General features: G+C 71.2%; 52 protein-coding genes, 2 tRNA genes and 1 pseudogene (1 of these 55 running past the window's edge). 21 read left to right on the top strand and 34 right to left on the bottom strand.

Going from position 1 to position 55,210, the window contains the following annotated elements:
* Both BLQ43_RS00770 and BLQ43_RS00765 read right to left on the bottom strand, forming a co-directional pair.
* On the bottom strand, positions 1–371 hold the start of the coding sequence (locus BLQ43_RS00770; protein ID WP_090018216.1) for a threonine aldolase family protein. It extends 682 nt beyond the left edge of the window; 371 of the gene's 1,053 nt are visible here — the first part of the coding sequence; the start codon lies at positions 369–371; its stop codon lies off the left edge, out of view.
* Complete coding sequence (locus tag BLQ43_RS00765) at positions 368–676, bottom strand: hypothetical protein (protein ID WP_090018215.1); 309 nt, start codon at positions 674–676, stop codon at positions 368–370. The genes BLQ43_RS00770 and BLQ43_RS00765 overlap by 4 nt, the downstream gene beginning before the upstream one ends.
* Positions 677–705: 29 nt before the next feature.
* On the opposite strand from BLQ43_RS00765, the gene BLQ43_RS00760 reads away from it, so the two are divergent.
* Both BLQ43_RS00760 and rpoH read left to right on the top strand, forming a co-directional pair.
* A complete protein-coding gene (locus BLQ43_RS00760; RefSeq protein ID WP_218119073.1) occupies positions 706–1,689 on the top strand; it encodes an RluA family pseudouridine synthase in 984 nt (327 codons plus the stop codon).
* 263 nt (positions 1,690–1,952) lie between these two features.
* Complete coding sequence (gene rpoH / locus BLQ43_RS00755) at positions 1,953–2,831, top strand: RNA polymerase sigma factor RpoH (RefSeq protein WP_090018213.1); 879 nt, start codon at positions 1,953–1,955, stop codon at positions 2,829–2,831.
* A gap of 91 nt (positions 2,832–2,922) precedes the next feature.
* Here the strand turns inward: rpoH and BLQ43_RS00750 are convergent, their stop codons facing one another.
* The 6 genes from BLQ43_RS00750 to BLQ43_RS00725 all read right to left on the bottom strand — a co-directional run bounded on the left by BLQ43_RS00750 (position 2,923) and on the right by BLQ43_RS00725 (position 11,043).
* Positions 2,923–3,450 carry a hypothetical protein gene (locus BLQ43_RS00750; RefSeq protein WP_090018212.1) on the bottom strand — a complete coding sequence of 176 codons (528 nt, stop codon included), beginning with the start codon at positions 3,448–3,450 and terminating at the stop codon, positions 2,923–2,925.
* A gap of 22 nt (positions 3,451–3,472) precedes the next feature.
* Positions 3,473–5,503, bottom strand: a complete 2,031-nt coding sequence (locus tag BLQ43_RS00745) for a serine/threonine-protein kinase (RefSeq protein ID WP_090018211.1) — start codon at positions 5,501–5,503, stop codon at positions 3,473–3,475.
* A 103-nt stretch (positions 5,504–5,606) separates the two neighbouring features.
* Positions 5,607–6,902, bottom strand: a complete 1,296-nt coding sequence (locus BLQ43_RS00740; RefSeq protein ID WP_090018210.1) for an adenylosuccinate synthase — start codon at positions 6,900–6,902, stop codon at positions 5,607–5,609.
* Positions 6,903–8,072 carry an ATP phosphoribosyltransferase regulatory subunit gene (locus BLQ43_RS00735; RefSeq protein ID WP_090018209.1) on the bottom strand — a complete coding sequence of 390 codons (1,170 nt, stop codon included), beginning with the start codon at positions 8,070–8,072 and terminating at the stop codon, positions 6,903–6,905.
* A 193-nt stretch (positions 8,073–8,265) separates the two neighbouring features.
* Complete coding sequence (locus BLQ43_RS00730) at positions 8,266–9,762, bottom strand: tRNA sulfurtransferase (protein ID WP_218119072.1); 1,497 nt, start codon at positions 9,760–9,762, stop codon at positions 8,266–8,268.
* Positions 9,763–9,870: 108 nt separating this feature from the next.
* A complete protein-coding gene (locus BLQ43_RS00725) occupies positions 9,871–11,043 on the bottom strand; it encodes a phosphoserine transaminase (protein ID WP_090018207.1) in 1,173 nt (390 codons plus the stop codon).
* 317 nt (positions 11,044–11,360) lie between these two features.
* Here BLQ43_RS00725 and BLQ43_RS00720 point away from each other — a divergent pair, with 317 nt between their 5' ends.
* Positions 11,361–12,389, top strand: a complete 1,029-nt coding sequence (locus BLQ43_RS00720) for an inorganic phosphate transporter (protein WP_090018206.1) — start codon at positions 11,361–11,363, stop codon at positions 12,387–12,389.
* Here the strand turns inward: BLQ43_RS00720 and BLQ43_RS00715 are convergent.
* The 5 genes from BLQ43_RS00715 to folP form a co-directional block, all read right to left on the bottom strand.
* On the bottom strand, positions 12,386–12,838 hold the full coding sequence (locus BLQ43_RS00715; protein ID WP_090018205.1) for a MaoC family dehydratase: 453 nt from the start codon (positions 12,836–12,838) through the stop codon (positions 12,386–12,388). The genes BLQ43_RS00720 and BLQ43_RS00715 overlap by 4 nt on opposite strands.
* A 30-nt stretch (positions 12,839–12,868) precedes the next feature.
* The gene (locus BLQ43_RS00710; RefSeq protein ID WP_090018204.1) at positions 12,869–13,669 is read right to left on the bottom strand and encodes a PhzF family phenazine biosynthesis protein; all 801 of its coding nucleotides are present in this window, start codon (positions 13,667–13,669) and stop codon (positions 12,869–12,871) included.
* Positions 13,670–13,675: 6 nt separating this feature from the next.
* Complete coding sequence (gene thiD, locus BLQ43_RS00705) at positions 13,676–14,497, bottom strand: bifunctional hydroxymethylpyrimidine kinase/phosphomethylpyrimidine kinase (protein ID WP_090018203.1); 822 nt, start codon at positions 14,495–14,497, stop codon at positions 13,676–13,678.
* Positions 14,494–15,861, bottom strand: coding sequence for a phosphoglucosamine mutase (gene glmM / locus BLQ43_RS00700; RefSeq protein WP_090018623.1), 1,368 nt, complete (start codon positions 15,859–15,861; stop codon positions 14,494–14,496). The genes thiD and glmM overlap by 4 nt, the downstream gene beginning before the upstream one ends.
* A gap of 63 nt (positions 15,862–15,924) precedes the next feature.
* Entirely contained in the window at positions 15,925–16,992 is a 1,068-nt protein-coding gene (gene folP / locus BLQ43_RS00695) for a dihydropteroate synthase (protein WP_090018202.1), read from the bottom strand.
* Between the two features lie 117 nt (positions 16,993–17,109).
* Between folP and argE the strand changes: the two genes are divergently transcribed.
* The 5 genes from argE to BLQ43_RS00670 all read left to right on the top strand — a co-directional run bounded on the left by argE (position 17,110) and on the right by BLQ43_RS00670 (position 22,423).
* Positions 17,110–18,279, top strand: a complete 1,170-nt coding sequence (argE, locus tag BLQ43_RS00690; RefSeq protein ID WP_090018201.1) for an acetylornithine deacetylase — start codon at positions 17,110–17,112, stop codon at positions 18,277–18,279.
* 179 nt (positions 18,280–18,458) lie between these two features.
* A complete protein-coding gene (locus BLQ43_RS00685; protein WP_218119071.1) occupies positions 18,459–19,514 on the top strand; it encodes an AbrB family transcriptional regulator in 1,056 nt (351 codons plus the stop codon).
* A 451-nt stretch (positions 19,515–19,965) separates the two neighbouring features.
* Positions 19,966–20,511, top strand: a complete 546-nt coding sequence (locus BLQ43_RS00680; RefSeq protein ID WP_090018199.1) for a TetR/AcrR family transcriptional regulator — start codon at positions 19,966–19,968, stop codon at positions 20,509–20,511.
* A gap of 161 nt (positions 20,512–20,672) precedes the next feature.
* Positions 20,673–21,236, top strand: coding sequence for a TetR/AcrR family transcriptional regulator (locus BLQ43_RS00675; protein WP_090018198.1), 564 nt, complete (start codon positions 20,673–20,675; stop codon positions 21,234–21,236).
* Positions 21,233–22,423: an MFS transporter gene (locus BLQ43_RS00670; protein WP_090018197.1), complete on the top strand. Its 1,191-nt coding sequence runs from the start codon at positions 21,233–21,235 to the stop codon at positions 22,421–22,423. Before BLQ43_RS00675 ends, BLQ43_RS00670 begins: the two co-directional genes overlap by 4 nt.
* Before the next feature lie 10 nt (positions 22,424–22,433).
* Here the strand turns inward: BLQ43_RS00670 and BLQ43_RS00665 are convergent, their stop codons facing one another.
* Positions 22,434–22,958, bottom strand: a complete 525-nt coding sequence (locus tag BLQ43_RS00665) for a hypothetical protein (protein ID WP_090018196.1) — start codon at positions 22,956–22,958, stop codon at positions 22,434–22,436.
* Between the two features lie 200 nt (positions 22,959–23,158).
* Between BLQ43_RS00665 and BLQ43_RS14870 the strand changes: the two genes are divergently transcribed.
* Together BLQ43_RS14870 and ftsH are read left to right on the top strand one after the other, a co-directional pair.
* Complete coding sequence (locus BLQ43_RS14870; RefSeq protein WP_281217552.1) at positions 23,159–23,284, top strand: hypothetical protein; 126 nt, start codon at positions 23,159–23,161, stop codon at positions 23,282–23,284.
* A gap of 188 nt (positions 23,285–23,472) precedes the next feature.
* Positions 23,473–25,395, top strand: a complete 1,923-nt coding sequence (gene ftsH / locus BLQ43_RS00660; RefSeq protein ID WP_090018195.1) for an ATP-dependent zinc metalloprotease FtsH — start codon at positions 23,473–23,475, stop codon at positions 25,393–25,395.
* Positions 25,396–25,475: 80 nt separating this feature from the next.
* On the opposite strand, the gene BLQ43_RS14930 is transcribed toward ftsH, so the two are convergent.
* From BLQ43_RS14930 to BLQ43_RS00650, 3 genes and pseudogenes are all read right to left on the bottom strand, one after another.
* Positions 25,476–26,420: a methyl-accepting chemotaxis protein gene (locus BLQ43_RS14930; protein WP_437123465.1), complete on the bottom strand. Its 945-nt coding sequence runs from the start codon at positions 26,418–26,420 to the stop codon at positions 25,476–25,478.
* Positions 26,400–26,597: pseudogene (locus tag BLQ43_RS14925) on the bottom strand (HAMP domain-containing protein); the annotation flags it as partial. The pseudogene BLQ43_RS14925 and the gene BLQ43_RS14930, both read right to left, overlap by 21 nt.
* A 498-nt stretch (positions 26,598–27,095) precedes the next feature.
* Positions 27,096–27,842 carry a substrate-binding periplasmic protein gene (locus BLQ43_RS00650; RefSeq protein WP_176758449.1) on the bottom strand — a complete coding sequence of 249 codons (747 nt, stop codon included), beginning with the start codon at positions 27,840–27,842 and terminating at the stop codon, positions 27,096–27,098.
* Positions 27,843–28,269: 427 nt separating this feature from the next.
* Here BLQ43_RS00650 and BLQ43_RS00645 point away from each other — a divergent pair.
* Positions 28,270–28,354 (top strand) — tRNA-Leu (locus BLQ43_RS00645).
* A gap of 327 nt (positions 28,355–28,681) precedes the next feature.
* Here BLQ43_RS00645 and rarD read toward each other — a convergent pair.
* Both rarD and BLQ43_RS00635 read right to left on the bottom strand, forming a co-directional pair.
* Positions 28,682–29,587, bottom strand: coding sequence for an EamA family transporter RarD (gene rarD, locus BLQ43_RS00640; protein WP_090018192.1), 906 nt, complete (start codon positions 29,585–29,587; stop codon positions 28,682–28,684).
* The gene (locus tag BLQ43_RS00635; RefSeq protein WP_090018191.1) at positions 29,584–30,789 is read right to left on the bottom strand and encodes an MFS transporter; all 1,206 of its coding nucleotides are present in this window, start codon (positions 30,787–30,789) and stop codon (positions 29,584–29,586) included. Before BLQ43_RS00635 ends, rarD begins: the two co-directional genes overlap by 4 nt.
* A gap of 129 nt (positions 30,790–30,918) precedes the next feature.
* Between BLQ43_RS00635 and BLQ43_RS00630 the strand changes: the two genes are divergently transcribed.
* A complete protein-coding gene (locus BLQ43_RS00630; protein WP_090018190.1) occupies positions 30,919–31,917 on the top strand; it encodes an esterase-like activity of phytase family protein in 999 nt (332 codons plus the stop codon).
* A gap of 72 nt (positions 31,918–31,989) precedes the next feature.
* On the opposite strand, the gene rpmB is transcribed toward BLQ43_RS00630, so the two are convergent.
* The 3 genes from rpmB to BLQ43_RS14180 all read right to left on the bottom strand — a co-directional run bounded on the left by rpmB (position 31,990) and on the right by BLQ43_RS14180 (position 34,552).
* The gene (gene rpmB / locus BLQ43_RS00625) at positions 31,990–32,310 is read right to left on the bottom strand and encodes a 50S ribosomal protein L28 (protein ID WP_090018189.1); all 321 of its coding nucleotides are present in this window, start codon (positions 32,308–32,310) and stop codon (positions 31,990–31,992) included.
* A gap of 92 nt (positions 32,311–32,402) precedes the next feature.
* A complete protein-coding gene (locus tag BLQ43_RS00620; RefSeq protein WP_176758448.1) occupies positions 32,403–33,182 on the bottom strand; it encodes a class I SAM-dependent methyltransferase in 780 nt (259 codons plus the stop codon).
* Positions 33,183–33,214: 32 nt separating this feature from the next.
* Positions 33,215–34,552, bottom strand: a complete 1,338-nt coding sequence (locus BLQ43_RS14180) for a lipopolysaccharide biosynthesis protein (RefSeq protein WP_143006099.1) — start codon at positions 34,550–34,552, stop codon at positions 33,215–33,217.
* 143 nt (positions 34,553–34,695) lie between these two features.
* On the opposite strand from BLQ43_RS14180, the gene BLQ43_RS00615 reads away from it, so the two are divergent.
* Genes BLQ43_RS00615 through BLQ43_RS00605 form a run of 3 tightly spaced genes read left to right on the top strand, consistent with a single transcriptional unit; the run spans position 34,696 to position 37,491 of the window.
* Positions 34,696–35,643 carry a glycosyltransferase family 2 protein gene (locus BLQ43_RS00615; RefSeq protein ID WP_090018187.1) on the top strand — a complete coding sequence of 316 codons (948 nt, stop codon included), beginning with the start codon at positions 34,696–34,698 and terminating at the stop codon, positions 35,641–35,643.
* A 52-nt stretch (positions 35,644–35,695) separates the two neighbouring features.
* Complete coding sequence (locus tag BLQ43_RS00610; RefSeq protein ID WP_176758447.1) at positions 35,696–36,664, top strand: sulfotransferase family protein; 969 nt, start codon at positions 35,696–35,698, stop codon at positions 36,662–36,664.
* Positions 36,665–36,669: 5 nt separating this feature from the next.
* Positions 36,670–37,491: a hypothetical protein gene (locus BLQ43_RS00605; RefSeq protein ID WP_090018185.1), complete on the top strand. Its 822-nt coding sequence runs from the start codon at positions 36,670–36,672 to the stop codon at positions 37,489–37,491.
* On the opposite strand, the gene BLQ43_RS00600 is transcribed toward BLQ43_RS00605, so the two are convergent.
* The 4 genes from BLQ43_RS00600 to BLQ43_RS00585 form a co-directional block, all read right to left on the bottom strand.
* Positions 37,467–38,390: a glycosyltransferase family 2 protein gene (locus BLQ43_RS00600; protein ID WP_090018184.1), complete on the bottom strand. Its 924-nt coding sequence runs from the start codon at positions 38,388–38,390 to the stop codon at positions 37,467–37,469. The genes BLQ43_RS00605 and BLQ43_RS00600 overlap by 25 nt on opposite strands.
* A gap of 63 nt (positions 38,391–38,453) precedes the next feature.
* Complete coding sequence (locus tag BLQ43_RS00595) at positions 38,454–39,338, bottom strand: glycosyltransferase family 2 protein (RefSeq protein WP_090018183.1); 885 nt, start codon at positions 39,336–39,338, stop codon at positions 38,454–38,456.
* Between the two features lie 91 nt (positions 39,339–39,429).
* Complete coding sequence (gene meaB, locus BLQ43_RS00590) at positions 39,430–40,410, bottom strand: methylmalonyl Co-A mutase-associated GTPase MeaB (RefSeq protein WP_090018182.1); 981 nt, start codon at positions 40,408–40,410, stop codon at positions 39,430–39,432.
* Positions 40,407–40,847 (bottom strand): VOC family protein, encoded by a 441-nt coding sequence (locus BLQ43_RS00585; RefSeq protein ID WP_090018181.1) that lies wholly within the window; start codon positions 40,845–40,847, stop codon positions 40,407–40,409. The genes meaB and BLQ43_RS00585 overlap by 4 nt, the downstream gene beginning before the upstream one ends.
* Before the next feature lie 203 nt (positions 40,848–41,050).
* Between BLQ43_RS00585 and BLQ43_RS00580 the strand changes: the two genes are divergently transcribed.
* Together BLQ43_RS00580 and BLQ43_RS00575 are read left to right on the top strand one after the other, a co-directional pair.
* Complete coding sequence (locus tag BLQ43_RS00580) at positions 41,051–41,188, top strand: entericidin A/B family lipoprotein (protein WP_090018180.1); 138 nt, start codon at positions 41,051–41,053, stop codon at positions 41,186–41,188.
* A gap of 144 nt (positions 41,189–41,332) precedes the next feature.
* Entirely contained in the window at positions 41,333–41,674 is a 342-nt protein-coding gene (locus BLQ43_RS00575) for an endonuclease domain-containing protein (RefSeq protein ID WP_090018179.1), read from the top strand.
* A 449-nt stretch (positions 41,675–42,123) separates the two neighbouring features.
* Here the strand turns inward: BLQ43_RS00575 and BLQ43_RS00570 are convergent, their stop codons facing one another.
* A complete protein-coding gene (locus BLQ43_RS00570; protein WP_090018178.1) occupies positions 42,124–43,947 on the bottom strand; it encodes an ABCB family ABC transporter ATP-binding protein/permease in 1,824 nt (607 codons plus the stop codon).
* A 185-nt stretch (positions 43,948–44,132) separates the two neighbouring features.
* On the opposite strand from BLQ43_RS00570, the gene BLQ43_RS00565 reads away from it, so the two are divergent.
* Positions 44,133–44,597, top strand: coding sequence for a YbhB/YbcL family Raf kinase inhibitor-like protein (locus BLQ43_RS00565; protein WP_090018177.1), 465 nt, complete (start codon positions 44,133–44,135; stop codon positions 44,595–44,597).
* Between the two features lie 78 nt (positions 44,598–44,675).
* Positions 44,676–46,004 (top strand): NTP/NDP exchange transporter, encoded by a 1,329-nt coding sequence (locus BLQ43_RS00560; RefSeq protein WP_218119070.1) that lies wholly within the window; start codon positions 44,676–44,678, stop codon positions 46,002–46,004.
* On the opposite strand, the gene BLQ43_RS00555 is transcribed toward BLQ43_RS00560, so the two are convergent.
* Both BLQ43_RS00555 and BLQ43_RS00550 read right to left on the bottom strand, forming a co-directional pair.
* On the bottom strand, positions 45,976–47,670 hold the full coding sequence (locus tag BLQ43_RS00555; RefSeq protein WP_090018176.1) for a sulfatase-like hydrolase/transferase: 1,695 nt from the start codon (positions 47,668–47,670) through the stop codon (positions 45,976–45,978). The two genes, BLQ43_RS00560 and BLQ43_RS00555, sit on opposite strands and share 29 nt — an antisense overlap.
* A 109-nt stretch (positions 47,671–47,779) precedes the next feature.
* Positions 47,780–47,870: transfer RNA gene (locus BLQ43_RS00550), tRNA-Ser, on the bottom strand.
* Positions 47,871–48,052: 182 nt separating this feature from the next.
* Here BLQ43_RS00550 and BLQ43_RS00545 point away from each other — a divergent pair.
* Positions 48,053–48,379, top strand: coding sequence for a hypothetical protein (locus tag BLQ43_RS00545; protein WP_143006098.1), 327 nt, complete (start codon positions 48,053–48,055; stop codon positions 48,377–48,379).
* Between the two features lie 12 nt (positions 48,380–48,391).
* On the opposite strand, the gene lepA is transcribed toward BLQ43_RS00545, so the two are convergent.
* Positions 48,392–50,194, bottom strand: a complete 1,803-nt coding sequence (gene lepA, locus BLQ43_RS00540; RefSeq protein ID WP_090018174.1) for a translation elongation factor 4 — start codon at positions 50,192–50,194, stop codon at positions 48,392–48,394.
* 131 nt (positions 50,195–50,325) lie between these two features.
* On the opposite strand from lepA, the gene BLQ43_RS00535 reads away from it, so the two are divergent.
* Entirely contained in the window at positions 50,326–50,907 is a 582-nt protein-coding gene (locus BLQ43_RS00535; RefSeq protein WP_090018173.1) for a TetR/AcrR family transcriptional regulator, read from the top strand.
* 21 nt (positions 50,908–50,928) lie between these two features.
* Here BLQ43_RS00535 and pheT read toward each other — a convergent pair whose 3' ends face one another.
* From pheT to rpmI, 4 genes are all read right to left on the bottom strand, one after another.
* The gene (gene pheT, locus BLQ43_RS00530; protein WP_090018172.1) at positions 50,929–53,334 is read right to left on the bottom strand and encodes a phenylalanine--tRNA ligase subunit beta; all 2,406 of its coding nucleotides are present in this window, start codon (positions 53,332–53,334) and stop codon (positions 50,929–50,931) included.
* A 4-nt stretch (positions 53,335–53,338) separates the two neighbouring features.
* Entirely contained in the window at positions 53,339–54,412 is a 1,074-nt protein-coding gene (gene pheS / locus BLQ43_RS00525) for a phenylalanine--tRNA ligase subunit alpha (RefSeq protein ID WP_090018171.1), read from the bottom strand.
* A gap of 17 nt (positions 54,413–54,429) precedes the next feature.
* A complete protein-coding gene (rplT, locus tag BLQ43_RS00520) occupies positions 54,430–54,804 on the bottom strand; it encodes a 50S ribosomal protein L20 (protein ID WP_090018170.1) in 375 nt (124 codons plus the stop codon).
* 83 nt (positions 54,805–54,887) lie between these two features.
* Entirely contained in the window at positions 54,888–55,088 is a 201-nt protein-coding gene (gene rpmI / locus BLQ43_RS00515; RefSeq protein ID WP_090018169.1) for a 50S ribosomal protein L35, read from the bottom strand.
* Positions 55,089–55,210: the final 122 nt, after the last annotated feature.

Genomic DNA, 55,210 nt, shown 5'->3' with positions numbered 1-55,210 from the left:
TCAGCCAGCACCGCGCGCACGGCCTCCGGCGTCAGCTTGCCCTCGTCGCCGGGAATGCGGTGGATGCGGGCGCCGTGGGTGTAGAAGGGGACGGCGCCGCATTCGTCGGTGTCGATGTGGGCGTCGGCGTGGGCGAGGATGACGCCCCATGGCGGCGCCATCGCCGCCAGCCCGAGCGCGTTCGCCGCCGTGCCCGTCGCCACCGGCACCACCGCGGCTTCGGGCGTCTCGAACAGGTCGCGCACGCGCGCGCACGCGCTTTTTGTGTACGGGTCGTCGCCGTAGGGCGCGGCCGCCTCCTGGTTCGCCGCCGCCATGGCGGCCATGATGGCCGGCGCGACCGGCCCGGCGTTGTCGCTGCGCAGGCTCACGAGCTTCCCTTCGGCGCTTGCCCCGGCGCGATGCGCCCCACGACCTTCCCGGCCCCGGGGTCGACCAGCAGAACCTCGCCGCACCCGGCGTCCGCCGGACCGTCGAGCCGCACGACGAGGCGATCGTCCGTGCCGGTCACCCCGGCGATGCGGCAGGCATCGTCCAGCCCCAGATGGAGGGTGCCGAGGTCCGCGCGCGGGCCGGTGGCGTCGGAGCTGTCGGCGATGATCTTGGCGACCACCACGCCGAGGCCGAGCACGATCAGCACCGCCATGCCGATCACGAGGGCTTTGAGGGCTTTCATCTTGGACCCTTCACACGCACATGGGGATCATGGCCGAGGCGGCGGAAACAGCCACGCGCACGGTCCGGCTGACCGTTGACGCCAGCGACGCGAACGCGCGCGCGGACCGCGTGCTCGCCCGCGGCGCCGACGGGCTGTCGCGCAGCCGCATCAAGGGGCTGGTCGAGGCGGGCCACCTTGCCGTGGACGGGCGGACGGTGGCCGACCCGGCGCACCGGGTCAAGGCGGGCGCCGAGCTGACGCTGACGGTGCCGCCGGCCGCGCCGGCCAAACCGGAAGCCCAGGCGATCGCCCTGGATGTCGTTCACGAAGACCCCCATCTCATCGTCGTGATCAAGCCGGCCGGGATGGTGGTCCACCCCGCCCCGGGCGCGCCGGACGGCACGCTGGTCAACGCGCTGATCGCCCATTGCGGCGACGAGCTGACCGGCATCGGGGGCGAGCAGCGCCCGGGCATCGTCCACCGGCTCGACAAGGACACCAGCGGGCTCATGGTGGCGGCCAAGACGGAAACCGCCCACGCCGCGCTCGTGGAGCAGTTCGCCGCGCGCTCGATCGAGCGCAGCTACACGGCCGTGGTCTGGGGCGTGCCCGCCCCCACCGAAGGCGCCTGCACGAGCGCCATCGGCCGCCATCCCGTCGACCGCAAGCGCATGGCCGTGCGCCAGCGCGGCGGCCGCGCGGCGGAGACGCACTACCGCGTCACGCGCGTGCTGGGCGCGCGCACGGCCTCGCTGGTCGAGTGCCGGCTGAAGACCGGCCGCACGCACCAGATCCGCGTGCACTTGGCGCACGCGGGCCATCCGCTCGTGGCCGATCCGACCTACGGCCGGCGGCGCATCCCGGACGAACTGGCCGAGCCGGCGCGGCACGTCGTCGCGGGCCTGGGGCGGCAGGCGCTGCACGCCGCCACGCTGGGGTTCACGCACCCGGTCACGGGCGAGCGGCTGCGCTTCACGAGCCCGATTCCCCAGGACATTCAGGGTGTTATCGACGCATTCTCGGGGGGTTGAAAATCATGACAAGAACGGTCATATATGGCTTGCGGTCGGCAGGGGATTCGGCCTAAGATTCCGAACATGGCGGAACGCGTGGACGCGACGCGGGCGCAAGCTCGCGGCGCCATGCTGCGTCCGCCGCCTCGCACGACGCCATCGCCTCGAAGCGCGGCACACGGGCCGGTGCCGGATCTGGACGCCGGCCGCCGGGCACGCCGCGCCCGCGAGACGCGGTGACCGCACGCGGATGCGAGCGATCGTCCTGAAGGGGTTGAGACATGGCACAGCCGCAGCTTCCCACGGTTCCCAGCGAGGGCAACCTGACCCAGTACCTCCAGGAGATCCGCAAGTTCCCGATGCTGGAAGCGGACCAGGAGTACATGCTGGCGAAGCGCTGGCGCGAGCACAATGACGTGGACGCCGCGCATCAGCTCGTGACCAGTCACCTGCGGCTGGTCGCGAAGATCGCCATGGGCTACCGCGGTTACGGCCTGCCGCTGTCCGAGCTGATCTCGGAAGGCAACGTCGGCATGATGCAGGCCGTGAAGCGGTTCGACCCGGATCGCGGCTTCCGCCTGGCGACCTACGCCATGTGGTGGATCCGTGCGGCGATCCAGGAGTATATCCTGCACTCCTGGTCCATGGTTAAGATGGGCACGACGGCGGCGCAGAAGAAGCTCTTCTTCAACCTGCGCAAGCTCAAGGGCCAGATGCAGGCCATCGACGAGGGCGATCTGGACCCCGAGCAGGTCAGCGAGATCTCGGAGACGCTCAACGTCCCCGAGAACGACGTCATCAACATGAACCGCCGTCTGGGCAGCCACGATCACTCGCTGAACGCCCCGTTGCGCGTGGACGGCGACGGCGAGTGGCAGGACTGGCTCGTCGACGAGGGCGAGAACCAGGAAAGCCGCCTGGGCGAGACCGAGGAGCTGACCAAGCGGCGCGAGCTGCTGCGCGACGCGATGGAGTCCCTGAATGCCCGCGAGCGCCACATCCTGGAGGAGCGGCGCCTCAAGGAGGAGCCGACGACCCTGGAGGATCTGAGCCAGGAGTACGGCATCTCCCGCGAGCGCGTCCGCCAGATCGAGGTGCGGGCGTTCGAAAAGCTCCAGAAGGCGATGCGGAATGCCGCGCGCGAGAGCGTGGCGGCGTAACACCCGGCCATCAGCGCAGCTCCGCGAATGAAGCGCCGCAGGCGCACCCGAACCCAGCCGGTCCGTTCAGCGGGCCGGCTTTTTTGTTGGCCTATCGGGTGGAGAAGGCGTTGGGCGCGGAATCGTCCGTCGTGTCCGCCTCGTGTTCCTCGCCCGCGACCTCGTCGCCCCAGAGGTCGCGCAATTCCTCCTGGCGCTTTTGCAGCTGCTTGATGCGCGTGTCCGTGGCTACCTGGTAGTAGCGCCGCAGCAGCGGCGGCAGCCCCAGGAAGATGCCCCAGCCCACCGCCGCACCCGTGTAAGCGATCAGCCAGTAAATCGGCTGGGCAACGGTCATCAGGGCCTGGCTGAAGTGGTGCCCCAGGGACCACAGGTGGATGACGGCGGGCAGCGTGCCCACGCCGTTGAGCAGCCCCACGGTAACCGTCACCGAGTGCCCCGGCGTCTTGTCCGTCATCAGCGCCACGATCGTGGGCAGCAACAGAAAGCCGGCCACCACGGTCGTGGGCAGCAGGAAGACGGCCATGGGCACGATGAAGGCCGCCAGGGCCATCCACTGCCAGATCGAACGGCTCTTCTGATCCGCGCCCGCCGGGCTCTGATCCGTATCCTGGCTCATCCGCGTCCGCTTCCGCGATCGGTCATGTTACGAACAGCACCGTCATCATCACCAGCCCCAGGCCGGAGATCAGCGCCGAGATTGCGGTGGCCACGTTGCGCGTCGCCCGGGCCACGTTGCCGTCCGAGGTCAGGCCGCCGTCCTCCAGCCAGGCGATCTCCTGCTTGATCTGCTGGTACTCCTGCTCGGCCGCCTGGAACCCAGCGGCGTCGCGTTTGCGCAGCTCGCCGTCGTCGGCGGCGTTCACCAGTTCGATCAGCGAGGCGTTGTCGACCGCGCGCTGAACGCGTTGATCCGCCTTTTCCCGGGTTTTGCGGTTGTGGTACCCGGCGACGATGTCGCTGGCGAAGCGACCCGCCCAGGTGGTCAGCGCGGGCAGCTTCTTGGGTCCGTACTTCTTCTGCAGGCGCGCCAGCAGATGCAGCAACGCGCGCTTGCGGATCAGCTCCGACTGGCGCGCGGCGATGCTGGTGGCGATGCGCTCGATCGTCTGGGAATCCGTCCAGGAAATACAGAACGCGGCGATGTGGCGGTCGACCGGCTCGGTGTCGGGCGCGCCCGCCTCCGCGCGCTTTTCCAGCGCGGGCAGGAGGCGCTCGATGTGGTTGACGTACTGCCCGACCACCAGGGGTGAGAGACACGGGTAACCAACGTTGAACTCGTAGATGCAGCGCTCGATCCCGTAGCCGGGCTCGGACGAGCCCAGGAAGCTGTTGAGCCGCTCCGAGGCCGACATCAGCCGCGCGGTGTTCAGCGAGCGGTCGGTCTGCTGCTCCATCCAGCGCTGGGGCAGCTTGGCCAGGATGATCTCGGTCAGCAGCTCGCGGTCGCCCTCGCGGTTGTACGCCAGCGCCAGGGCTTCCGGGATGGCCTCCACGCGCACCGCCATGCTGCGGAAGCGGATGGGCGCGCGCGGGTCCAGCGCGATAAGCAGCTGGGCCAGCGCGCGGTCGTCGCTCTGCCCGCCGCTCTTGGCCATGACCTGCTGGATGCGGCTGGCGTGCTTCTCGTCGCCCAGGCTGCGCTCCGCCCATTCCTGGATCTCCCCCGAGCCCATGACGGCGATGGCGTTGCGCCAGTCCTGCGCCAGGGCGTGGGCGAGCGCGGGCGCGCTCCAGTACTGCTGCCCGTTGAAGCGGAAGCCGCGCCGCGCCTTGTTGGGAAGCGCCGCCTGCTTGGGGCTGAGCTGCCGCCCGGAGAGCCACATCTCCAGGTCGTCGATGTCCCAGCGGTCCTCCTCGTCGTCGGTCAGCAGGCCGCGCAGCGGCTCCATCAGCTTCAGCGACGCGCGCGTGCGCCCCATCAGCGCGGAATACGTGCCGACGGTCATCTTCTGCATGACGATGGCGTCGGCCGACCAATCCGCCATGGGATTGCCGCCGCGCAGCAGCATCGCCATGAGAACGCCGAGGGCGTAGAGGTCGTCGCGCGGATCGCCCGGGCCGCGGCCGATCACGTTGGCCTGCGCGCCCTGGATGGTCTCGTAGACCGGCGGCTGCACCGTCCCGGCCGGGTGGGCGATGCAATCGCCCAGCATCATCTCCTGGGTGGCGGGATCGCCGGTGTAGACGTTCTGCGCGCAGATGGCCCGGTGGGTCACGCCCCGGTCGAAGACCTCACGCAGCACGCGGGTCATGGGTTTGACCAGCCGCTCGACGAGCTGGTCCTCCCGCAGGGCCGGCATCCGGGCGTCGCTGCCGGCCGCCAGCAGGTCGCCGGTGGGCTGGTCCTGAACGACGGCGAAGCGCTGGTTGCCCTGCCCGTCCCAGGGCACGACACCCCAGTCCACGGGGGTGACGACGGGCTGTCCCTCGATGCGCGAGAGCGGCGGGATGATCTCTTCGCGCGGCGGGTGGGATTCGTCGAAGACGAGGGCGTAGAAGGTGCTGCCCGGCTCGCGGCTGTCGGTGGCCGCGTAGGCGTCCGCCGTTTGCGTGCTGAGCCCCGGGAGCTTCTGGCTGGTGTCGATGCGCACGTGGCGGCCGAGCTGCACCTGTCGGCGCCCGCCGCCGCGCTTCGGCGCGTCACCCTGCCCCTGGCTGGCGTCGCTCATGCCGGGCCCACTTGCCGTAAACCTCGTCCGGACAGGACGCCAGCCAAGCGCACACGAGCAAACATCGCGTTAACGCCCGGGGTCGAGCGCGACGGCGGCCGTGTCACGCCGCGCCGAAGGGGTCCGCAACCAGGATGGTGTCGGCCCGCTCGGGGCTGGTGGAGATCATCGTCACCGGCGCGCCGGTCAGGGCCTCGATGCGGCGCACGTAGGCGACAGCGTTTTCCGGCAACTCGTCCCAGGTGCGCGCGCCGTGGGTGGACTGCGACCACCCCGGCATCTCCTCGTACACCGGCTCCGCGCGCGCCTGGAGGCGCGGCGAGGCGGGCAGATGGTCCAGGTGTTCGCCGTCGACGCGGTAGCCGACGCCGATCTTCACCGTCTCCAGCCCGTCCAGCACGTCCAGCTTGGTCAGCGCGATGCCGTTGATCCCGCCGACGCTCACGGCCTGGCGCACGAGGGCGGCGTCGAACCAGCCGCAGCGCCGCGCGCGCCCGGTGACCGTCCCGAACTCGTTGCCGCGCTCGCCCAGGTGATGGCCGGTCTCGTCGTCCAGCTCCGTGGGGAAGGGGCCGCTGCCCACGCGTGTGGTGTAGGCCTTGGCGAGGCCCAGCGTGCAGTGCATGCGCCCGCCGAAGCCGGCGCCGGCCAGCGCCTGCCCCGCGAGGGTGTTGGAGCTGGTGACGAAGGGATAGGTGCCGTGGTCGACGTCCAGCATGGCGCCCTGGGCGCCCTCGAAAAGGATGTCGGCCCCCTCGCCGCGCGCCCCGTCGAGCACCTTCCAGGCGCGGTCCGCAAAGGGCAGGATGCGCGGTGCCACCGCGAGGAGTTGCTGGACGATCTCTTCGGCGTCCACCGGCTCGTCGCCCAGGCCGCGCAACAGGGCGTTGTGGTGCTGGAGCAGCGCGTCCACGCGCTCGCGCAGCAGGTCCTCGTCGGCCAGATCGCAGACGCGAACGGCGCGGCGGCCCACCTTGTCCTCGTAGGCGGGGCCGATGCCGCGCCCGGTGGTGCCGATGCGCCCGCCGCGGCCGGCGGCGGCCTCGCGCGCGCGGTCGACGCGGCTGTGCAGCGGCAGGATGAGGCAGGCGTTGTCGGCGATGCGCAGGCGATCCGGCGTCAGTTCCAGCCCCTGCCCGCGCACGCGCTCGATCTCCTCGGCCAGCGCCCAGGGATCGACGACCACGCCGTTGCCGATCACCGCCAGCTTGCCGGAGCGCACCACACCCGCCGGCAGCAGCGACAGCTTGTAGGTCGTGCCGTCGACCACGAGCGTGTGGCCGGCGTTGTGGCCGCCCTGAAAGCGCACCACGACGTCGGCGCGCTGGGACAGCCAGTCGACGACCTTGCCCTTGCCTTCGTCGCCCCACTGGGCGCCCACGACCGCGACGTTCGCCATCTAGCCGCTCCCCGACCCGGTTCGGACGGCCGCCACCCGGCCGTCCCGGTAGATGTGCCCGCACCCCAGCCGGGCCGCCTCGGCCTCGGCGTCGGGCTCCGGTTCCAGCCCCGCCACGGTCACCCAGCCGTCGGCCCGCAACCCGCGCGCGATCGAGGGATCGGTGCCCGCGGGCACGTACAGCCGCTCGGCGCGCGGCGCCGCCGGCAGGGCGCGCATGACGGTGTCCATGAATACGGTGAATCCCGTGGCCGCCTCGGTGGCGCCCACGTTGGCGTCGGCGGTGTAGCGCCCGCCGCGCCCGACCTCGGCGCGCACCCCGCGCGCGTAGAGCGTGAAGGACACGCCCGTCTGATACTCGAAGCCGCGGTGCTCGACCGGATCGACCGTCAGCGTCAGCTCCGGCAGCGCCGCGCGCACGCGCTCGACCACGCGCGCCAGCCGCTCCGCCTCGGGCCGGATCGCATCCGGCAGATCCAGGGCCTGCAGGCGCGGCAGCGCCGTTTCCGCCGGGCCGACCGCGCGCAGCAGGCCGCGAAACAGCTCGGCGTGCTCGCCCGCGAGCGTGTCCACCGACGCCGCGTCCTTGCGGTCCAGGGCCTGGCGCAGGCGGTCGGTCGTGTCAGCGTCCACCCCCAGGTGCGCGGCCAGCGCCCCCACCAGCGGCGGCAGGTTGAGGTCGACCGACAGGCGGGGCACGCCCACCTCCTGCAACGCCTCGACCGCCATCGTGACGGCCTCGGCGTCGGCGGCCTCGGCGTCGGTGCCGATCAGCTCCGCGCCCACCTGGGCGAACTGGCGCTCCGGGCGGAGCTGCGAGCCGGCGGTGCGCAGCACCTGCCCGGCGTAGCACAGCCGCAGCGGGCGCGGCGCGTGCCCCAGGCGCGAGGCGGCGACGCGGGCGACCTGCGGCGTGACGTCGGCGCGCAGCCCCAGCATCTTCTGGCTCACGGGGTCCATGAGGCGGAAGGTCTGCGCGCCCAGCGCGGCGCCCGCCCCGGCGAGCAGGGCATCCTCGAACTCCAGCATGGGCGGCTTGACGCGCTCGTAGCCGTGGCCGGCGAAGCAGCTCATCAGCCGCTCCACGGCCGCCGCCTCGTGGTCGGCGTCGGGCGGCAGCACGTCCTGCAGCCCATTGGGCAGCAGCGCGTTGGCGGGCGTTCGGGTCATGCGAAAGCCGGTCAGCTGGCGTGAACGATGGGTGTGCGGGAACCATCCCGGCGCGCACGCGCGCGGTCAAGCCGCGGGGCGGCGGTCACGCAGCCGGCGTCGGAGCCGTCTGCGCCGCGCACGCACCAAGCGGCGGGGTGTAGAGCACCAGCGCCGCCGCCTGCAACAGTGCGATACGGGAATCGGAGCCGGCTTACTCCGCGGCGGGGGCGTCGGCCATGTGCGCCTCGGCGTAGGCCTGCACCCGGCTCAACCCGCCCTGGAAGGCGTAGGCCTCGTAGCCGGCCTGCTGCATCAGCTCCGCCAGCACGGGCGTCTGCGTTCCGAAGGTGCAGTAGAGCACGTAGGTCCGGTCCTTGGGCAGCTCGCGGAAGGTGCGCGCGAGGCTGTCGGCGTCCCAGTGCTCGGCGCCCGGCGCGTGCCAGCGCCGGTACATGTGCCCCGGCTGGCAGTCGATCACGCGCGCGCCGGCGGGGATCTCGCCGGTGAACAGGAAGGGCTGGCGCAGGTCGTCCGCCGTGACGCTCATCACGTCGCGCACGGAGCGCTCGCTGACCGCCCGGTCGAGCAAGGCGCCGTCCAGCGCTTCCTCGTGCTTGTCCAGCGTCGCCGGACGGCAGCGCACCACCGGCCGCCCGGTGGAGAGGGCGCAGTACTCGCGGATGCGCTCGGACAGCGGCGCGGTGCCGATGCGCCGCGCCTCGGCCATGATCTCGTCCTTGTCGAAGCCGCACAGCGGGCGCAACACGGGGCGGTCGGCGACGGGGTCGATGGCGGAGAGGTTCGCCAGCGTCTGCGAGGACACCTGCCCGATCGCCTCCCCGGTGACGATGGCGTCGGCGCCCGTGTCCGCGGCCACGCGGCAGGCGGCGCGGTACATCAGCCGCTTGAGCACGACCTGCCAGCGGCTGGTCTTCACCTTCGCCTTCATGTCCGCGGTCACGTCGGAAAAATCGACGACGTGGAACTGCGGGCGCAGGCCGTGCGCCCAGGCGTGCGTCAGCACCGCCGCGATCTGGAGCACCAGCCGCTCGTACGCGCCGCCGCCCAGGTTGCAGAAGACGAAGTCGACGTGCGCGCCCCGGCGCATGATGCGCCACGCCGCCACGACGGAGTCGAACCCGCCCGACAGCAGCGCCACCGCGCGCCCCTGGATGCCGGCGGGCATGCCGCCGACGCCTTCGTGCCGTTCGCAGGTGATCACCGCGCGCCGGCCGAGCGCCTCGACGAAAACCGTGACGTCCGGGTTGTCCAGGTGGACCGTGCCCAGGTCGTTGAGCGCCGCCCCCAGCTTGCGCTCGACGTCCGGGGACTTGAAGGGCTGGCCGCCCTGGCGCTTGCAGCGAACGGCGTAGCGCTTGCCGCGCACCGTGTCGGCACAGGCTTCGCGGCCGATCTGCGTGATCGCGTCCAGCTCCGTGGGCGCCACCGCGGCTACCGGGGAAAAGCTGGAAATGCCGAAGACGCGCGGCAGCACCGCCATGGCGTCGTCGCGCCGGGGGGTGGTGATGAAGACACGCCCGAAGCTGACGCTCAGCTCGTGCTCGATGCCGTTGCGGGCGAGCGCATCGGCGATGTTGTCGCGCAGCGTGTGCTGCCAGAAACGGCGCGTGCGGCCGGATTTGATGGCCTCTTCCGGCCCCGGCCGCACCACGATCATGTCGTCGACCACGCGCGCGGTGTCCGCCACGGTGTCCGCCTCCATCCAATGGCTGTCGAAATCGCCGGCACCCCGACGCGGATGCGCGTTCGCTCGCGCTGCCACTTAAGACGTGCGCGGTTTCGCTTCAACAATGCCCTATTCGACGCCGTGTTCCGCCTTCAGATATTCGAAGGCCCAATCCAGCCACGGCAGCAGGGCCGCAACGTCGTCCGGATCGACGGTCGCACCGCCCCATATGCGCAGCGTCGGCGGGGCGTCGCGGTGGCCCATGAGGTCGTAGCCCGCTCCGTGCCCGGCGATCAGGTCGGCCATGCGCTGGATCAGTCGGCGCTGCTCGGGCTCGCCGTGGCGGCGAATCCAGGGGTCGACGGGGCGCAGGCACAGGCTCGTGGGCGCCTGCGTGGCCGGGTCGGCGGCGAGGAAATCCAGCCAGGCGCGCGCCGCCACCCACTCGGCGACCACGGCGCGGTTGGCTTCGGCCCGCGCCCGCAGCGCCGGCAGCCCGCCGAGGGACTCCGCCCAGGCGAGGGCATCGAGCGCATCCTCGACGCACAGCATCGAGGGGGTGTTGAGCGTCGCCCCCGCGAACAGGGCGTCCTTCACCCGCCCCTGCTCGGCCAGACGGAAGACCTTGGGCACGGGCCACGGCGGCGTGTGCGTCGCCAGCCGCGCGACGGCGCGGGGCGAGAGCGCGATCATGCCGTGCTGGGCCTCGCCGCCCAGGACCTTCTGCCAGGACCAGGTGGCGACATCCAGTCGGTCCCACGGCAGCTCCACGGCGAAGGCGGCCGAGGTGGCGTCGCAGATCGTCAGCCCGGCGCGGTCGGGGGCGATCCAGCGTGCGTCCGGCACCATGACGCCCGTGGTCGTGCCCACCCACGGGAAGACGACGTCGCGGCCGGCGTCGACCGCCGTCAGGTCGGGCAGCGCGCCGTCCGGGGCCTCCAGCACGCGCACCCCGTCGAGGTCGAGCTGGTCCACCACGTCGCGCAGCCAGGTGCGGCCGAAGCCGTCCCACGCCAGCACGTCCACGCCGCGCGCGCCGAGCAGGCTCCACAGCGCGGCCTCGAACGCGCCCGTGTCCGAGGCCGGCAGGATGGCGACGCGATGGCTGTCCGGAATGCCCAGCACGCCGCGCGAGCGCGCGATGACGGCGTTCAGCCGCTCCTGCGCGTCCGCGCTGCGGTGCGAGCGGCCGAGCAGCGCGCCCGTAAGCGCGTCGGCCGACCAGCCGGGGCGCTTGCGCGCGGGACCGGTGCAGAAGCGCGGATCGGCGGGCTTGCGGGCGGGCGGATCGGGGTACGGCACGAGCGCCTCCTGACACGGCGAAAAGGCTGATCGCGCCGGCCTGGGCCGGTCAATCGCACACGCCGGCCGGGTTTCATCAGCGACGCTCAGCCCGTCTCAATTCGTACGCCGAGCCGCCCTGGAAACGCGCCCATGCGCGTGGCATTTTTCGAGTTTGCGTCTTTCGTATCGCGCGTGCCGGTTCTCTCGACACGCCCCATGAGCATCCCTACAAGGCGCGTCGGTGTGCCGTGACCACGCGAACCGGGCCGGTGTGTGCCGGCACGCGCCGGAGCGCGGCACGTCCGATCCGACCGGGGGCCGGAGGCACCGATTCGATGGATGGCTCACTGATCATCGTGGGGATCGCCGTCGCGCTGTTCACGGGCGTGAACAACGGCGGCTCCTCCATCGGCGCGTCCTTCGGACCGGCCGTCGGCAGCGGCATCGTCGGCTACCGCATGGCCGGCATCCTGATGACGGGCGCGGTGCTCGCCGGCGGCCTGATCGTCGGCCCCAACGTGGTCGACACCCTGGGGCACAAGTTCGTCAGCGCCGAGCACATGTCGCTGCCCGCGGCCATCGGCGTGCTGCTGTTCACCAGCGCCGGCATCCTCTTCGGCAACCTGCGCGGCGTCTCCGTCAGCACCAGCGAGACGGCGGTGGGCGCCGTCGCGGGCCTGGGCGCCGCGCTCGGCGTGCTGAACTGGAAGACGCTGGCGATCGTCATCACGTGGTGGTTGGTTTCGCCGTTGATCGCGCTGGCGATCTCGGCGCTCATCGGGCGCTATTACTACCAGCGCCTGACCAGCGCGCTGCAACTCAACTCCGAATCGCGCAAGCCCATCGCCCGCATCGCGGTCGTGGTGATCGCCTGCTACATGGGCTTTTCCGCCGGCGCCTCGAACGTCGCCAACGCCGTGGCCCCGCTGGTGGGTGCGGGCGAGCTGGACATGACCTCCGGCATCCTCATGGGCGCGCTGGCGATGGGCGTGGGCGGCTTCATCTTCGGCCCCTACACGATGCGCACCGTGGGCACCGGCATCACCGACCTGTCCACGGAAGGCGCGCTGATCGCCATGGTCATCGCCGCCACGATCATCACGGTGCTCAGCTATGCCGGCATCCCCGTCAGCCTCGCCGTCACCGCCATCACCTGCGTCATCGGCATGGGCTGGGGCCGCCAACTCGCCGAGCAGGCCGAGCAGAAGGCCGACGGCGGCAACCCGGGGAACAACAACGGCCAGGTCCGCTTCTCCCGCGCCACGACCGCGCGCATCATCCTGACCTGGACCGGCTCGCCGGTGATCGCGTTCGCGCCGGCCTACGCCGTCTTCGCCCTCGCCCACGCCGCGGGGCTGATTTAATCCGGCTTCCGTTTGAGGATCTGCCAGGCGGTGAAGGTCATGACGCTGTCGCCGTGCTGGTTGCGCACGGTGTAGCCCATGCGGGCGCGGCCGCGGTCGGGCTTGGAGGTCGAGGGGGCGGCGTCCATGACCTCGATCTCGGTGGTCAGGGTGTCGCCCGGCTGGACGGGCTGGTGCCAGCGCATCTGATCGACGCCGGGCGAGCCCATCGACGCGGCGGTGAAGATGTTTTCCTGCACCGCCATGCGGATGGCGACGCAAAAGGTGTGCAGCCCGCTGGCGATCAGGGTGCCATAGGCCGAGTCCGCGGCCGCCACCTTGTCCATGTGGAAGGGCTGCGGGTCGTAGAGCTGGGCGAACTGGATGATGTCCGCTTCGGTGAGCGTCATGCCGTGCGTGGTGAAGCGGCGGCCGATGGTGAAGTCCTCGAAGTAAAGCGCGTCCGACATCCCACCTCCTCTTGCGCGCTGGTTTCCGGTTCACCCGGGCACGTCGATGCGCCCTTCCAGATAGAGGCTGCACCGCCCGCCGATGTGCACGCGCTCGCCGTCGAGCGTGCAGGCCAGTTCGCCCCCGCGCGCGGAGATCTGGCGCGCCGTGAAGCTGTCGCGGCCCAGCCGCCGCGCCCAGTAGGGCGTCAGCACAGCGTGGGCGGAGCCCGTGACCGGGTCTTCGGGAATGCCCGCGTGGGCGGCGAAATAGCGCGACACGAAGTCGTGCGCCTCCCCCGGGGCGGTGGCGATGACGCCGAAGCTGGGCAGCGCGGCGACCCGGCCGTGATCGGGGTCGAGGGCCGCGACCTCCGCCTGGGTGCCGAACACCGCCAGGGCCTTGCCGTCGCGGCCGTACCGCAGCACGCGCTCGGGCATCGCGCCCAGGGCATCGGCGAAGGGTTGGACGTCGTCCACTGGCTGCGGCGGCCGCGCCGGGAAGTCCAGCCAGTGGGTGTCCCCCGCGCGCGTCACACCGAGCACCCCGCTGCGCGAGGCGAAGCGCAGCGGCGACGTCGCGACGCCGCAGATTTCCGCCAGCACATAGGCGCTCGCCAGGGTGGCGTGGCCGCACAGATCGACCTCGACCGTGGGCGTGAACCAGCGCAGATCGTAGGCCGCCTCGCCGCGCGACGGCGCGAAGAAGGCGGTTTCGGAAAGGTTGTTCTCGGCCGCGATGGCCTGGAGCGTGGCGTCGTCCGGCCAGGTGGTCAGCGGGCAAACGCCGGCCGGGTTGCCGGTGAAGACGCCGTCGGCGAAGGCGTCGACCACGTAGTACGGCAGCTTCATGGCGCCCTAGCCCTCCGTGTCCAGCCCCTGCACCGGCCAGCCGTGGTTGACCGGCCCCTGGCACTGGCCGAACCCCGGCGCGCTTGCAAGCGCCCGACGCAGGTAGTCGCGCGCCCGCATCACGGCGCTGCGAAGCTCCAGGCCCTGCGCCAGCCCGGTGGCGATGCCGGACGCCAGGGTGCAGCCCGTGCCGTGGGTCTGGTCCGTTTCGATCCGGGTGTCCGCGAACTCGATGGTGCCGTCGGGATCGGCGAGCACGTCGACGAGCGTGTCCCCGCGCAGATGCCCGCCCTTCACCAGGGCGCTGCGCGTGCCGAGCGTGAGCAGCGTGCGCGCGGCGTGGCCCAGGTCGTCGGCCGTGTTGATCTCCATACCGCCCAGCTTTTCAGCTTCCGGCCGGTTGGGCGTGAGGATCTCGGCCTTGATGACGAGATCGCGCACGAGCGTGCGCACGGCGTCCTGCTCCAACAGCGAATGGCCGCTCTGCGCCACCATCACGGGGTCCACGACCACCGGGATGTCGGGCACCTCCGCCAGCACCTCGCAGACGGCCTCGATCACGGGCGCGCTGTGCAGCATGCCCGTCTTGATGCAGTCGGCGCCGATGTCGTTCAGGACGACGCGCATCTGCTGCTGGATGAAGGCCGGATCGACGCCCTGGACGCCGTGGACGCCGCAGGTGTCCTGGGCCGTCAGCGCAGTCACCGCCGTGGCCGCGTAGCCGCCCAGGCAGGTGACCGTCTTGATGTCGGCCTGGATGCCGGCGCCGCCGCCGGAGTCCGACCCGGCGACGATGAGCACGCGGCCCCGCTCGGTTCCCGCCGTCATGACGCCGCCTCCCGCTCGTCCGGGTCCGCCGTGCGCACGGTTTCGGCCAGCTCGTTCACCACGCGCTCCAGTGCCGCCGGCTGGTCGCCCTCGGCCATGATGCGCACCAGCGGTTCCGTGCCCGATGGGCGGATCACCAGCCGTCCGCTGTCGGCCAGGGCGCGTTCGGTCGCCGCGACGGCCTCGCGCACCGTCGGCGTGTCGAGCACGCCGCGGTCGCGTACGCGCACGTCCGCCCGAACCTGCGGCACGGGGTCGAAGACGCTGAGCACCTCGCTGGCGGGGCGCTTCGCCTCGACCAGCACACCGAGCACCTGGAGCGCAGCGATCAGGCCGTCGCCCGTGGTCGTGTGGTCGGTGAGGATGATGTGCCCGGACTGCTCGCCGCCCAGGTTGGCGCCCGTCGCGCGCATGCGCTCGACGACGTAGCGGTCGCCGACGGGCGTGCGCTCGAGCGTCAGGCCCAGCTTCGCCAGATGCCGTTCCAGGCCCAGATTGGACATCGTGGTGGCCACGAGCCGATCCCCGCGCAGCCGTCCCTGCTCCTTCAGGGCGCCCGCGATCAGGGCCATGAGCTGGTCGCCGTCCACCAGCTGGCCCTGCTCGTCCGCCACCACGAGGCGGTCGGCGTCGCCGTCCAGCGCCAGCCCAAGGTGGGCGCCGTGCTCGCGCACCGCCGCCTGCATCGCCGCCGGGGCCATGGCGCCCGCGCCGTCGTTGATGTTGAAGCCGTCCGGCGCGGTGCCGAGCTCGATCACCTCCGCGCCCAACTCGTAGAGCACGCGCGGCGCGGCGCGGTAGGCGGCGCCGTGGGCGCTGTCGACCACGACCGTCAGCCCGTCCAGGCGCAGGTGGCGCGGGAAGGTCCCCTTCACGAACTCGATGTAGCGGCCGGTGGCGTCGTCCAGCCGGCGCGCGCGGCCGAGCTTGTCCGGTGCCACGCGAAGCTGCTCCGTGCCCGCGTCCAGCGCCGCCTCGATGGCGTCCTCCGCCGCGTCGGAGAGCTTGTAGCCGTCCGGGCCGAAGAGCTTGATGCCGTTGTCGTCGTAGGGATTGTGCGAGGCCGAGATGACCACCCCCATGTCCGCGCGCAGGGAGTGCGTCAGCATCGCCACCGCCGGCGTCGGGATGGGGCCGAGCAGCACCACGTCCATCCCGGCGGCGATGAAGCCCGCCGTCATGGCCTGCTCCAGCATGTAGCCGGACAGCCGCGTGTCCTTGCCGATGACCACCAGCGGGCGGTGGTCGCCGCGCTGTACGGTGCTGCCCGCCGCCATGGCAAGGCGCAGGGCGGTGTCCGCGGTGACGGGGTCCTGGTTGGCGGTTCCCCGGATGCCGTCGGTGCCGAAAAGCCGCCGTGTCATGCGCGGGCCGTCCTCGTGCGCGTCCGTTGGGGTCTGATTCGGTTCGAACATGGTAGCACGCCGTCAGGCGGGTGCATCCGGCGGGGCCTGGGTGAGTGCGACGGCGCGCCAGACGGCGAGCGCCTGCGCGGTTTCGCCCACGTCGTGCACGCGCAGCATCTGCGCCCCGCGCTGCACGCCCGCCAGCGCCATCGCCAGCGAGCCGGCAAGCCGCTGGTCGGCGGGTTCGCCGCGCGAGACCTTGGCGATCGTGGACTTGCGGCTGGCGCCGAGCAGGACCGGGCAGCCCAACCCCTGAAACAGCCCCAGGCGGTCCATGATCTCCAGGTTGTGCTGCACCGTCTTGCCGAAGCCGATGCCCGGATCGATCGCGATGCGCTCGCGCGGGATGCCGGCCGCCTCGCACGCCTCGACACGCGCCCGCAGGCCGTCGAAGACGTCGAGCGCCGCGTCGTCGTAGCTCGGCCCCTGCTGCATCGTCTGCGGGTCGCCCTGGATGTGCTGAAGCACGACGGGCACGCCCAGCTCCGCCACGGCGGCGAGCGCGTCGGGGTCGTGGGTGAGACCCGTGACGTCGTTGACGATGCTGGCGCCGGCCGCGACGGCCTCGCGCATCGTGCGGGCGTTGCGGGTGTCGATGGAAACGCGGCACCCCGCCTCGGCGAGGCGCTGCACGACCGGCAGCGCGCGGCGCAGCTCCTCGTCCACCGACACCGGCTCCGCGCCCGGGCGCGTGGATTCGCCGCCGACGTCCAGGATCGCCGCGCCCGCGTCCCACATGGCCTTGCCGTCGCGCACGGCCGTGTCCGCGGCGAGGCGCTGGCCGCCGTCGGAGAAGCTGTCCGGCGTGACGTTAACCACGCCCATGATCGCCGGGCGCACCAAGGTGATGCCGGCGAAAGCGGGGCGCGGCGGCGTCAGCGCGTCCAGCCAGGCGCGCGCCCCCTCGACGCGGACGAGGTCCGTGATCGGCAGGGTCTCGCGGCGCACGCGCGAGGGCTGCGCCGGATTGCGCCGGGCGATCTGGCAGGCGTTGAAGCAGAGCGGGCCGCCGGCCAGTGGCAGCGCGGAGTCCTGCGCCGCCTGCGGGCCGGTTACGGCCACGGGGTCGAGGTAGATTCGCTGGGCCATGGGCGCGGGTCTAGCGCAGATCGCGGGCGTGTGCCAGCAGCCGAGCCCCTCTGGTCAAGAACCCGGTCGAGCGGCTAGATACATCCGCGCAAGCAACCATCGACCGAGGGTGACGCCGTGGCCGACGCGCCCAGCCGCGCCACGCTGGATATGCTCCGGCGCCTCGTGGCGCACGACACCACCAGCCGCAACGCCAACCTGGAGCTGATCGCGGAGGTGGAAGCGCACCTGAACGACCTGGGCGCGCACACCACGCGCGTGCACGACGACAGCGGGCGCAAGGCCAACCTCTTCGCCACGCTCGGCCCCACCGACCGGCCGGGCATCGCGCTGTCCGGCCACACCGACGTCGTGCCCGTGGACGGCCAGCCCTGGTCCACCGACCCCTTCGCGCTCCACGACGACGGCGCGCGCGTCTACGCCCGCGGCACCTGCGACATGAAGGGCTTCCTGGCGTGCTGCCTCGCCCGCGCCGAGGCGCTGCGTGAGGCCGCGCGGGAGACGCCGGTGCACCTCGTCTTCTCCTACGACGAGGAGGTGGGGTGCCTGGGCGCGCGCCGCCTGCTGGACGACATGCGGAGCTGGCCCGTGCGCCCCAGCGCCGTGATCGTGGGCGAGCCCACGGAGATGCAGGTGGTCAACGCCCACAAGGGCAAGCTGTCGGTGCGCGCGACCGCCCACGGCCTGTCGTGCCATTCCGCCCTGGCGCCGGAGGGCGTCAACGCCGTCTTCGCCTGCTCGCGCCTGGCCGCCCACCTCGCCGATCTGGCCGAGCACAAGCGCGCCAACGGCCCGTTCGACCCCAGTTTCGACATCCCGTACAGCACGGTCCACGCCGGGGTGATCCAGGGCGGCACAGCACTCAACATCGTCCCATCCGAGTGCTCGCTGGACTTCGAGATCCGCAACATCCCCGGCGAGGACGCGACGGACGTGCTGGCGGGCATCAAGCAGCACGTCCGCGAGCACATCGAGCCGGCGATGCAGGCTGTCCATCCCGAAGCCGGCTTCACCTACGAAGAGAGCGCGGCCTTCCCCGGCCTGGACACCGACCCGGACGCCGCCGTCGTGCGGCTGGCCAAGCAGTTCGCCGGTGCCAACGCCAGCGGCACGGTCGCCTTCGGCACCGAGGCGGGGCTGTTCGCGCGCGAGGGCATGCCGGCGGTCGTCTGCGGGCCCGGCTCGATCGCGCAGGCGCACAAGCCGGACGAGTTCGTCAGCCACGACCAGCTCGCCCGCTGCGAGCGCTTCCTCGACCGCCTGATCGAGCACCTGCGCGCGAGCTAGATCGGTGTCACAATGGCGAACCGGTCAAATTTTCAGAGACAGCGGCGCTACCCCATCCCCCTCTGGGTTTCGGGCTCTCGCCCCAAACCCATCTCCCCCTTCCCCTTCCAGGGGAAGGGGGAGATCATAGAGGGGGTTGGGCCTCATCGCTTTAATGACTGTACTGTATGTCAGGACTGATGGTCCTGCCCCGGCTGGCGCTGGCCCTGGCGATCGGCAGCCTGGGCGGCTGGCTGGCTTCCCTGGCATCCGTGCCCCTGCCCTGGCTGCTCGGCAGCATGGTGGCCACGACGCTGGCGGCGACCGCCGGCATCCCCGTCGCCGCGTGGACGCCGCTGCGCTCGCTCTACATCGCCGTGCTCGGCGTGCTGCTGGGCAGCGGCTTCACGCCGGATGCGTTTTCCCAGGCCGACGAATGGGGCCTGAGCATCGCCGTGCTGGTGGTCTACACGCTCACAGCCGGGCTGCTCGGCATGGCCTACTTCCGCCGGGTCGCCGGCTTCGACCGGACGACCAGCTACTTCGCCGCCATGCCCGGCGGGCTTTCCGAGATGGTGTTCATGGGCGAGGCCTTGGGCGGCGACGTGCGCACCATCTCGCTCACCCACGCCGCGCGGGTCCTCGTGGTTGTGCTGGTGCTGCCAGTGGCCTTCCAGACGCTCATGGGCTTCGACACCGGCGGCCGCGGCCTGCCCGGCCCGGACCTGCTCAGCCTGGGCGCGCGCAACATCGCCGTCCTGCTCGGCTGCGGGCTGTTCGGCTGGGCCGGCGCCCGCGCGCTGCGCCTGCCCGCCGCGCCCATCCTCGGGCCCATGGCGCTCTCCGCCGCCGTCCATCTGGCCGGTGTGACCGAAGTCGGGCCGCCGGCGGAACTGGTGGCGACCGCCCAGATCGTCGTGGGCAGCGCCGTCGGCGCCCGCTTCGCCGGCACGCCGCCGGCCACGATCGCGCGCATCATGGGCTACGCGGCGGGTGGCACCGTCGTCCTGCTGGCCGCGACGCTCGGCTTCGCCGCGCTCGCCGCTGCGATCACCCGGGTGGAGCTTCCGGTGCTCATTCTGGCCTATGCGCCCGGCGGCCTGGCGGAGATGAGCCTGATCGCGCTGGCGCTCGGCACCCAGGCCAGCTTCGTCGCCACGCACCACATCGTGCGCATCGTGCTGGTGATCGGCGTCGCACCCGGTGCCTACCGCCTCGCCCGGCACGTACTGGACCGGCGCCAGCGGGCGGGCTGACCTTCCCCGCAGGGCGTACGCCCTCCGATCGCGCGATCCGGGCGTGTCCAATTCTTCTCGCAGATGCGTCACACAAACGGCCCAGGGATGGGGGTACAGTCTCAAGTGTCGGCTCCCGACCCCCGCCCATTCGGAGCCCCCGGGCTTCGGCCCGGGTCGCGTGGCGGCTGCCTCTCGCCCCTCATACCGGCTCCGGTCGGTGTGACCCCCGCCGGGACCTTGGCAGCCGCCACGCCTTTTTTCGCGCACCCAGCCCGCCCGCTCGCTGCCTCTCGCCCCTCATACCGGCTCCGGTCGGTGTGACCCCCGCCGGGACCTTGGCAGCCGCCACGCCTTTTTTCGCGCACCCAGCCCGCCCGTCTGCTGCCTCTCGCCCCTCCAGTCGGTGTGCCCCACGCGCTGTCCGCACCCCGCGTTGACTATACCGTCTGGACGGTATACTATCTGCGCCATGGCCGAGGGAAACACCAGAAAGCGCGTGCTCCACGCCGCCGGGCGCGTGGTGCTGCAGGAGGGCGTCCGCGGGCTGACGCTGGAAGCCGTGGCCCGGGAGGCCGGTGTCAGCAAGGGCGGCCTGCTCTATCACTTCGCCTCGAAGGACGAGCTGCTCACCGGCATGGTGGGCGAGTTCGTCGAGCTGATCGAGGGCCGCATGACCGAGGCCATGCAGGCCGACGACGCGCCGGGGCGCTGGACCCGTGCCTACCTGGACGCCTCCACCGTCGACCGGGCGGGCGACGACCCCATGGACCGCTTAGCAACGGCGATGCTCGCTGCCGGCGCCTCGAACACCGCGCTGCTGGAACCCGTGTATGCGCGCCAGGGCGACTGGCAGCACGCGCAGCACAACGACGGCATCGACCCGGCGACGGCGGCCATCGTCCGCCTCGCCGCGGACGGGCTGTGGATGAACGACCTCTTCGGCATCCGGGTGGTCTCCGACGACGAGCGCGAGGCCGTGATCCGGCGCCTGCGCGAGCTGACGCGAGCGCCGTAAGCTGCCGCCTCGGCGCGCCGGTCGGATGTGCCCTCGATCGCACTGGGCGCCGTCGTCCCTGATTTCCTCGCCACCGCCGAACGCGTGCACACGGCCGCTTGACGCCCTGCCCGCCCGTCTGAAATAGATAGACCGGTCTAGATAATTCGGGAGCGGGGCGAATGGCGTCCACGAAACGCGAAACGCTCGTGCAGACGGCGGAACGGCTGTTCTACGAGGAGGGTTTCCACGCCACCGGCATCGACCGGATCGTCGCCGAGGCGGGCGTGGTGCGCATGACGCTGTACAACAACTTCGCCTCCAAGGACGCGCTCGTGGCCGCGGTGCTGCGCGAGCGCCAGGACCGGTTCCTCCGGCAGGTCGACGAGGCGGTTGCGGCCAGCCAGCCCGGTCAAACGACCCGGGCCCTCGTGGCGGCGCACGGCGAATGGCTGCGGACCTGCGGCTACCGGGGCTGCATCCTGGTCAAGGCCATGGGCGAGTTCGCCGAGCACAGCCCCGCCATCTACGCCGAAGCGCTCGCCGCCAAGAACGAGCTGCGCGGGCGCATCGCGGACGCGCTGCGCGCCGACGGCCTGGCCCCAGACGGTCTCGGGGAACGAATCTTCCTGGTTTTGGAAGGCTGCAACGCTGCCGTTCCGGTGCTCGGCGCGGAACCGGCCGCGCGCGAAGCCGCCACCGCCGTCGACGCCCTGCTCACCGCCGCCGGAGGCGCGGAGGCATGAAACACCCGACGCCCCTGGCCATCGCCACGCTCGGTGGCGGCCTGATCGCCGTGACCTACGGCCTCGCGCGTTTCATGTTCGGCCTCATTCTTCCGTCGATCCGGGCGGACATCGCCATGACATCGACGCTCGCGGGGGTCATTGGCGCACTTCCCTTCGTCAGCTTCGTTCTGGCGATCCTCGCCGCGCCGACGGTGGCGCGGACACTGGGTGTGCGCTGGGCGGCCACCGTGGCGGCGGGATTCGCACTGGCGGGTCTGGCGGCCATCGCCAACGCCCCCGGCCCGTGGGTTCTGGCGTTCGGCGTGCTGACCTGCGGCATCAGCACGGGGCTGTCCACGCCCGTCATGGCAAGCGCGGTGAACATGACCGTTCGGCCGGCGCTGCAGGGGCGCGTCAACGCCGCCATCAACGCGGGCACCAGCCTTGGCGTCGCGGCGGCCGGCCCGGCCGTGCTGTGGTGGGCGGACGCGTGGCGCCCGGTCTACCTGGCCGCCGCCGGTCTGGCGCTGCTCGCCCTGCTCGCGGCGGCGGCGAAGCTGCCCGGCCGTGCGCCGCGTCCGACCGACCGGGCCGCCATTTCGCAACCGCGCGTCAGTCGCCGGCAGTGGCTGGACATCACGCGCATGAGCATCCTGGCCGCGGCGATGGGCTTCGTCAGCGCGCTCTACTGGGTGTTCGCGCCCGACTTCGCTGTCCAGGCGGGTGGCCTCTCCTCGGCCGGCACCGCGTGGATGTGGCTCGCCGTGGGCGTCGGCGGGCTGGCCGGCGGCGCGGCCGGAGATCTGGTTCAGCGCCACGGCCACGCCATCAGCCACGCGTTCGCACTGGCGGTGCTCGCGGCCTCGCTGACGCTGCTGGCCGCCGACCCCAGCAACGTGGTGCTGGGCCTCGTCTCGGCGGCGGCCTTCGGTGGCGCCTACATGACCCTGACGGGCCTCTACCTGGTCGGCGGCACGCAGATCCTGGCGCAGCGGCCCGCCCAGGGGCCGGTCATCCCCTTCCTGGCCATCGCCTGCGGCCAGATCGCGGGCTCGCCGGTGGGCGGCTGGCTGATCTCGGCGCACAGCTACGGCGCCGCGTTCGGCGCCTTCGCCGCCGTCGGCCTGGGCATCGCGCTGCTTTCCCTGTGGCTGGTCGAGGCCTCGGCGCCCAAGCCGTGGAGCGCCGCCTATTGCGAGGAGTGAGCCCACCGGCTCACTCCGCTTTCTCCACCACAAGGCGGTACTTGGGCGTGGGGTTCTTGGGACCGGAATAGACGTAGGTGCCGGGCTCCAGCTTGCGCGTCACCGCGACGGTGTCCCCCTCGGTCGCGCCGTCCGTCCAGATCGAGGTGCGGTGCATCACGTCGAAGGGGTTGGCGAAGTCGTAGCCCTCGTTGCGCAGCCAGAAGCCCAGGTTCGCGGCCACGTCCTTGTTGGTCACGCGGATGGTGTAGCGCCCCGCCTCCAGCTTGAAGACGCGCGACGAGCGCAGCCGCTCGCGGCTCGTGCGCGCGTTGACCCGGCGGCAATCGGCCGGGCTGCGCCGCTCGAAACCGTGGTCGATGCCCCGTTCCGGCTCCAGGAACTGGCAGGCGACGTGGGTGAGCTGGAACACCTCCGGCTTCGTGGGGGTGTGCACCCACCCGATAACCGCGAGCAGCGCGACGAGCGCAAAGAGAACGCTGACGATGATCCGCTGGATCAGCGGGCGGGCGTCACCGCGCTCGCGCTGGGCCATCCGGCTCCCCCTCCCGTGCTCACAATCCTCCGGTGTGGCTTGCACGCCCCGGCGCTGCAACCCACATCCGGAGCATGCGAGCCGTCGCGTGCCCGGGAAACGGGGCATCGGGCGTTCACGATCCGATGACCGGCGACCCGTGACGGACGACCCATGACCGGCGAACGGCACGGCAACCAACCGGACGAGGGAGGTGCGCCATGAAGCGTCGTCGTCATGCCAACCGCACCAAGGCCCATCGCCTGTCCGCGCGCGGGCACCGCAAGCAGACCCCACCCAAGCAGAAGGGCCAGATCTTCTTTACCGGCGGCAAGTGCCGGTTCTAACCCCGGTGCGCGCCGGAGCGGCCGGCGCCCGCCGCCGCGTCACCGGGCCGGCGCCGACGGCGCCCGCGCCCGGTGGTCTTTGCGTGACCTCCTTGATCTGCGGGTGCACGCGACCACTTGGCCTGTCAGGATAGCCGCCCCGGAATCCCCCTGGGCGGCCCAGATGTCAGCCGAGTGGCGCGAGAGCGATGTCCGAGCGTTTGCGCAAATTCCTGCCGTGGATCCTGCTGGGTGTCATCGTCGTCACCTTCATCTCCATCAATCAGGGTGTGGGCGAATCCCAGAAGAGCAATGAGATCGCCTACACAACCTTCCTGGAGAAGGTGGAGAACGGCTCCGTCACCGAGGTGACGATGTCGGGCGGCGAGATCACCGGCCGCCTGAGCAACGGCTCGCAGTTCCAGACCTTCGCGCCCGACAGCGCCGACGCGGTGTCCACGCTGCGCGAGAACGGCGTGCACATCCAGGTGAAGCCGGCCGACGACGGCGGCTTCGGCTTCTGGAACATCCTCATCTCCTGGTTCCCGATGCTGCTGCTGATCGCGGTCGTGATCTACTTCATGAACCGCGCGCGGCAGGGCGGCGCCGGCGGCGCCATGCAGTTCGGCAAGTCTCAGGCGAAGATGCTAACCGAGGACAGCCGCAAGGCGAAGTTCGACGACGTCGCCGGCATCGACGAGGCCAAGCAGGAGCTGGAGGAGATCGTCGACTACCTGCGCGATCCGCAGAAGTTCCAGCGCCTGGGCGGCGAGATCCCCAAGGGCATGCTGCTGGTCGGCCCGCCGGGCACGGGCAAGACGCTGCTCGCCCGCGCCATCGCCGGCGAAGCCAACGTGCCCTTCTTCACCATCTCCGGCTCCAACTTCATCGAGATGTTCGTCGGCGTGGGCGCCAGCCGCGTCCGCGACATGTTCCAGCAGGCGAAGAAGAACGCGCCCTGCATCGTCTTCATCGACGAGCTGGACGCCCTGGGGCGCAAGCGCGGCGCGGGCCTCGGCGGCGGCAACGACGAGCGCGAGCAGACGCTCAACCAGCTGCTGGCGGAGATGGACGGCTTCGAGAAGAACGAGGGCGTGATCCTCGTCTCCGCCACCAACCGCCCCGACGTGCTGGACCCGGCGCTGATGCGCCCAGGCCGCTTCGACCGCCAGGTGGTTGTGCCCAACCCCGACGTGGCCGGGCGCGAGAAGATCCTGAAGGTGCACGCCAAGAACGTGCCCATGGCGCCCGACGTGGACCTGCGCACCCTGGCGCGGGGGACGCCGGGCTTCTCCGGCGCGGATCTGGCGAACCTCGTCAACGAAGCGTGCCTGATCGCCGCGCGCGCCACCAAGCGCATGGTGACGATGCGTGATCTGGAGATGGCCAAGGACAAGGTCCTCATGGGCGCGGAGAAGCGCTCGCTCGTCCTCTCCGAGGAGGAGAAGGAGCGTACCGCCTACCACGAGGCCGGCCACGCCATCATTTCGCTCTTCGTCCCGGGCAACGACCCGCTGCACAAGATCACGATCGTGCCGCGCGGGCAGGCCATGGGCGTGACGATGGCGCTGCCTGAGAAGGACCGCTACGGCTACATGAAGATGGAGATCGAGGCGCGCCTGGCGATGATGTTCGGCGGCCGCCTCGCCGAAGAGCTGATTTACGGCCACGAGGACGTGACCACCGGCGCCGGCGACGACATCAACAAGGCCACCCAACTCGCCGAGCGCATGGTCACCGAGTGGGGCATGAGCGAGCGCCTGGGCCCGCTGCGCTACGCCGGCGACGACCAGGAGGTCTTCCTGGGCGATCAGCTCACCAAGGAAAGCCAGATCAGCGAGCACACCGCGCGCCTGATCGACGAGGAGGTGCGCCGCTTCATCGACACCGCCGAGAGCCGCGCGCGCACCGTGCTCATGGAGCATATCGACGATCTGCACAAGCTGACCAAGGCGCTCCTGGAGTACGAGACGCTGTCGTCGGAGGACGTGCAGAAGATCCTCAAGGGCGAGGATCCCGGCGGCGGACCGGGCGCCGAACCGAACCAGCCCGCGCCCAAGCCGGCCAGCTCCGTCCCCACCGCCGGCAAGCCGCACGGCAGCGGCCCCGAACCGGAGCCACAACCGAGCTGACGCGCTCGGCACACCGCGAAGTCGTCGGCCCCGGCCCTTGCGGCCGGGGCCTTTTTGGTGGCCCCGTCGTTCGGGGCGCCCTACGCCGCCCGCACCTTGGCGAGGAAGCCGTCGACCTCGTGGCGCAGCGTGTCGACCTCGCCGGACAAGCTCTCCGCCGAGGTGCGGACGGTCTCGGCCATCTCGCCCGTCGTGCCGGTGCCGTCGCGCACCTCCTCGATGCGGCTGTTTACCGTCTGCACCCCGTCCGAGGCGCTGGCCAGCGTGCGCGCGATTTCGCTGGTCGCGGTGTTCTGCTGCTCGGCCGATGACGCCACCTGGGTCACGGTTTCGTTGATGGAACGCACGCGTGAGCCGATGCGCTCGATGGCGTTAACGGCCTCTCCGGTGGCGCCCTGAATGCCCTCGACGTTCTCGGCGATCTGCTCGGTGGCCTTGGCCGTCTGGTTGGCCAGCGACTTCACCTCGTCGGCCACGACCGCGAAGCCCTTGCCGGCCTCGCCGGCGCGCGCGGCCTCGATCGTGGCATTGAGCGCCAGCAGGTTCGTCTTCTCGGCAATGTCGCGGATAAGGCTGACGGCGTCGCCGATCTTCTGCGCCGCGTCATTCAGGCTGCGCACCGTGCCGTCGGCGCGTTGGGCCTCGGACACGGCCTCGTCGGCCATGACGGAGGACTCCGTGATCTGCCGCGTCACCTCGCTGATCGAGGTGCTCAGCTCATCGGCGGACGACGCCGCCGTTTGCGTGTTCATCGACGCCTGCTCGGCCGAGGAAGCCACCTCGCCGGCGTCGCTCGCGGCGCGCTGAACGCGCTCGGACATCTCGGAGGCGGTCTGGTGCACCGTCTGGCTGCCGTCGGCCACGCGCCGCGCGATTTCGGCGACACTGCTCTCGAAGGTGTCGGCAAGCTCGTTGAGCGCCCGGCGCTTTTCCGCCTCGGCCTGCTGGCGCTGCTCTTCCTGCTCGCGCTCCAGGCGTTGCTTGTCGGCCGCGTTCTCCTTGAACACCTGGACGGCGTCCGCCATGCGGCCGATCTCGTCGCGCCGGTCGCGGGCGGGGACCTCCAACTCCAGCTCGCCCTCGGCGAGGCGCCCCATGGCCCGCGTCATGGTCTCCACCGGCCGCGTGAAGTAGCGCAGGACGAGATAGCTGCCGGCAATCTGCAGCGCCAGCAGGACCGCCAACCCGCCCAGCGCCCACATCACGGTGGTCTCGATGCGGGCGTTCACGCGCGCGTGCGACAGCGAGAGCTGCAGCTCGCCGATCGTTTTCGTCTCCTCGCCCTGCTGGCGCACGATCGGCTGGCTGACCGTGGTGGTGCCGACGCCCTCGGGCGCCGGCTTCCCCACCTCGGCGACGACCTTGCCGCCCTTCTTGCGCACGACGGCATGCTGGAGATCGGGGTCGCTCTTCAGCGATTCGAGCACGCCCTGCACGGCCTCGAAATTGTACTGCCACAGCGGGTTGGCCACGGCGCCGCGTTGCAGCTGGCTCACGAGGTCCGCCCGCTTGGTCAGCGCGCTCGTCTGCAGGTTTTTCAGATGCCAGACCCCCAGCCCGACGGCGACGGCGAAGACCGCTGCCGTGATGCCGGCCAGCATCGCGATCACGCGCGGCGCCAAGCGGGCTCGCTTGGCCCGTCCACGCGCGCCCGGTGCAGTCGACTCTTCACTCATGATGGGGCGCCTTCGACCGGTGCGCTATTTCAAGCCTTGCAGGTAATCGGCGATGATTTGCTGGGTGTCGACATTGCCCAGCGCTTTCTTCAACGTCTTCGCGCGCTCGCGATTTTCGGCGTTGTCCGCGAAGGCCAGGACGAGGTCGTAGTTCACCAGGGCCTTGTCGTCGAACGACACCTGATCGCCGAATCCCTTGAGAGCGGGATTGGTGTTGAGGTGATAGCGCATCACGTACTTGTCGATCGCGACGGTATCCACGCGGTCGTCCTTCAACATGCGCAGCGCCGTCGCGTCGTCCCGTGCTTCGACCGTGCTGATGTCCCCGCTGTCCACGAGCTTCTGGAAGGACTCGGGGTAGATGTAGGCGCCCACGGTGCCGACCCGGTGGTCGGCCAGATCGCTCGGCTTCTGCCAGTCGATCGGGCGCGATTCCGTCTCCGCGAACCCGACCGGCGACTTGAAAACCGTCTGAGAGGCGAAGAAGCCGTCCACGACCTCCGACGGCCAGGAGGGATAGTAGCCCACGACGTTGGGATTGTTGCGCGCCACCCCCTTGGCGCGCTTCCACGGCATGAACTTGACCTTCAGATCCACGCCCACGGTGTCGAGCGCCGTGCGCAGCGCATGAATCCCGGCGCCCTGCTTCTTCAGGTCCGCGCCGGAAAACGGCTGCCACCCCAGCGAGGTCACGGTCCATGTCTCGGCCTGCGCCGCGCTCGCGCTGAGGGCAAGCGTCAGCGCCACCATCAAGCCGGTTCGTGTCCGCATCGTGCGCGCTCCCATCGATCCGTGAAGCCAAAAACCAAGCGTGTTGGCGTTTTTTCCATACCACCGGGCCGCGGATTAAGAATTCCCTAAATGGTCGCAGACCGGGACGCAATTTTTGAAAGAGAAAATTATTGGACCCACATGGTGTCCTTGGCCTGGAAAGAACAACAATCAAAAGTTCAGCGCGCACGCCGACGCGCAGATCGTCCATCCGGACCTGCCGCTTTTGAAGCGACATCAACAATCAGATGTGCACGCTGAAGATGCAACTTGGGGCGGTGTATGCCGAGTGACCTGCTCGCCCCTTGCCCTCTCACAATCGCCGCGAATCGGGCTGGTTACGCCGTTTTTGCCCGGTGTGCGCCAACACGTTCCACGTGCACCGCTCGAAATCGCTGCACCAAACTGCTATACGCTCAACCACAAGGCGGGCGTGGCGGAATCGGTAGACGCGAGCGGCTTAAAACCGCTTGGCTTCGGCCGTGTGGGTTCGAGTCCCACCGCCCGCACCACAAACTGTTGGCAGTTTGATCCCTTCAGTTTGCCATAAATGGGGGGCGGTTCAGGCTCCAGGCCCCAAACTGGCTACCGTTTCACCCGTCAGTTGGCCATAAATGGGGGCGTTTCGAACGCCAGGCCCCAAGCCGGCTGCCGTTTCGCCCGTCCGGGTGCCATAAATCGGGGCGCGTCAGACTCCAGGCCCAACCTGTCGGCGGTTTGATCCCGTCAGCGGGCCACAAATGGAGGCATATTCGGCTCCAGGCCCCAACCTTCGGGGCGTTTGCGCGCCCCCGGCGCATCGGTCTCCCCCCCTTTGAGCGGTCCCACCTCATCATGCTCTATCGCGCCGCCGCCGGCACTTGGCGGTAGCGCCGCAGGGTGTCGGCGGAAAAGATGGCCAGCGCGGTCCAGATGCAGGCGAAGGTCACGCCCTGGACCTCTGGCTGGAAGGGCTCGCCGAAGACGAAGACCGCCAGCAGAAAGTGTCCCGTCGGTGCAAGGTACTGGAAGAAGCCGACGGCGGTGTAGGTGATCCGCCGCGCCCCACTCGCGAACAGCAGCAGCGGCACCGCCGTCACCACGCCCGCCATCAGCAGCAGAACGTCCAGCATCGCATCGCCGTTGAAAAGCGCGCCCGTCCCCTGGACCTCGGTGTAGGCCAGATACGCGGCCGCGATCGGCGCCATCAGGCCCGTTTCCAGGAACAGCCCGTCCAGCGAGGCCAGCTGCGTCGTCTTGCGGATCAGGCCGTAAAGCCCGAACGAGCCGGCCACCACCAGCGACGGCCACGGCAGCCCCGCCGTCTGCACGGCCAGGTTGGTCACGCCCGCCACCGCCAGGGCCACGGCCGCCCCCTGAAAGGCGTTCAGGCGCTCGCGAAGCACCAGCACGCCCAGCAGAATGTTGACCAGCGGGTTGATGTAGTAGCCCAGCGAGATCTCGATCACGCGGCCGACCTGCGTGGCGTAAATGAAGGTCAGCCAGTTGGTCGCGATCAGCAGCGTGCTGGCGACCAGCATCCAGCGCGTCCGCCGGGTGGCGAGCGTGTCGCGGATGGCGCGCCAGCGCCCCAGGACGCTCACGATCACCAGCAACAGCACCGCCGCCCACAGCGCCCGGTGCGCCAGAAGCTGCAGCGCCGGCACCGTGCTCACCGCCTTGAAGTAGAGGGGCAGCAGCCCCCACGCGATGAAGGCGGAGAGCGTGAGCGCCCCGCCCTGAAGCCGCTGATCGTCTCTGGTCATGCCGTCCGTGCCGTCTCGCGCGCGGGCGTGTCCGTGATGGGCCAGTGCAGCGCCGCCGCCAGCACGCCGAGGCCGGCCGCGACGGCCCACACGGCCGTGTACGATCCCGTGAGATCGAAACTCAACCCGCCGAGCCACGCGCCGCAGAAGGCGCCGATCTGATGGCTGAACATGACCACGCCGAACAGCGTCGCCATGTAGCGCGCGCCAACGATCTGCCCCACGACGCCGCCCGTCAGCGGCACCGTGCCCAGCCAGAGCACGCCGAACACGCTGGCGAAGGCGTAGACCGCCCAGGGCTCGGCCGGGGCCGCCATGAAGGCCGCGATCGCCGCCGCGCGGCCCAGGTAGATGCCCGTCAGCACGTTCGTCTTGCGCCAGCGCTGCCCCGCCCATCCGGCGGCGAAGCTGCCGCCGATGTTGAACAGCCCGATGAGGCTCATCGCCGTCGCGCCCACGGCCGCCGGCATGCCCGCGGCGCTCACAGAGGCCGGCAGGTGCGTGGCGACGAACGCGACGTGGAAGCCGCAGACGAAGAACCCGGCGGTCAGCAGCAGATAGCCCCGATGCCGCGCCGCCAGGGAACACGCGCTGGCGAGCGTGCCCGCGTCCTCGCCGTCGAAGCCGGTGTCCGCGCGCCCGCGCAGGGCCGGGGCCACGAGCACGCCCAGGACGCTCAGCGCCGCCAGTGCCAGCAGCGCGTGCTGCCAGCCCAGCCCGTCGATGAGCGCCTGCGCGCCCGGCAGCAGCACGAACTGCCCGATGGAGCCGCCCGTCGCGGCGAACCCGAGCCAGAGGCTGCGCTTGTCCGCCGGGGCCACGCGCGCCACCGCCGAGAGCACCAGCGGAATCCCCGTCGCCGCCACGGCGATGCCCACGAGCAGGCCGGCGCCCAGGTGCAGGCCCGTCAGCCCCGGCACCAGCGCCATCACGACCAGCCCGGCGGTGTAGGTCGCCCCGCCGACGGCCAGCATGCGCGCGGTGCCGAAGCGGTCCGCGAGCGCCCCGCACAACGGCTGCAGCGCACCCCACAGCAGGTTCTGCCCCGCGATCGCGAGGGAAAACGCCGCGTGGCTGAGGCCGTACGCCGAGGTCATGGGCTCCAGAAAGAGCCCGAAGCTCTGCCGCAGGCCCATGTTGAGGCCGAGCACCAGCATGCCGGCGACGAGCGCCAGCAACGCGGCCGGACGCGCCAACTGCATCGGAAAGATCCTCTGTCTTTCGCGGCGCACGGTAACCGCGCCCACCCCGGCCGTCGATCCGCGGGCCCCGCCTTGCCAGCCGCGCCCCGCGCCCGCACGCTCACCCCCGCTTTCGGAGGAGACGCCCGCGTGCTCGTTCCCCACATCCGGCTGCTGGCTGTGCTGGCGCTCGCCGCGCTGATCGCGGTCGGCGGTCCGGCCGCCGCGCGCCCGCTCACGCTGACGGCGACGCCGCTGGCGCCCGTGGACGGCGCCGCGCCCGGCACACGCGTCGGGCCGCTGACCTATCTGGGCGGCGTGGTGCTGGACGCGCCGGAGCCCAATTTCGGCGGGCTGTCGGGCCTCTTGCTGCGCGACGGCGGGCGGCGGCTGACCGCGGTGAGCGACGCCGGCGCCTGGCTGCGTGCGGCGGTGGACCTGGACGCACGGGGCGCGCCGCAGGGCGTTTCGGCGGCCCGCATGGGGCGGCTGCGCGACAGCCGCAGCAACGCGATTCTGAACAAGACCGACGGCGACGCCGAATCGCTCGCCCGCGCGGCCGGCGGCGGGCTGCTCGTCGCCTTCGAGGGCCGGCACCGCATCCGCAGCTATGGCGGCCCCGATGCGGCAGCACGCCCGGTGCCCATCCCGGACGCCGTGGCCGACGCCGCCCCGAACAAGGGGCTGGAGGCGGTCACGAAGCTGAGCGACGGCCGCCTGTTGCTGATCGCGGAAGGCGGAAGAACGGAATCGGGTCTTCCGGCGTGGGTGCGCGCGCCGGACGGCGGCTGGCGCGCGCTCACCTACCGCACGCGCGACGGCTTCAGCCCCACGGGCGCCACGGGCCTGCCCGGCGGTGACGCGCTGGTGCTGGAGCGGAAGGTGAAAGGGCTGCTCGGCTTCCGCGCGCGCTTGCGCCGGATTCCCGCCACCAAGATCGAGCGCGGCGAGGTGCTGGACGGGTCGATCCTGGCGACGCTGAAGCCGCCCCTGCCGGTGGACAACATGGAAGGCGTGGCGAGCGTGCCCGCCACCGGCGGCGGAAGCCGACTCTACCTGCTCAGCGACGACAACTTCCTGCCGTTCCAGCAGACCGTCCTGCTGGCTTTCCGGCTGCCGGTCGAAACGGCCGCGCGAAGCCGGCGCTGAGCAAGCAACACAAAAACCCGCGCCAGCCTGAGCCGGCGCGGGCTTGTGCGTTCCGTGCCGCGGTCGCGGGCGTCAGGCGGCCGGCTGTTCCGCCGACTCGCGCGCCTCGCGCTTCTTCTTCGCCTTCTCGACGCGGCGCTTCACCTTGATCGCGTCCGGCCCGAGCTTGCGGTCGGGCGTGCCCGTGAGGAAGGCGTCGAGGCCGCCGTTGTGCTCCACCGTGCGCAGGCCGTGCGTGCTGATGCGCACCTGCACCATCTCATCCAGCGCATCGCTGTAGAGCGAGGTGTCGTGGATGTTGGGCAGGAAGCGCCGCCGCGTCTTGTTGTTCGCGTGCGAGACGTTGTTGCCCGCCTGAACGCCCTTCCGGGTGAAATCGCAGCGCCGTGCCATGCCGTTCGTCCGCCTGGTTGATGGGATGATCGGGTGGTGGATGACGCATCCACGCCGTCACCGGCCGGCGCGGCCGGCGGTGGAGCGCGGTTCTAGCCATCGGACGGCGCAGCGTCAAGCCCGCCCACGGCCATGGCCCGGTACAGATAGAGCTTGCGCCCGGCGGCGCCGTGGCGGTTCAGCTCCGCCAACACGCGCATGTCGGGATGCGTGTCGAGAAAACGGCGCGCCGCCGCCTCCACCCCCGGATAGGCCGGGTGGCCGTGGTCGTCCAGCACCACCACGCCGCCGGGAAGCAGATGCTCCCGGCACAGCACGAGATCCGCGTGCGTGCGCGCCTCGCTGTGGTCGCCGTCGACGTGAGCGAAGCGAAAACGGTCGCCGGGCGCCAGCGCCAGATCCTCGCTGAAGCAGCGGTGAAAGCGCACCGCCGCGTTCGGCAGGTCCGGCACGGCCGCGCGGATGTTCGCCAGCACCCGGTCGGGCGTGCGCTTGCTGGCATTGCCCTGGGCGTCCGGAAGGTCGAAGGGATCGCAGCACACCAGCGTCTCGCCGGGGCCGAGGCAGGCCGCCATGATGGCCGCGCTGCGCCCGCCGTGCGTGCCGATTTCCAGCAGATCGCCGGTCAGCCCCGACAAGCGCTGGAGCGTGAGGACGAGCTGAAAGTGGCCGCAGTCGTCCAGGTTGAAGGCGCCCGGCAGGCCCAGCGCCCGCGCGAACAACTCGCGCGTGTCGGGGCCGGGCCGGCCCACGTCGCGCACGTCCGTACTGGTGCGCAGGTCGCGGGGCGGCAGGGCGCCATCCCCGCGGCCGGGGCCGATCCCGCGCCGAGATCCCGCGCGCCCGCGCTCGAGCCATGCCGTCCAGCTCATCACCATGCCCCGCCGGCCGCTGTCCCCGGGGCTCACCCGGCCGGGACGGCCTGGTCCCGCGCGATCCGCCGCGCGCCGGTGAGCAGGAGCACCGCCCCCACGGCCACGCGGGCGAGCCCGGCGATCCCGACGCCGATGACGCCCCATTCCAGGAACGTCATCGTAAGCACCGTTATCTGAACCGTCGTTCCCACGGCCGGGATACCCACAACGTAGACCATGCGGCCCGAGGCCACGATCAACTGCCGCACCGGCGCCAGCGCGATCGAGCCGACGTTGGCCAGCGCCAGCAGCACCGCGGCGGGGTAGGCCGCCGTGTAATCGGCGCCGAACGCGGCCTCGATCACCGGCTTGCCGGCGACGAGCACCACCGCGAAGGCCGCCGCGGCGATGACCGCCCCCGTGGCGGCCGTGCGGCGGACGGTGGTTCGCTGCTCCGCCGACAGGCCCGCCGCCATCTGCTGCGCCAGCTCCCGCAGCACGGCGGGCGAAAGCGCGGATTGGACCGGCTTGCGCACGACCTCGCCGACGGCGCGGGCCACGCGCACCAGCCCGGCGCCGGCGGGACCGAGCAGCGCGCCGGCGAGCAGGATGGTGCCGTGCTGCGTCACCAGCGCGAAGGCGCGCGTCGCGTTGAGCCCCCAGGCGAAGGCCCAGATGCCGTGCTCGCGGTCGCGGGTTCCGCGTGCATCCCCCGGCTCGCGGCGCAAGACGCCGGCCGCGTGCGCGACCCGCAGCGCAAGCGCGATGAGCACCCCCCGGCTGGCGACCTGGCTGCCCAGCCACAGCCACAGGAACGCCGGGAGGCCGAAGTCCGCCGCCCACAGGGCGGCCGCCCCCACCACGCGCACCGTCGGCGTCAGCACGCTCGCCCAGGCCGCGAGGCCGAAGCGGTCGAACGTCTGCAATACCCCCTGCGGCGTGCCGCGCAGCACGAGCACCCCGGCGCCCGCCGCGTACACGAGCGCCACCGGCCCGAGATCGGGGGGCACCCCGACGAGCGGCCCGGCCAGCGCGACCGCCGCCACCGCCACGAGGGACGCGGCAAGTGCGGCCAGCCCATCCAACCCGGCGGCGAAGCGCAACAGCCGCCCCAATCGCGCGGGCTCGCCCGTGCCGTCGATCCCGCCTGCGTAGCGGACGACTGTGGCCGTGGTGTCGAAGCGGATGAGCCCGGCCACGGCGGCGATCACGCTCTGCAAGACGGCGAGCTGGCCGAGCCCGTCTGTCCCGAGCGCCCGGGCGGCAAGGGCGATCGCCGCGAATCCCATCACGCCCTGCCCCGTGCGCCCGAGCGTCAGCTTGCCGGCGTTGCGAAGCGCCCGCCCGGCCGCCGACCGGCCGTCGGACGCGCCGTTCGTCCCGCCCATGCGCGTGCGGTGCTTTCCTCCGTGGCCTGTCCGGTTTACGCCACGGGCCCGGCCCACGCCAGCCACGCGCCGGCGCGCATTGCGCCCGACCCGTAGCTGCCCGCACAATGGTTTAGACTCAAAAACCGGGAGTCGTAGCGCGCATGAAACCAGCCACCCACCGGACCCGCCGGCCCTTTCCCGTCCGGCTCTGGCGGCGGCTGCGCCGGTCGTGGTGGCGGGGACGCGCGCTGGCCTGGGAAGCCCGCCTGCGCCTGCGCAACCGGCTCGGGACGGGCCCCGCGCTCCAGGCCGGCGGCGAGGTGATCGTCAGCATGACCACGCACCAGGCCCGGCTGGGGCGCTCCTTCCTGGCGCTGGAGACGCTGTTCGACCAGGACGTGCAGCCCGGCGCGATCCAGCTCAACCTCGCCGCCGAAGAGTTGAGCGAGGCCGACCTGCCACAAACCATCCAGCGCCTGCGCCGGCGCGGACTCCAGGTGCGCTTCGTCGCCCCCGACTACAAATCCGGCAACAAGCTGATCCCTACCTACGCCGCCCACCCCGACCGCATCCTCGTCACCGCGGACGACGACTGCCTGCATCCCAGCACCTGGCTGTCGGGCCTGCTCGCCGCCCACGCGGAAACGCCCGACGCCATCGTCTGCCACCGTGGGCTGACGCTGCGGCGCGACGAGAACGGCCACCTGGTGCCCTACAAGCACCTCATGAAGGCGCCGGGCACCGACACGCATCCTGGCTTCGCGGTCATGGCGACGGGGGTGAGCGGGGTCCTCTACCCGCCCCACGCCCTGCATCCGCGGGTCCACGATCACGGCTTGATGATGCGGCTGTGTCCCAGCGAGGACGATGTCTGGTTCAAGGCGATGAGCCTGCTCCAGGGCACGCCCACGCGCCGGGCGGCGCCCCGGAACCCGCTCTGGCTCCAGGTTTCGGCCAGCCAGCGAGTGCGGCTGTTCGACCGCAACGTCACCCCCGATGGTGCGTCCCCGAGCGACGCCTGCCTGCGCACGGTCTTCGAGGCTTTCGAGCTTGACGGCTACCTCGACGCCGACGACACCGGCGAGCCGAGATCGGCCACAGCGGCGTGACATGCCAGCCGGGCCCGGCGGTCAGGCCGCTCCACCGCGGGCGAATCGCGCGATGCACTACCTGACCAAACGCACGCTCCGGCCGGTGCCGGCGCCGGGCACGACCCTGCCGCTGCTGGACAGCGTGCAGCAGGCGCTGGCGGCCGGACTGCCGCGCCGCGTGCCTCTCAACCGCGGCGCGGGCGAGAAGCCCGTGTTCATCGTGGGCGCACCGCGCTCGGGCACGACCTTGCTCCGCCGCCTGCTGCAAGCGGGCGGCGCCATTCACATCCCGCCGGAAAACCATGCGCTCAAGGGGATCGTCTGGGACGCCGCGCGCCGTCCGCGCCGCAAATGGACTCCCACGGTGAATGCCGTATGTTCCGCCATCGAGTACCGCAGCCTCTTCGCGGACTGGGAGATGCCGCTGCGCCCGCTGGCCGTCGCGCTCACCGAGCTGCCGGCGGACGAGCACAGCCTCGCCCGCATCGTCGCCGCCATCTACCGCGAGCATGCCGCCCGCACCGGCGCGCCCGCGCGGTGGGGCGACAAGACGCCGCTGAACGTGCTGGCGATGGACGAGATCCGCGCGTTGTTCCCCGACGCGCGCTTCCTGCACATCGTGCGCGACGGCGTGGATGTGACGCATTCCATGGTGAAGGACGGCCTGCGGCCCAGCCTGCATCAGGCGTCCACGCAGTGGGCGCGTTTCACCCGCGCGGGCGAGCTCTTCGCCGCCCGGCACCCCGAGCAGGTGCTGACGCTGCACTACGAAAACCTGGTCACCGCCCCGGAAACCGAGCTCCAGCGCATCTGCCCCTTCGCGGAGCTGCCGCTGAGCGAGCGCATGCTGGAGGTCACGGTGGACCTGCCGGGGATGACCGACGTGCGCCGTCAGGCCCATCACGCCAACGTCGCCAACCCGGTGACCCCGACCTCCATCGGCCGCGGGCGCCGCGCGCTGTCCAGGGCGGACCGCGCCGCCATCGCGCCCTACATCGGCGCCGGGCTGGCGCGCTTCGGCTACGAGCCGGCGGTGTGAGCGCGATGACGCGGCGGGACACGGGCGCACCGGACCCCGCCGGCCGCGGCATCCCGGGCCGCAGGCTTCCCAACCAAGCTATCCATGTCTCCTACCACAAGAACCTGACCGTCTTCTTCGACGCCACGATGCGGCTGGTGCGCAAGGCGACCCTAGGCCGCGTCCGCCACAAGCACTTCAACAGCGAGGCGGAGCGGTTTCTCCGCGAGCACGGCGCCTACACCATCGCCTCGTTGAACAACCACCCGCCATTGGACTCACTCGATTACACCGGCCCGGTGACGCAGTTCGTGCGCGACCCGCGCGATCTCGTGGTGTCGGGCTACTTCTACCACCTGCGCGGCGCCGAGGCCTGGACCCGCATCGTCGATCCGGCGCCCGGTGATTTCGCCGTGGTCAACGGCACCATCCCGCCGGAGATGCCGGCCGGGCTGTCGTTCAGCGGCTACCTGCAAACGCTGTCGGTCGAAGACGGGCTGCTGGCCGAACTCGCCTTCCGCCGGCACCACTTCGACGCGATGCGCGCCTGGGCCCGGTGCGGCTGGCCCAACCTGCTGACGCTCCACTACGAGGAAATCGTGCGCGACTACGGCCGCGCCATGGCGCGCGTGCTGGCCCATCACGGCTTCGGGCCGGGCGTTCAGGCCATCGGCCGGGCCGCCGCGCGCTACCGCGGCTCCCCGGCGGGCCGGCGCTCGCCGCACGTCCGCAACCCCGCGCCGAGCCAGTGGCACCGGACCTTCACGCCGAAGGTCGCCGACGCCTTTGCCGCGCGGCACGAGGACCTGCCGGCGCTGCTCGGCTATCCGCCCACCGCATCCACCTGAGCCCCGTCCAGGCTGCCGGCCGGCATCCCGATCGGCTGCGTGCGCCCCAGGCGCAGGTGCGCCAGCAGCGCCGCGTGGTTGAGCGCCCGCTTCACGGGGCGCTCGTGGGCGTGCTGCCAGCGCCCCTCCACGACGCCGTGGAGGTCCCACTTGGCGCGGAAGTGGTCGTCGGCGGCCCGCTTGCGCTCGCGGCCGTAGCGCAGCGCGGCGTAGTCGCTGCCGGCGGTCTTGGGCGTTTTCTCGTGGCGCATCACCACTTCGGGCACCACGGCGAAACGCCAGCGCCCGAGCGCCTTGTGCTGCAAAAAGAAGTCCACATGCTCGCGCATGATGGTGAAGTGCTCGTCCCACAGCACGTCGTCGAAGGTCTCCGTGCGGAACAGGACGCTCTGCTCCACGATGTCGTAGACGGGCAGGCGCTTCCCGTCCGGGCGCGGCACACACGCCGGACCGCGGCCAATGTCCTTATACAGCCGCCGGCCCACGCGGTAGAGGTTGGCGGCGCAGGACGACAGCCGCCCGTGCTCGCGCCAGATGCACGACACCCCGCCCAGCTCGCGGCTGGCGTCCACTGCCCGGCGCATGGCCGCGAGGTTGTCGGGGACGATCAGGTCGTCGTCCAGCATCAGCAGGTAGGGCGTGATGCAGGCCCGCGCGACCGCGTTGCGCCCGGCGGAGGCGCCGCTGTCGTAGGGTAGTTCGATCACGCGCAGCGGCAGAACTTCCCGCAGCTCGGCATAGAGCGCCTCGCGCTCCGGCCCGATGCCGCTGTCGTCGGCGACGATCACCTCGTGCAAGCCGTGCCCGGTCAGCGCGGTGAGCGTGTCCCGCAGCTCGGCCTGGCGCAGGAAGGCCTTCACGCCGGCCGTGACGTCGCGCATCGGTGCCGGCTCGGTCATCGCGTCATCCTCTCGCCCGGCATGTCCGCGCTCCCCCTTCGGCGCGTCGTGCCGCCTTCCCCGTCACAGACCGGGCTTCAGGCGCACGATGGGCCGCAGCGCGTAATGCTTGAACAGCTTCCAACCGCGGTTGTCCGTGCTGATGTGGGTGCAGCCCGTGAAGGCGCCGCGCACACCCCACTTCCGGTTCAGGTGGTCCTGCGAGCGCCGCAGCCGGTCCGAGCCCCGGCGCATGCGGATGTAGCCGGTGTCGGGCCGGCGGTCCTTGGGCACGGTCGTCCCCGTTGCGGGATAGTGACCGATCACGACCGAGGGCGTGATGGCGAAGCGCCACTTGCCCAGCACCTTGTGCTGGAGGAAGAAGTCCAGGTGCGCCTTGCCGATCTTGAAGCTCTCGTCCCAGCGCACGTCCTTGAGCGCCTCGGCGCGGAAGAGCGTCGAGAGCGGGATGGAATCGTAGTAGTGGAGCGTGCCGCCGCGGGGCGTCGCAGCCGTCTCCGGCTCGGGGCCGACGTCGCGGTAGAGATAGGGGCCGAGCCGGTAGAGGTTGCACGCCCCCGAGCGATAGGTGCCCCACTCCGACCAGATACCCGACACGCCGCCCAGTTCCGGGTGCGCTTCCAGGATTTCGCGCAGCTCGCCGATGTTCTCCGGCACCACGTGGTCGTCGTCCAGCAGCAGCAGGTAGGCGCTGTCGCAGGCGTCGAAGATGCGGTTGCGCCCCACCGACACACCCGTGTCCCGCGGCGGCTCGATCACGGTGAGCGGCAGCTTTTCCGCCATCTCGTCGTAGAGCGCCCGCCGGTCGCTATCGATGCCGCTGTCGTCGGCGACCACGACCGCGTGGACATCGAAGGGCGTCAGGGACTCCAGGGTGTTGCGCAGGGATTCCTGGCGCATGAAAGCCTTGATGCCGACGGTTACGTCGGGCAGCGGGATGCGGCTCACGGTTGCCTCGTGGCGGTTTTGCCTGGAAAACGCCCGCCCGTGTCGCCCAGCGGCACGGGCGCGTCAAGCTTGGGCGTCGGCGAGCGCGCACTCACGCGCTCTTGCGAGCGGGGTTGCGAAAGGCGGCCAGCAGCTCGCGGGCGGCGGCGCCGGGGGCCATGCGGCCCTCGCGCACGGCGGCCTCCACGGCGGGCAGGCGCTCGGCCACGGCCGGGTCGGTGCGGAAGTCGTGCAGCAGCGTGTCCTCCACCGCCGCCCACATCCAGCGGTCGGCCTGCTCCGAGCGGCGGCGGTCCAGCGTCCCGCTCGCCTGCATCTCGGCGCGGCGATCCCGCACGGCCGCCCAGACGGCGTCGATGCCGCGCCCCTCCAGCGCCGAGCAGGTGAGCACCGTGGGATCGGCGCCGACGATGCGCAGCGCGTCCGTGTAGGCGGCCGCCGCGGCCTCGGCGGCGGATTCCTGCCCGCTGTCCGCCTTGTTGACCACGAGGACGTCGGCGATCTCGGAGATGCCCTTCTTGATGCCCTGGAGGTCGTCGCCCGCGCCCGGCAGGAGCAGCAGCAGGAAGAGGTCGACCATCTCGGAGACGGTGATCTCCGCCTGCCCCACGCCGACCGTCTCCACGATCACGACGTCGAAGCCCGCCGCCTCGCACAGCAGCATGGCCTCGCGCGTGCGCCGCGCCACGCCGCCGAGCGTCCCGCCCGTCGGCGAGGGCCGGATGAAGGCCTCGGGCGTGCGCGCCAGTTCCTGCATGCGGGTCTTGTCGCCCAGGATGGCGCCGCCCGTGCGCGCGGAGGTCGGGTCGACCGCCAGCACGGCCACGCGCTTGCCCCGGCGCGTGAGGTTCAGGCCGAACGCCTCGATGAAGGTGGACTTGCCCACCCCCGGCACGCCCGAGATGCCGAGCCGCACGGCCGTCCCCGTCGCGTCCACCACGCGGTCGAGCAGCTCCGTCGCCGTGGCGCGGTGGTCGGCGCGCGTGGATTCCACGAGCGTGATGGCGCGCGCCAACGCGCGGCGGTCGCCGCCCCGGATGCGCGCGGCGAGCTGGTCCACATCCGTCGTCATTCGCCTAGCACCTGTCGGTCGGCCGCCTCGGCCCCCGGGCCGAGCGGCTGGCCGTGCGAGAACTCGACGGCCGTGCCGTCGGGGTCGAGGAGGACACAGAAGTAGCCCGCCGGGTATTCGTCCTGCTTGGGCGCCAGCGCCAGGCAGCCGCGGCGGCGGCCTTCCTCGGCCATGGCATCGACCGCATCGCGCGTCTCCACGGCGAAGCCGATGTGGGAGAAATCGCGCTCGCCGCCGTGATGCCCCGGCCCGCCCGGCAGCAGGACGATGACGAAGCTGCGCTCCTGCCCCGGCGCGGCCAGCCAGACGACGCGCCCGGGCAGGTCCTGGCTGTCGCGCGCGTGCACCTCGCGCAGGCCGCAGACCTCGCGGTAGAAGGCCGCGCAGGCCTCCAGATCGGCAACGTGCAGCGCGATGTGGGTGATCCGCGGCGTCATGCGCCCCTCGTGTCCCGATGCGTGCGCCAAGCCTACGACGCCGGTGCGGCGGCGTCGATCCACCCGCCGATGCGCCCCCGCTGACATGCGGGGATCACAGGCACGCCCCTTGGCCGGTCACGCATTCCAGGTTATTTGGCGTCAAGGCGGCACCTGAAGGTGCCGACGGGTGTGTTCGTCATGATGACCGGGAGGGAACCGCGATGCGACGCGTGCTGGCCGCTGTGCTGGCGCTGGGCCTGGCCGCCGGCGCCACCGCCTGCAACACCGCCGAGGGCTTCGGCGAGGATCTGGAATCCGCCGGCAACGCGCTGGAGGAAGAGGCCGAGGAGAACCAGTAAACGCCGGTTCATATCCACGAGCGCCCCTCTCCTTCAGGAGAGGGGCAGTGAGCCGCGGGGCCGCCGGGGTGAGGCGGTGGCGGCGCCAGCGCGACGAGCCGTGCCGCCTTGCCGTCACAACCGAAATCTGCTCCACCTGCCCACATGGCGCACCGTACACGCCGGGCGCGCACTCTGCGCCGGCAGGGCACCGACGCCGAACACGTGCTTTGGCGCCACCTGCGCAATCGCCGCCTCAACTGCGCCAAGTTTCGGCGCCAAGAGCCCATAGGGCCCTACGTCGCGGATTTCTGTTGCCGTGAAGCGGGCATCATCGTGGAAGTGGATGGCGGCCAACACGCGGAAGACACCGCCCGCGACGACCGTCGCACCCGGTGCTTGAACGGCCACGGCTACACCGTTCTTCGCTTTTGGAACACCGATGTGCTGAAGAATCTGGATGGCGTGCTTGCAGTAATCGCACGCCACCTTCCGGCGATATCCTGATTGCCCTCCGTCGCATCCCGACCTGTCACAGCCTCACCCCGCCAAGCTGCCGGGGCAGCTTGGCGACCCTCTCCCGGTGGGAGAGGGTTTTGTGTCGGCACGCCGATGCCTGCGGTCGACCCCTCTCCTTCAGGAGAGGGGTGGCGGGCCGTCAGGCCCGCCGGGGTGAGGCAGTGGCGGTGCGACCACGACAGACATCGACGCAGCGCGCGGATCATGTATCACCGCGCCGGCATCGGTTCCGCCGACGGCAGTCGTGCTGCCGCCCACACCACGCAACGCTCACCACACGATACCGCACTCCGACCCGGCACTGCCTCACCCCGCCAAGCTGCCGGGGCAGCTTGGCGACCCTCTCCCAGTGGGAGAGGGTTTTGTGGCGGCACGCCGAGGTCCGCGGTCGCCCTCTCTCCTGAAGGAGAGGGTTTGGGGCGCCCGCATGCGCCCACTCACTGTGCCGCCGTAACCGCCTCCTCGGCCGCCGTCTGCTGGCGGTGCCACATGCGGGCGTAGATGCCGCCGCGCGCCAGGAGCTGCGCGTGCGTCCCGCGCTCCGCCACCTGCCCCGCTTCCAGCACGACGATCTCGTCGGCGTCCGCCACCGTGGACAGGCGGTGCGCGATCATCAGCGTCGTGCGCCCGCGCGCCGCCGCGGCGAGGTCGGCCTGGATGGCCTGCTCCGTCTGGGTGTCGAGCGCCGAGGTCGCCTCGTCGAACACCATGATGGGCGGGTCCTTGAGCACGGCGCGCGCGATGGCGACGCGCTGCTTCTCCCCGCCCGAGAGCTTGAGCCCGCGCTCGCCCACCAGGGTGTCGTAGCCGTCGGGCAGCCCGCGCGCGAAGGCGTCGATGCGGGCCGTGCGCGCGGCTGCGTAGACCGCCTCGGGCGGCGCGTCGGGGCGGCCGTAGGCGATGTTGTCGTAGATGCTGGCGTTGAAGAGCACGGTGTCCTGCGGCACCAGCCCGATCGCCGCGCGCAGCGATTCCTGCGTCACCGCGCGGACGTCCTGGCCGTCCACCGTCACCGCGCCCGCGTCCACGTCGTAGAAGCGCAGCAGCAGGCGCGACAGCGTGGACTTGCCCGCGCCCGTCGTGCCCACCACGGCCACGCGCCCGCCCGGCGGAACGGACAGGCTCACGTCCCGCAGGACCGGCCGCCGCTCGTCGTAGGCGAAGGAGACGCGGTCGAAGCTCACGCGCCCGTCGGTCACGCGCAGCGGCGCGGCGTCCGGCGCGTCCACGACCTCCAGCGGGGTGTCGAGGAGGTCGAACAGCTCCTCCATGTCCACCAGCGACTGCTTGATCTCGCGGTAGACCGTGCCGAGCATGTTCAGCGGCACGGCGAGCTGAATGAGGTAGGCGTTCACCATCACGAAGTCGCCCACCGTCATCGTGCCCCGCGCCACGCCGACGGCGGCCAGCGTCATGATCGCCGTGATGCCGACCGCCAGGACCCCGCTCTGCGCGGCGTTGAGCGCGGACAGCGACATGCGGCTGCGCGTCGCCGCGTCGGCGTAGGCGGCCATGCCCCGGTCGTAGCGCCGGGCCTCGCGGTCCTCGTTCGTGAACGCCTTCACCGTTTCCATGTTCAGCAGGCTGTCCACCGCGAGGCTGTGGGCATCGCCGTCGGCGGTGTTCATGGCGCGGCGGAAGCGGATGCGCCACTCCGTCAGGCGGAAGGTGAGCGCGACGAAGGCCGCGATCGTCACCAGCGTCACGGCGGCGAAGCGCCAGTCGAACATCCACCACAGGATGCCGCTGACCAGCGCCACCTCGATCACCGTGGGCACGGCGTTGAAGAGCACGAAGGTCAGCAGGAACTCCACGCCCTTGGTGCCGCGCTCGACGGCGCGCGACAGCCCGCCCGTGCGCCGGTCCAGGTGAAAGCGCAGCGACAGCTTGTGCAGGTGGCGGAAGACGGTGACGCCAAGCCGCCGCACGGCGTCCTGGGCCACGCGGGCGAAGACGGCGTCGCGCGCCTCGCCGAAGACGCGCGCCCCGGCCCGCGCGCCGCCGTAGGCCAGCAGCAGCCCCAGCGGCACCGCCGCCCAGAGGTTCACCGCATCCGCCGTGAGCGCGTCCGTGGCGTGCTTGAGCAGGATGGGGACGTAGACGTTCGTCAGCTTGGCCGCGAGCATCAGCACCAGCGCCACCACGACGCGCAGGCGCAGGTCGCGGCGGTGGCGCGGCCACAGATAGGGCAGCAGCCGGCGCATCACGTGGAGCTGCCGGCTCATCTTCACCTGGTGCAGATCGGCTGTCGTCGGGCGCATCGCGGCGGTCCGGCGGTCGTTGCGCGGCCCCGAGAATGGTGCCGTCAGGGAAGAATGCCACCCCAAACCGGTCGGCGGGCACCCGCCTCTCCGAATGGCGGATAGGCGCGGGACGCCGCCTTCGCTAACCTTTTGTCAGGAAAGCGCCCAGAAGTCCCTTCCCCCGGCCGGCCCCGGAGGCGCGGATGGCGTTCGAGCTGACCACGACGGCGTTCGGCGAGGGTGACCGCATCCCCGTGCGCCACACCTGCGACGGCGACGACCTCTCCCCGGCCCTGAAGTGGGCCGATCCGCCCGCCGGCACGCAGAGCTTCCTGCTGATCGTGGCGGACCCGGACGCGCCGGGCGGGGTGTTTCATCACTGGGGCGTCTACGAGATCCCCGGCACCTGGCGCCAGCTCACCGAAGGCTACACCGCCAACACCCGCCAGGCCGGTTTTCGGGAAGCCATGAACGACTTCGGCAACGAGGGCTTCAACGGCCCGTGCCCGCCGCCGGGCCACGGCACGCATCACTACCACTTCCGCCTCTACGCCCTCTCTCTGGCAACGCTGAACGTCCCCGACCGGCCGAGCTGTCCGCAGCTCATGGACGCGGCGCGGCCCAACGTCCTCGACGTCGCCGAGGTGATGGGGCTGTACACCCGCTAACCCCGCCGCCGTCGCCCCCTTCCCGCTCGGCCCGGCCGCCGTGCTAGCCTGTGCGGCCATGCACCGCGGGAGCCCGAGGTGAGCGACCAGCGGCCGGTCCAGGCCATCCCGTTGATCTCGCGCGCCCTGCTCGTCCGCCGCGGCGAGCTGCCGGGGCTCGTGGGCGGGTTCGCGTTCTTCTTCTGCCTGCTGTGCAGCTACTACGTTCTGCGCCCCGTGCGCGACGAAATGGGCATCCGCGGCGGCGTGGAGAACCTGGAGTGGCTGTTCACGGGCACCTTCGTGCTCATGCTGGGCGCGGTGCCGCTGTACGGCTGGCTGGCCTCGCGGTTTTCGCGCCGGCGCTTGGTGCCCACGGTCTACGGCTTCTTCATCGCGTGCATGGCCGGCTTCGCGGTGTGGCTGGAAAGCGGCCTGACGCCGGCCTGGGCGGCGCGCGCCTTCTTCCTGTGGCTCTCGGTCTTCAACCTCTTCGTGGTGTCGATCTTCTGGTCGCTAATGGCCGACCTCTTCGACAACGAGCAGGCCAAGCGCCTGTTCGGCGCCATCGCGGCCGGCGGCAGCGTGGGGGCGATCGCTGGGCCGGGGCTGACGGCGGCGCTCGCCGAGCGCCTCGGGCCGAGCGGGCTGCTGCCCATCGCCGCCGCCGTGCTGGCGGCGACGCTGCCGTGCCTGTGGGTGCTGGTGCGCTGGCAGGACCGCCACGGCCACGGGGGCCAGGAGCAGGGCGCGGCGCTCGGCGGGCGCGTGCTGGACGGCCTGCGCTCGGTGCTTGGCTCGCGCTACCTGCAGGGCGTGGGCGGCTTCATCTGGCTCTACACCACGCTGGCGACCTTCCTCTACTTCGCCCAGGCCGGGATCGTCGCCGACACCTTCGGCGACACGGGCTCGCGCACGGCCGCGTTCGCCTGGATCGATCTGGCCACCAACACCCTGACCGTGGGCGCGCAGCTCTTCGTCGCCGCGCGGCTGATCCGCGCCGTCGGCCTGCCCGCGACCCTCGCCCTGGTGCCCGCGCTGCTGGTCGGCGGCTTCCTGGTGCTGGCGGCTGCGCCGGTCTTCGCCGCCATCGCGGCCGTGCAGGTGGTTCGGCGCGCGGGCAACTACGCCCTCGCCCGGCCCGGGCGGGAAATGCTGTTCACCCCGCTCTCGCGAAGCGAGAAGTACAAGGCCAAGAACGTCGTCGACACCCTGATCTATCGCGGCGGCGACGCCATCGCGGGCTGGCTGTATGCCGGGCTGGGCGGGCTCGGCCTGGCCGTACCCGGCGTGGCGTTGGTGGCTGTGCCCATCTCGGGCGCCTGGGCCGTGCTCGGCTGGTGGCTGGGCCGCGCCCGCGACGCGCGCGTGGCCGAGCAGGCCGCGGATGAAGGCGGGATCACTCCCGCGTCGGCCGCCGCCAAGTGACGGCCTCGCCCTTGGGCGCGCGCGGTCCGAACGCGTCGACAAGCCGTCCGCGAACGGAATCCATCCGCCACACCGGCGCGTCCCCAGCGGGCACGACCCCGTGGCTCCAGCCCCAGTCCCGCGTGGCCGCCGCGACCTCGGGCGGGGCGATGAGGTGAACGGGCACGTGGCGCGTCGCCGCGTCCCCCGTGATGATGGGCGCCGGCTGGTGGTCGCCCACCACCAGCAGCACGGTGTCCTCGCTCAGCCGTTCGCGCACGAAGCCCGCCAGCGTGCGCATGACGTAGGCCACAGCCTCGCCGTACTTCGTGCGCACGCGGTTCGTATCCTGCCACAACTCTGTGGGCGCGGGGCCGCGCTCGGCGAACTGGTTGAAGATCTCGCCGTCGCCGATGGCATCCCACGACACCGGCTCGGGAATCGGCGTCCAGGGCGCATGGCTGGAGATCAGCGCGACCTCCGCGAACACGGGGCGCTCGCGTTCGGGGGCCAGAACGCGCTCGTGCAGCGCCTCCAGGGTGAACTGGTCGGGCATCGTCACCCAGTTGAAGGGCTTGCCCGCGTAGTTCAGCGCTGGCGCGTCCAACACGGTGTCGTAGGCGAAATACCGCGCAGCCGGCCACGGCGGCTGGCTGGACGGCACCACCGCCGCCGTGCGCCAGCCCGCGCGGGCGAAAAGGTGCGCCAGGCTCACACGCTCCGAGCGCAGCAACTCGTCGTGGCGGCGCTGGCGGTCGATCCAGGCCCCGGAGACCAGGGACGCGTGCGCCAGCCAGGTGCGTCCGCCCACCGTCGGCGATTCGAGCCACGCCGAGCGCACGGCCATGCCCTTGGCCTTCGCCGCCGCGCCGAGCCGCGCCACCTGCGGCCCCACGCGCGACCAGTAACGCTCGCGCGCGTACACCGTGCGCCCGTACGATTCGGCGAACACCAGGACCACGTCGCGCTCTTGCAGGCGCGCGAACAGGTCTTTGCCGGTGTGTTGCGCCAGCGCGTCGCCGTTCAGGTCCGCACGAAAGCGTTCCAGATCCCGCGAGACCTCGCGCGCCGTGGCGACGTGACCCCACGCCAGCTTGGTGGTGAAGGCGGCCGTGCGCGTGTCCCAGCCGACCGTGCGCCGGGCGGCATCAGCGGCTCCGATCGCCACGCTCACCGCGCCCACAGCCACCAGCGCGGCGCGTCGGCCCGCCCGGTCGGGCAACACGGCCACCGCCCCGGCCGCCCGCATGAGCGCCCAGATCAGCGCCAGCGCCGCGGCGAGCGCGCCCGCAAGGGTGGCGACCACGGCGACGGGCCCCGCTGCCCCCTCGAAGAAGGTCCAGGCGTGGTACAGCCGGTGCCAGTCCACCAGCGGGTTGAAGCGCAGCCCGAAAACCAGCCGCGACGCCAGATCGCCCGCCTTCACAAGCAGCATCAGGGCCATCGCGCCGCCGATCAGCCGCGCCGCCCAAAGCCGCCCGCGCGGCGGCAGCGCCACCAGCGCCAGCAGCAGCGCCGGCAGCTCCAACGGAATCATGCGCAGCGCGTCCCACGTCAGCGCGTACGGCGCGTTGGGTGCGATCAGCGCCAGGTCCAGCGCGATCAGGCCGAGCGCCGCCGCGATCCAGGCGCCCCGGCTGCGCGCGGGGCGGCTTTCAGCCGCGCTCGTGCTGCGGTGTGCGGTCATACCGCTCAGTGTGCCGTGTTCACGCCAATGCGAAACCCGGCGACTGTACCCCGCCGGGCGGCGAACCCGATTTTCGAAATGGGGAAGAAACGCGAAAAGGCCAGTGCGATGGCGGAGGGGGAGGGATTCGAACCCTCGGTGCGGGGGTCCCGCACACACGCTTTCCAGGCGTGCGCCTTCGACCGCTCGGCCACCCCTCCACAACGGATGACTCGTCCGTCGGCGCGAGGGAACCTAGTCACACGCTCCGGCGAACGCAAACCCAGCGATCGCAGCCTGACGCCGCCACGCCCCGTTCACCGGGTTGGCGTCAACGCCCCGTTTCCGCCGGGGATAACGGCTGATAGAGTGCGCGCCCGGCTCGCACGAGGAGGCCGGATCGTTGCGTGTGCTCGCCCTTTTGCTTGCCCTGATCTTCCTCGCCGGCGCCGCCGCCAGCCTCGGGCTCGTCGCCGCGGCGGCCCTGCACGGACTCGACGTCATGGCGCCCGCCGGGGAACTCTGGTTCAAGATCGACTCCGGCAGCCTCAACGCTGCGCAGGCCGCCGTGGAGCGCTACCTTCTGCCTGCCCTCTGGCACGCCGTCGTTTTGCCGCTACTGCGCCTGCCCGCCATTCTGCTGGTCGTCGGCGGCCTCGTCCTCGCGCTCGTCCTCTTCGCCCTCGCCCGCCGCCGCGGCAACGGCAAACGCCGCATCTTCCACCGCTAAACGCGTCGGCGTTTAATCGTCGTCCATTTTGAGGGCATTGAGGAAAGCGGACTGGGGAATTTCGACCTTCCCCACCTGGCGCATCTTCTTCTTGCCCTCTTTTTGCTTCTCGATGAGCTTGCGCTTGCGCGTGACATCGCCGCCGTAGCACTTGGCGGTGACGTCCTTCTTCAAGGCGGGAACGGTTTCGCGGGCGACGACGCGCCCCGAGATGGCGGCCTGGATCGGCACCTTGAAGAGCTGGCGCGGGATTTCCTCTTTCAGCTTCTGGCAGACGAGGCGCCCGCGGTATTCCGCCTGGCTGCGGTGGACGATGACGGCCAGGGCGTCGACGCGCTCGCTGTTCACCAGCACGTCGAGCTTGACGAGATCTCCCTCGTGGTAGCCTTCCATCTGGTAGTCGAAGGAGGCGTAGCCGGAGGTCGCGGACTTGAGGCGGTCGTAGAAGTCGTAGACGACCTCGTTGAGCGGCAGGCTGTAGACCACCATCGCCCGGTCGCCGGCGTAGGTCAGGTCTTTCTGGATGCCGCGGCGCTCCTCGCACAGCTTGATGACGTTGCCGAGGTAGCCGTCGGGCACGAGGATCGTGGCCGTGATCCAGGGTTCCTCCACGGACTCGATGTGCATCGGGTTGGGCATGTCCGTGGGGTTGTGGAGATCCACGATTTCCCCCGTCTTCTTCATGATCCGGTAGACGACCGAGGGCGCGGTCGTGATCAGGTCCAGATCGAACTCGCGCGACAGGCGCTCCTGAATGATCTCCAGGTGCAGCAGGCCGAGGAAGCCGCAGCGGAAGCCGAAGCCCAGCGCGGGCGAGCTTTCCGGCTCGAACTGGAAGGAGGAGTCGTTGAGCCGCAACTTGCCGAGCGCGTCGCGCAGCGCCTCGTACTGCCCCGTGTCGGTGGGGAAGAGGCCGCAGAAGACGACCGGCACGCTGGGCTTGTAACCTTCCAGCGGCTTGTCGCAGGGGTTGGTGTCGTCGGTGATGGTGTCGCCGACCTGGGCCTCGTCGATGTCCTTGATGCCGGCGATCATGTAGCCGAGCTCGCCCGGGCCCAGCGCATCGGATTTCACGCGGCCGGGCTGGAAGGTGCCGACCTCGCTGACGTCGTGCACCGCGCGGGTCGCCATCATACGCGCGCGCACGCCGGGCTGGAGCGTGCCTTCCATGACGCGGACCAGCGTGATGACGCCGAGGTACTGGTCGTACCAGGAATCCACGAGCAGCGCCTTGAGCGGCGCGTCGGCGTCGCCCGCGGGCACGGGGATGCGCTGGCAGATCGCCTCGGTAACGTCGCTGACGCCTTGCCCCGTCTTCGCCGAAATCAGCAGCGCGTCTGTGGCGGCAAGCCCGATGACGTTCTCCAGCTCCTCGAGCACGCGCTCGGGCTCGGCGGCGGGCAGATCCACCTTGTTGAGCACAGGAATGATTTCGAGGTCGTGCTCCAGCGCGAGGTAGACGTTGGCCAGCGTCTGCGCCTCCACGCCCTGGCTGGCGTCGACCAGGAGGATGCAGCCCTCGCACGCCTTGAGCGAGCGCGAGACTTCGTAGGAGAAATCGACGTGACCGGGGGTGTCGATCACGTTGAAGACGTAGGTCGAGCCGTCGGCCGAAGGGTAATTGAGGCGCACGGTCTGCGCCTTGATTGTGATGCCGCGCTCGCGTTCCAGATCCATGTTGTCGAGGAACTGTTCGCGCATCTCGCGTTCACTGACGCCCTCGCACATCGTGATAATGCGATCCGCCAGCGTCGACTTGCCGTGGTCGATGTGCGCGATGATGGCGAAGTTGCGAATGCGGCTCCGATCGGTCATCGTGTGCTTGAACCGTTGCGATGGGCGCTGCACCCAGTGGTTTCGACCGCCGGGCGCGCGGGTAGCGGGACCATAGGCGCGCTCGCACGTGTTCGCAACGGCGCCGGCGGCAAAGTGGGGGGACGCACGGCATGCCCTGGAACAAGCGCTTCGACCAGCAGGAGGTGCTCGAGCGCGCGCTCGACACCTTCTGGGCGCAGGGCTACACGGCCACGTCCATCCAGGATCTGGTGGACCGGATGGGCATCAACCGGGCCAGCCTCTACGACACCTTCGGCGACAAGCAGGATCTGTTTCTCGCGGCGCTGCGCGCCTACGACGAAAACCACCGCGCGGCGTGGCTGCGCGAGCTGGACGCGCTGGGCTCACCCTTGGAAGCGCTGCGGCGCGTCTTTCACGACTGGGTCGACGCCGTCGAACAGGAGCGCACGCCCAGCGGCTGCTTCATGGTCAACACCTCGCTGGAGCGCGCGCCGCACGACGAGGCCGTGCGCGAACACGTGGCCCGCGCCCAGCAGGCCCTGGCCGACTTCTTCGGGCGCAAGATCGATGAGGCTCAGCGCGCCGGCGAGGTGCCGGTCGAGATGAACGCGGACGCGGCCGCGTCGTCGATGCTGGCGACCTTCATGGGGATGCTCGTGATGGCGCGCAGCGGCGCCGACCCGGAAGCCCTGCGCGGCACGGCGGAAGGCGCCATCGCGCGCCTGGGGTAATCACAGCCCCGGCGCCGCCAGCTACCCGCGCAACTCGCCGCCGGTGTCCTGGCGCACCTTGTCCACGATGCGCGCGGCCACGTCGCTCAGATCCTCGTCGGTGAGCGTGCGCTCACGCGGTTGAAGCGTCACCGCCAGCGCCAGCGACTTCTTGCCCGCGCCGATCTTCTCGCCCGTGTAGACGTCGAAGACCGTCGCGTCGCTGACCAGGTCCTTGCCGGCAGCGCGCACGGCGCGCAGCACGTTGTCCGCCGGCACGTCGGCATCCACGACGAAGGCGAAGTCCTTCACCACCGGCTGGAAGGCCGAGCGCGCCAGCGCCGGCCGCGCCGTGCCCTTCTTCTTGGGCTTGGGCAGCGCGTCCAGGAAGACCTCGAAGGCGGCCACGGGCTCGCGCAGGTCGTGGGCCGCGACGACCGTGGGATGCAGCTCGCCGAAGTACGCGACCACAACCTTGCCCATCACCAGCGCGCCGGAGCGGCCCGGATGGTAGTGGCCGGGCACCTCGGTGGTGACGGTGAGCTTGTCGGTCGGGGCGCCCGCCGCGTCCAGCGCCGCGAGCGCGTCCGCCTTGGCGTCGAAGACGTCGGCCGGCCGCTCGCCGGAAGCCCAGTGGCGGGCGTGGGCGCGGCCCGCGCGCAGCCCGGCGGCCACGGTCGCCTGCCCGTCCGGCGTGGCGTCGCGGTAGGCGGGGCCGACCTCGAAGAGCGCGACATCCGGGAAGCCGCGGTCGCTGTTGCGCTGGGCCGAGTCCGCGAGGCTGGCGAGCACGCTGGGGCGCATGACGTCCAGCGCGCTGGAGATCGGGTTGGCGAGGCGCACCTCGTCTCCCGCGCCGCCGAACAGCTCGGCGGAACGCGAGCTGACGAAGGAGAAGCCGACCGTCTCCTCCAGCCCGCGCCAGGCGAGGCGCGTGCGTGCCAGCTCGGCGCGGCGCTGGGCGAAGCTCACGGCCGGCGCGGGCACGGCCGAGTCGCGCGGCAGCGGCTGCTCGGGAATGGCGTCGTAGCCGTGGACGCGCATGACCTCTTCCACGAGGTCGGCTTCGCCGTCCATGTCGAAGCGCCACGAGGGCACCGTGGTGGCGATGCGGCCGTCCGCGCGCTCGGGTTCGAAGCCCAGGCGGTCGAGGATGTCGGCGCTGGTCGCCTCGGGAACCTCGACGCCGGTCAGCGCGCCCACGCGCTCGGGACGCAGCGTGATCGTGCGCTCATGGCGCGGCACCTGGCCGGCGGCCACGACCTCGCTCGCCTCGCCGCCGCAGATCTCCTGGATCAGGCGCGTGGCGACGTGGACGCCCCAGTCCGCGCTTTCCGGGTCGACGCCGCGCTCGAAGCGCTGGCGCGCGTCCGAAACGATGCCGAGCTTGCGCCCCGTGGTGGCGATGCGCACGGGATCGAAGAGCGCGACCTCCAGGAAGACATTGGTCGTCGCCTCGCTCACGCCCGAGGCGGCGCCGCCGATGACGCCGCCGATGCCGTGGGCCTGCCGGCGGTCGGCGATGACGACCATCTCCGAATCGAGCGTGTAGGTCTGCTCGTCCAGCGCCGCGATGGTCTCGCCGTCTTCGGCGAAGCGCATCGCCAGATCGCCGTCCAGCTTGTCGGCGTCGAAGACGTGCAGCGGCCGGCCGAGATCGACCGTCACATAGTTGGTGATGTCCACCAGCGCCGAGATCGGGCGCAGGCCCACCGCCTCCAGACGGCGCCGCATCCAAGCGGGACTGTGGCCGTTGCGCACGCCGCCGAAGTGGCGCCCGGCGACGTAGGGACACGCGCCGGCGTGATCGGCCGAGAATTTCCGGTGCCAGGCGATGGGGCTGGCGTGGCCGCCCGGTGTCGGCGCCGCGCGCTCCAGCGGGCGCAGCTCGCCCAACCCGGCGGCGGCCAGATCGCGCGCCAGCCCGCGCACGCCGAAGCAGTCGGCGCGGTTGGGCGTTAGCGCGACCTCGATCACGGGATCGTCCAGCCCGGCCTGCTCGGCGAAGGGCGCGCCCTGGGGCGTGCCCGCGGGCATCTCGATGATGCCCTCGTGGTCCTCGGACAGGCCCAGCTCGTACTCCGAGACGAGCATGCCCTGGGATTCGACGCCGCGGATCTTGCCCTTCTTCAGCGTGATGCCGCTGCCGGGGATGTGGGTGCCCGGCCCGGCGAAGACGCCGATCATGCCCGCCCGCGCGTTGGGCGCGCCGCAGACCACCTGCGCCTCGCCGCCCTCGGGCGTGACAACCGTGCACACCGAGAGCTTGTCGGCGTTCGGGTGCTGCTCGCAGGCCCGCACATAGGCCGTGCGGAAGGGCGCCAGGCGCGCGGCCGGGTCGTCCACCTCCTCGACCTCGTGGCCGAGCATCGTCAGCGCGTCGGTGAGCCGCTCCAGCGACGCCTCGGTCGCCAGATGGTCGCGCAGCCAGGAGAGCGTGAATTTCATGGCGTTACAGCCCCCGCACGGGGCTGGGCAGGTCGGTGGGGGCGAAGCCGTAGTGGCGCAGCCAGCGCAGATCGGAGTCGAAAAAGGGCCGCAGGTCCGGGATGCCGTACTTCAGCATGGCCATGCGCTCGATGCCGAGGCCGAAGGCGAAGCCCTGGTATTCGCCTGAATCGACGCCGCAGTTCTCGAGCACGCGCGGGTGCACCATGCCGCAACCCAGCACCTCCAGCCAGTCCTCGCCGCCGCCGATGCGCAGCTGGCCGTCGCGCTTGGAGCAGCCGATGTCCATCTCCGCCGAGGGCTCGGTGAAGGGGAAGTAGCTGGGCCGGAAGCGCGCCGGCAGCTCCTCGACGCCGAAGAAGGCCTTGCAGAAGGCGACGAGCGTGCCCTTGAGGTGGCTCATCGTGGTGGCGCGATCGACGACCAGCCCCTCCATCTGATGGAACATCGGGGAGTGGGTGGCGTCGTCGTCGCTGCGGAAGGTGCGCCCCGGCACGATGATGCGCAGCGGCGGCCCCTCGGCCTGCATCGCCCGCACCTGCACCGGGGAGGTGTGCGTGCGCAGCACCTTGCGCTCGCCCTGCGCGTCGGTGGCACGCACGTAGAAGGTGTCGTGCTCCTGGCGCGCGGGGTGCTCGGGCGGGATGTTGAGGGCGGAGAAGTTGTGGAAGTCGTCCTCGATGTGGGGACCTTCCGCCGCCCGGAATCCCATCTCGCCGAAGATGGCGATCATCTCCTCGATCGTGCGCGAGATGGGATGGATGTGCCCGACCGGGTCGGGCCGCGGCGGCAGGCTGACGTCGACGCGCTCGCGCGCCAGCCGCTCGCGCAGCTCGCGTTCGGCCAGCTCGCCCTTGCGGGCGTCGATGGCCTCCTGCACCGCCTGCTTGGCGGCGTTGAGACGCTGGCCGGCGGCCTTGCGCTCTTCGGGGTCGAGGCCGCCGAGCTGCTTCATCAGCCCGGTGATGCGCCCCTTCTTCCCGAGCGCCGAAACGCGCACGCGCTCCAGGGCGTCGAGGCTGTCCGCCTCGCGCACCTCCTGGAGCACCTGCTCTTGGAGAGCCTCGACGTCTTCCATGCCGGTCCGCGTGCGCCTCAGCCCTGCTGCGCGCCGGACGGCAGGTTCTGCTGCGCCTGCTGCGCCACGGCCTGGAAGGTCTCCGGCTCGCGCACGGCCATGTCGGCCAGCACCTTGCGGTCGATGTCGATGCCGGCGTTCTTCATGCCCGCCATGAACTGGGAATACGTCAGGCCGTTCTGGCGCGCGCCCGCGTTGATGCGCGCGATCCACAGGCGGCGGAACTGACGCTTGCGCTGCTTGCGGTCGCGGTAGGCGTACTGATGCGCCTTTTCCACCCGCTGCTTGGCGGCGCGGAAGGTGTTGTTGGAGCGGCCCTGGTAGCCCTTGGCCTGCTTCTGAATGTGCTTGTGTTTGGCGTGCTTTTGGACGCCGCGCTTCGGTCGCGCCATCGAATGCCTCCGTCGTCTAGCGCGTCATGGATCCGGGTGCGCCGCGAACCGGCCAGTCGGCGGCTGCGGCGAATGCGCCCGCCTTAGCTGTACGGCAGGAAGTGCTTCTTGACGATGTTGCCCTCGGTGCGGGGCAGCACCTTCATGCCGCGGTTCTGGCGCTTCATCTGCTGGGGACGCTTGCGCAGGTTGTGCGCCTTGTAGCCGTACTTCACCCGGACCTTGCCGTTGGCGGAGACCTTGAAGCGCTTCTTGGCGCCGCTCTTCGTCTTGAGCTTGGACATTTCCCCATCCTTTCGGTGGTTCGTGCGCCCGGGCGGGCGCGCGCATGCAGTGTGGCCGACCGCGGTGGCGGCCGGCATCAACGGGGCGTCCGGGCATGTCCAGGGGCCGCGGTTGCTCCCGT

It is taken from the genome of Limimonas halophila (assembly GCF_900100655.1).
Classification (GTDB): domain Bacteria; phylum Pseudomonadota; class Alphaproteobacteria; order Kiloniellales; family Rhodovibrionaceae; genus Limimonas; species Limimonas halophila.
The sequence above is the reverse complement of the archived record's forward strand: the minus strand, read 5'-3'. Positions and strand labels throughout refer to the sequence as shown.

Bases quoted from the DNA above. Each gene is read 5' to 3' on its own strand.
- BLQ43_RS00765 (WP_090018215.1), bottom strand. From the start codon at position 676: ATGAAAGCCCTCAAAGCCCTCGTGATCGGCATGGCGGTGCTGATCGTG.
- BLQ43_RS00760 (WP_218119073.1), top strand. From the start codon at position 706: ATGGCCGAGGCGGCGGAAACAGCCACGCGCACGGTCCGGCTGACCGTT.
- rpoH (WP_090018213.1), top strand. From the start codon at position 1,953: ATGGCACAGCCGCAGCTTCCCACGGTTCCCAGCGAGGGCAACCTGACC.
- BLQ43_RS00750 (WP_090018212.1), bottom strand. From the start codon at position 3,450: ATGAGCCAGGATACGGATCAGAGCCCGGCGGGCGCGGATCAGAAGAGC.
- BLQ43_RS00745 (WP_090018211.1), bottom strand. From the start codon at position 5,503: ATGAGCGACGCCAGCCAGGGGCAGGGTGACGCGCCGAAGCGCGGCGGC.
- BLQ43_RS00740 (WP_090018210.1), bottom strand. From the start codon at position 6,902: ATGGCGAACGTCGCGGTCGTGGGCGCCCAGTGGGGCGACGAAGGCAAG.
- BLQ43_RS00735 (WP_090018209.1), bottom strand. From the start codon at position 8,072: ATGACCCGAACGCCCGCCAACGCGCTGCTGCCCAATGGGCTGCAGGAC.
- BLQ43_RS00720 (WP_090018206.1), top strand. From the start codon at position 11,361: ATGGATGGCTCACTGATCATCGTGGGGATCGCCGTCGCGCTGTTCACG.
- BLQ43_RS00715 (WP_090018205.1), bottom strand. From the start codon at position 12,838: ATGTCGGACGCGCTTTACTTCGAGGACTTCACCATCGGCCGCCGCTTC.
- BLQ43_RS00710 (WP_090018204.1), bottom strand. From the start codon at position 13,669: ATGAAGCTGCCGTACTACGTGGTCGACGCCTTCGCCGACGGCGTCTTC.
- thiD (WP_090018203.1), bottom strand. From the start codon at position 14,497: ATGACGGCGGGAACCGAGCGGGGCCGCGTGCTCATCGTCGCCGGGTCG.
- glmM (WP_090018623.1), bottom strand. From the start codon at position 15,861: ATGACACGGCGGCTTTTCGGCACCGACGGCATCCGGGGAACCGCCAAC.
- folP (WP_090018202.1), bottom strand. From the start codon at position 16,992: ATGGCCCAGCGAATCTACCTCGACCCCGTGGCCGTAACCGGCCCGCAG.
- BLQ43_RS00685 (WP_218119071.1), top strand. From the start codon at position 18,459: ATGGTCCTGCCCCGGCTGGCGCTGGCCCTGGCGATCGGCAGCCTGGGC.
- BLQ43_RS00680 (WP_090018199.1), top strand. From the start codon at position 19,966: ATGGCCGAGGGAAACACCAGAAAGCGCGTGCTCCACGCCGCCGGGCGC.
- BLQ43_RS00675 (WP_090018198.1), top strand. From the start codon at position 20,673: ATGGCGTCCACGAAACGCGAAACGCTCGTGCAGACGGCGGAACGGCTG.
- BLQ43_RS00670 (WP_090018197.1), top strand. From the start codon at position 21,233: ATGAAACACCCGACGCCCCTGGCCATCGCCACGCTCGGTGGCGGCCTG.
- BLQ43_RS00665 (WP_090018196.1), bottom strand. From the start codon at position 22,958: ATGGCCCAGCGCGAGCGCGGTGACGCCCGCCCGCTGATCCAGCGGATC.
- BLQ43_RS14870 (WP_281217552.1), top strand. From the start codon at position 23,159: ATGAAGCGTCGTCGTCATGCCAACCGCACCAAGGCCCATCGCCTGTCC.
- ftsH (WP_090018195.1), top strand. From the start codon at position 23,473: ATGTCCGAGCGTTTGCGCAAATTCCTGCCGTGGATCCTGCTGGGTGTC.
- BLQ43_RS14930 (WP_437123465.1), bottom strand. From the start codon at position 26,420: ATGGCGGACGCCGTCCAGGTGTTCAAGGAGAACGCGGCCGACAAGCAA.
- BLQ43_RS00650 (WP_176758449.1), bottom strand. From the start codon at position 27,842: ATGCGGACACGAACCGGCTTGATGGTGGCGCTGACGCTTGCCCTCAGC.
- rarD (WP_090018192.1), bottom strand. From the start codon at position 29,587: ATGACCAGAGACGATCAGCGGCTTCAGGGCGGGGCGCTCACGCTCTCC.
- BLQ43_RS00635 (WP_090018191.1), bottom strand. From the start codon at position 30,789: ATGCAGTTGGCGCGTCCGGCCGCGTTGCTGGCGCTCGTCGCCGGCATG.
- rpmB (WP_090018189.1), bottom strand. From the start codon at position 32,310: ATGGCACGGCGCTGCGATTTCACCCGGAAGGGCGTTCAGGCGGGCAAC.
- BLQ43_RS00620 (WP_176758448.1), bottom strand. From the start codon at position 33,182: ATGAGCTGGACGGCATGGCTCGAGCGCGGGCGCGCGGGATCTCGGCGC.
- BLQ43_RS14180 (WP_143006099.1), bottom strand. From the start codon at position 34,552: ATGGGCGGGACGAACGGCGCGTCCGACGGCCGGTCGGCGGCCGGGCGG.
- BLQ43_RS00615 (WP_090018187.1), top strand. From the start codon at position 34,696: ATGAAACCAGCCACCCACCGGACCCGCCGGCCCTTTCCCGTCCGGCTC.
- BLQ43_RS00610 (WP_176758447.1), top strand. From the start codon at position 35,696: ATGCACTACCTGACCAAACGCACGCTCCGGCCGGTGCCGGCGCCGGGC.
- BLQ43_RS00605 (WP_090018185.1), top strand. From the start codon at position 36,670: ATGACGCGGCGGGACACGGGCGCACCGGACCCCGCCGGCCGCGGCATC.
- BLQ43_RS00600 (WP_090018184.1), bottom strand. From the start codon at position 38,390: ATGACCGAGCCGGCACCGATGCGCGACGTCACGGCCGGCGTGAAGGCC.
- meaB (WP_090018182.1), bottom strand. From the start codon at position 40,410: ATGACGACGGATGTGGACCAGCTCGCCGCGCGCATCCGGGGCGGCGAC.
- BLQ43_RS00585 (WP_090018181.1), bottom strand. From the start codon at position 40,847: ATGACGCCGCGGATCACCCACATCGCGCTGCACGTTGCCGATCTGGAG.
- BLQ43_RS00580 (WP_090018180.1), top strand. From the start codon at position 41,051: ATGCGACGCGTGCTGGCCGCTGTGCTGGCGCTGGGCCTGGCCGCCGGC.
- BLQ43_RS00575 (WP_090018179.1), top strand. From the start codon at position 41,333: ATGGCGCACCGTACACGCCGGGCGCGCACTCTGCGCCGGCAGGGCACC.
- BLQ43_RS00570 (WP_090018178.1), bottom strand. From the start codon at position 43,947: ATGCGCCCGACGACAGCCGATCTGCACCAGGTGAAGATGAGCCGGCAG.
- BLQ43_RS00565 (WP_090018177.1), top strand. From the start codon at position 44,133: ATGGCGTTCGAGCTGACCACGACGGCGTTCGGCGAGGGTGACCGCATC.
- BLQ43_RS00555 (WP_090018176.1), bottom strand. From the start codon at position 47,670: ATGACCGCACACCGCAGCACGAGCGCGGCTGAAAGCCGCCCCGCGCGC.
- lepA (WP_090018174.1), bottom strand. From the start codon at position 50,194: ATGACCGATCGGAGCCGCATTCGCAACTTCGCCATCATCGCGCACATC.
- BLQ43_RS00535 (WP_090018173.1), top strand. From the start codon at position 50,326: ATGCCCTGGAACAAGCGCTTCGACCAGCAGGAGGTGCTCGAGCGCGCG.
- pheT (WP_090018172.1), bottom strand. From the start codon at position 53,334: ATGAAATTCACGCTCTCCTGGCTGCGCGACCATCTGGCGACCGAGGCG.
- pheS (WP_090018171.1), bottom strand. From the start codon at position 54,412: ATGGAAGACGTCGAGGCTCTCCAAGAGCAGGTGCTCCAGGAGGTGCGC.
- rplT (WP_090018170.1), bottom strand. From the start codon at position 54,804: ATGGCGCGACCGAAGCGCGGCGTCCAAAAGCACGCCAAACACAAGCAC.
- rpmI (WP_090018169.1), bottom strand. From the start codon at position 55,088: ATGTCCAAGCTCAAGACGAAGAGCGGCGCCAAGAAGCGCTTCAAGGTC.